The organism is Vibrio bathopelagicus, from assembly GCF_014879975.1.
Taxonomy (GTDB): domain Bacteria; phylum Pseudomonadota; class Gammaproteobacteria; order Enterobacterales; family Vibrionaceae; genus Vibrio; species Vibrio bathopelagicus.
Window position 1 is genome coordinate 2,478,782 of record NZ_CP062500.1, and the last position, 57,671, is coordinate 2,536,452.

Annotated in this window: 53 protein-coding genes (2 of these 53 running past the window's edge); 15 read left to right on the top strand and 38 right to left on the bottom strand. The window is 43.9% G+C overall.

All coding sequences use genetic code 11. From position 1 onward, the window contains the following. On the top strand, positions 1-918 hold the 3' portion of the coding sequence (gene pyk / locus IHV80_RS10855) for a pyruvate kinase (RefSeq protein ID WP_192889060.1). The gene continues 531 nt to the left of window position 1, outside the view; the window shows 918 of its 1,449 coding nt (coding positions 532-1,449); its start codon lies off the left edge, out of view; its stop codon occupies positions 916-918. Between the two features lie 143 nt (positions 919-1,061). Here the strand turns inward: pyk and IHV80_RS10860 are convergent, their stop codons facing one another. Together IHV80_RS10860 and cydH are read right to left on the bottom strand one after the other, a co-directional pair. Continuing rightward, the gene (locus IHV80_RS10860; protein ID WP_192889061.1) at positions 1,062-2,276 is read right to left on the bottom strand and encodes a patatin-like phospholipase family protein; all 1,215 of its coding nucleotides are present in this window, start codon (positions 2,274-2,276) and stop codon (positions 1,062-1,064) included. A gap of 41 nt (positions 2,277-2,317) precedes the next feature. Next, the gene (gene cydH / locus IHV80_RS10865; protein WP_099165371.1) at positions 2,318-2,407 is read right to left on the bottom strand and encodes a cytochrome bd-I oxidase subunit CydH; all 90 of its coding nucleotides are present in this window, start codon (positions 2,405-2,407) and stop codon (positions 2,318-2,320) included. Positions 2,408-2,552: 145 nt separating this feature from the next. Here cydH and IHV80_RS10870 point away from each other — a divergent pair, with 145 nt between their 5' ends. Then, entirely contained in the window at positions 2,553-3,146 is a 594-nt protein-coding gene (locus IHV80_RS10870; protein ID WP_192889062.1) for a porin family protein, read from the top strand. A gap of 110 nt (positions 3,147-3,256) precedes the next feature. Here the strand turns inward: IHV80_RS10870 and IHV80_RS10875 are convergent, their stop codons facing one another. From IHV80_RS10875 to yceD, 15 genes are all read right to left on the bottom strand, one after another. After that, complete coding sequence (locus IHV80_RS10875) at positions 3,257-3,661, bottom strand: hypothetical protein (RefSeq protein WP_192889063.1); 405 nt, start codon at positions 3,659-3,661, stop codon at positions 3,257-3,259. Positions 3,662-3,889: 228 nt separating this feature from the next. Beyond that, positions 3,890-5,320: a PTS glucose transporter subunit IIBC gene (ptsG, locus tag IHV80_RS10880; protein ID WP_192889064.1), complete on the bottom strand. Its 1,431-nt coding sequence runs from the start codon at positions 5,318-5,320 to the stop codon at positions 3,890-3,892. Between the two features lie 444 nt (positions 5,321-5,764). Next, complete coding sequence (locus IHV80_RS10885; protein WP_017107277.1) at positions 5,765-6,532, bottom strand: TatD family hydrolase; 768 nt, start codon at positions 6,530-6,532, stop codon at positions 5,765-5,767. Next, positions 6,523-7,488: a DNA polymerase III subunit delta' gene (locus IHV80_RS10890; protein ID WP_192889065.1), complete on the bottom strand. Its 966-nt coding sequence runs from the start codon at positions 7,486-7,488 to the stop codon at positions 6,523-6,525. The genes IHV80_RS10885 and IHV80_RS10890 overlap by 10 nt, the downstream gene beginning before the upstream one ends. Positions 7,489-7,494: 6 nt before the next feature. Continuing rightward, positions 7,495-8,127: a dTMP kinase gene (gene tmk, locus IHV80_RS10895; protein ID WP_192889066.1), complete on the bottom strand. Its 633-nt coding sequence runs from the start codon at positions 8,125-8,127 to the stop codon at positions 7,495-7,497. Positions 8,128-8,137: 10 nt separating this feature from the next. Continuing rightward, positions 8,138-9,154, bottom strand: a complete 1,017-nt coding sequence (gene mltG / locus IHV80_RS10900) for an endolytic transglycosylase MltG (protein ID WP_192889067.1) — start codon at positions 9,152-9,154, stop codon at positions 8,138-8,140. After that, on the bottom strand, positions 9,151-10,029 hold the full coding sequence (gene pabC / locus IHV80_RS10905; RefSeq protein WP_192889068.1) for an aminodeoxychorismate lyase: 879 nt from the start codon (positions 10,027-10,029) through the stop codon (positions 9,151-9,153). The genes mltG and pabC overlap by 4 nt, the downstream gene beginning before the upstream one ends. A gap of 104 nt (positions 10,030-10,133) precedes the next feature. Then, positions 10,134-11,378 carry a beta-ketoacyl-ACP synthase II gene (gene fabF, locus IHV80_RS10910; protein WP_192889069.1) on the bottom strand — a complete coding sequence of 415 codons (1,245 nt, stop codon included), beginning with the start codon at positions 11,376-11,378 and terminating at the stop codon, positions 10,134-10,136. A gap of 93 nt (positions 11,379-11,471) precedes the next feature. Next, the gene (gene acpP / locus IHV80_RS10915) at positions 11,472-11,705 is read right to left on the bottom strand and encodes an acyl carrier protein (protein ID WP_012603569.1); all 234 of its coding nucleotides are present in this window, start codon (positions 11,703-11,705) and stop codon (positions 11,472-11,474) included. A 166-nt stretch (positions 11,706-11,871) separates the two neighbouring features. Then, the gene (fabG, locus tag IHV80_RS10920; protein WP_029223568.1) at positions 11,872-12,606 is read right to left on the bottom strand and encodes a 3-oxoacyl-ACP reductase FabG; all 735 of its coding nucleotides are present in this window, start codon (positions 12,604-12,606) and stop codon (positions 11,872-11,874) included. Positions 12,607-12,631: 25 nt separating this feature from the next. Then, positions 12,632-13,555 (bottom strand): ACP S-malonyltransferase, encoded by a 924-nt coding sequence (fabD, locus tag IHV80_RS10925; RefSeq protein ID WP_192889070.1) that lies wholly within the window; start codon positions 13,553-13,555, stop codon positions 12,632-12,634. An 80-nt stretch (positions 13,556-13,635) separates the two neighbouring features. Beyond that, complete coding sequence (locus IHV80_RS10930; RefSeq protein ID WP_010437276.1) at positions 13,636-14,586, bottom strand: beta-ketoacyl-ACP synthase III; 951 nt, start codon at positions 14,584-14,586, stop codon at positions 13,636-13,638. 5 nt (positions 14,587-14,591) lie between these two features. Then, positions 14,592-15,617, bottom strand: a complete 1,026-nt coding sequence (plsX, locus tag IHV80_RS10935; protein ID WP_192889071.1) for a phosphate acyltransferase PlsX — start codon at positions 15,615-15,617, stop codon at positions 14,592-14,594. Between the two features lie 9 nt (positions 15,618-15,626). Continuing rightward, positions 15,627-15,797: a 50S ribosomal protein L32 gene (gene rpmF, locus IHV80_RS10940; protein ID WP_004737376.1), complete on the bottom strand. Its 171-nt coding sequence runs from the start codon at positions 15,795-15,797 to the stop codon at positions 15,627-15,629. A gap of 48 nt (positions 15,798-15,845) precedes the next feature. Further along, on the bottom strand, positions 15,846-16,373 hold the full coding sequence (gene yceD, locus IHV80_RS10945; protein WP_004733994.1) for a 23S rRNA accumulation protein YceD: 528 nt from the start codon (positions 16,371-16,373) through the stop codon (positions 15,846-15,848). Positions 16,374-16,522: 149 nt separating this feature from the next. On the opposite strand from yceD, the gene IHV80_RS10950 reads away from it, so the two are divergent. Next, complete coding sequence (locus IHV80_RS10950) at positions 16,523-17,104, top strand: Maf family protein (protein ID WP_192889072.1); 582 nt, start codon at positions 16,523-16,525, stop codon at positions 17,102-17,104. 467 nt (positions 17,105-17,571) lie between these two features. Here the strand turns inward: IHV80_RS10950 and rluC are convergent, their stop codons facing one another. Beyond that, the gene (rluC, locus tag IHV80_RS10955) at positions 17,572-18,516 is read right to left on the bottom strand and encodes a 23S rRNA pseudouridine(955/2504/2580) synthase RluC (protein WP_017107288.1); all 945 of its coding nucleotides are present in this window, start codon (positions 18,514-18,516) and stop codon (positions 17,572-17,574) included. Positions 18,517-19,134: 618 nt separating this feature from the next. On the opposite strand from rluC, the gene rne reads away from it, so the two are divergent. Together rne and IHV80_RS10965 are read left to right on the top strand one after the other, a co-directional pair. After that, entirely contained in the window at positions 19,135-22,284 is a 3,150-nt protein-coding gene (gene rne / locus IHV80_RS10960) for a ribonuclease E (RefSeq protein ID WP_192889073.1), read from the top strand. A gap of 261 nt (positions 22,285-22,545) precedes the next feature. After that, a complete protein-coding gene (locus IHV80_RS10965; protein WP_017107291.1) occupies positions 22,546-24,093 on the top strand; it encodes a SulP family inorganic anion transporter in 1,548 nt (515 codons plus the stop codon). Positions 24,094-24,201: 108 nt separating this feature from the next. Here IHV80_RS10965 and IHV80_RS10970 read toward each other — a convergent pair whose 3' ends face one another. Then, a complete protein-coding gene (locus IHV80_RS10970) occupies positions 24,202-24,651 on the bottom strand; it encodes a low molecular weight protein-tyrosine-phosphatase (RefSeq protein ID WP_192889074.1) in 450 nt (149 codons plus the stop codon). Between the two features lie 84 nt (positions 24,652-24,735). Here IHV80_RS10970 and cobO point away from each other — a divergent pair, with 84 nt between their 5' ends. Continuing rightward, positions 24,736-25,341: a cob(I)yrinic acid a,c-diamide adenosyltransferase gene (cobO, locus tag IHV80_RS10975; protein ID WP_029223569.1), complete on the top strand. Its 606-nt coding sequence runs from the start codon at positions 24,736-24,738 to the stop codon at positions 25,339-25,341. 217 nt (positions 25,342-25,558) lie between these two features. On the opposite strand, the gene IHV80_RS10980 is transcribed toward cobO, so the two are convergent. The 3 genes from IHV80_RS10980 to apbC form a co-directional block, all read right to left on the bottom strand. Then, positions 25,559-27,685: an AsmA family protein gene (locus IHV80_RS10980; RefSeq protein WP_192889075.1), complete on the bottom strand. Its 2,127-nt coding sequence runs from the start codon at positions 27,683-27,685 to the stop codon at positions 25,559-25,561. 107 nt (positions 27,686-27,792) lie between these two features. Next, positions 27,793-28,434 (bottom strand): uridine kinase, encoded by a 642-nt coding sequence (udk, locus tag IHV80_RS10985; RefSeq protein WP_102437004.1) that lies wholly within the window; start codon positions 28,432-28,434, stop codon positions 27,793-27,795. Positions 28,435-28,691: 257 nt separating this feature from the next. Then, positions 28,692-29,768: an iron-sulfur cluster carrier protein ApbC gene (apbC, locus tag IHV80_RS10990; protein WP_192889076.1), complete on the bottom strand. Its 1,077-nt coding sequence runs from the start codon at positions 29,766-29,768 to the stop codon at positions 28,692-28,694. A gap of 157 nt (positions 29,769-29,925) precedes the next feature. Here apbC and metG point away from each other — a divergent pair, with 157 nt between their 5' ends. Together metG and IHV80_RS11000 are read left to right on the top strand one after the other, a co-directional pair. Next, complete coding sequence (gene metG, locus IHV80_RS10995; protein WP_192889077.1) at positions 29,926-31,986, top strand: methionine--tRNA ligase; 2,061 nt, start codon at positions 29,926-29,928, stop codon at positions 31,984-31,986. Positions 31,987-32,174: 188 nt separating this feature from the next. Then, positions 32,175-32,654: a YehS family protein gene (locus IHV80_RS11000; RefSeq protein ID WP_192889078.1), complete on the top strand. Its 480-nt coding sequence runs from the start codon at positions 32,175-32,177 to the stop codon at positions 32,652-32,654. Between the two features lie 173 nt (positions 32,655-32,827). On the opposite strand, the gene fadR is transcribed toward IHV80_RS11000, so the two are convergent. Further along, positions 32,828-33,667 (bottom strand): fatty acid metabolism transcriptional regulator FadR, encoded by an 840-nt coding sequence (gene fadR / locus IHV80_RS11005; RefSeq protein ID WP_192889079.1) that lies wholly within the window; start codon positions 33,665-33,667, stop codon positions 32,828-32,830. Between the two features lie 640 nt (positions 33,668-34,307). On the opposite strand from fadR, the gene nhaB reads away from it, so the two are divergent. Further along, entirely contained in the window at positions 34,308-35,900 is a 1,593-nt protein-coding gene (gene nhaB, locus IHV80_RS11010) for a Na(+)/H(+) antiporter NhaB (RefSeq protein WP_192889080.1), read from the top strand. Between the two features lie 131 nt (positions 35,901-36,031). Then, entirely contained in the window at positions 36,032-36,556 is a 525-nt protein-coding gene (gene dsbB / locus IHV80_RS11015) for a disulfide bond formation protein DsbB (RefSeq protein WP_192889081.1), read from the top strand. A gap of 124 nt (positions 36,557-36,680) precedes the next feature. Here dsbB and IHV80_RS11020 read toward each other — a convergent pair whose 3' ends face one another. After that, entirely contained in the window at positions 36,681-37,301 is a 621-nt protein-coding gene (locus tag IHV80_RS11020; protein ID WP_017111100.1) for a YecA family protein, read from the bottom strand. 211 nt (positions 37,302-37,512) lie between these two features. Here IHV80_RS11020 and IHV80_RS11025 point away from each other — a divergent pair, with 211 nt between their 5' ends. After that, positions 37,513-38,067, top strand: a complete 555-nt coding sequence (locus IHV80_RS11025; protein ID WP_192889082.1) for a prepilin-type N-terminal cleavage/methylation domain-containing protein — start codon at positions 37,513-37,515, stop codon at positions 38,065-38,067. A 67-nt stretch (positions 38,068-38,134) separates the two neighbouring features. Further along, positions 38,135-39,091 carry a tRNA dihydrouridine(16) synthase DusC gene (dusC, locus tag IHV80_RS11030; RefSeq protein WP_192889083.1) on the top strand — a complete coding sequence of 319 codons (957 nt, stop codon included), beginning with the start codon at positions 38,135-38,137 and terminating at the stop codon, positions 39,089-39,091. Positions 39,092-39,159: 68 nt separating this feature from the next. Here the strand turns inward: dusC and IHV80_RS11035 are convergent, their stop codons facing one another. The 3 genes from IHV80_RS11035 to yfbV form a co-directional block, all read right to left on the bottom strand. Next, a complete protein-coding gene (locus IHV80_RS11035; RefSeq protein WP_192889084.1) occupies positions 39,160-40,626 on the bottom strand; it encodes a sensor domain-containing diguanylate cyclase in 1,467 nt (488 codons plus the stop codon). A gap of 276 nt (positions 40,627-40,902) precedes the next feature. Then, positions 40,903-41,868, bottom strand: a complete 966-nt coding sequence (locus tag IHV80_RS11040; protein WP_192889085.1) for an ABC transporter substrate binding protein — start codon at positions 41,866-41,868, stop codon at positions 40,903-40,905. 296 nt (positions 41,869-42,164) lie between these two features. Further along, positions 42,165-42,617, bottom strand: a complete 453-nt coding sequence (gene yfbV, locus IHV80_RS11045; protein ID WP_017084030.1) for a terminus macrodomain insulation protein YfbV — start codon at positions 42,615-42,617, stop codon at positions 42,165-42,167. 344 nt (positions 42,618-42,961) lie between these two features. Between yfbV and IHV80_RS11050 the strand changes: the two genes are divergently transcribed. The 3 genes from IHV80_RS11050 (at position 42,962) to IHV80_RS11060 (ending at position 47,597) form a co-directional block, all read left to right on the top strand. Further along, entirely contained in the window at positions 42,962-44,158 is a 1,197-nt protein-coding gene (locus IHV80_RS11050) for an acetate kinase (RefSeq protein ID WP_122046999.1), read from the top strand. Between the two features lie 147 nt (positions 44,159-44,305). Continuing rightward, on the top strand, positions 44,306-46,471 hold the full coding sequence (gene pta / locus IHV80_RS11055) for a phosphate acetyltransferase (RefSeq protein WP_102266328.1): 2,166 nt from the start codon (positions 44,306-44,308) through the stop codon (positions 46,469-46,471). A gap of 121 nt (positions 46,472-46,592) precedes the next feature. Continuing rightward, positions 46,593-47,597 (top strand): GGDEF domain-containing protein, encoded by a 1,005-nt coding sequence (locus tag IHV80_RS11060; RefSeq protein WP_192889086.1) that lies wholly within the window; start codon positions 46,593-46,595, stop codon positions 47,595-47,597. Here IHV80_RS11060 and IHV80_RS11065 read toward each other — a convergent pair. The 11 genes from IHV80_RS11065 to moaA form a co-directional block, all read right to left on the bottom strand. After that, the gene (locus IHV80_RS11065) at positions 47,594-48,532 is read right to left on the bottom strand and encodes a glutathione S-transferase family protein (protein WP_192889087.1); all 939 of its coding nucleotides are present in this window, start codon (positions 48,530-48,532) and stop codon (positions 47,594-47,596) included. The two genes, IHV80_RS11060 and IHV80_RS11065, sit on opposite strands and share 4 nt — an antisense overlap. Before the next feature lie 193 nt (positions 48,533-48,725). After that, positions 48,726-49,712, bottom strand: a complete 987-nt coding sequence (gene oppF, locus IHV80_RS11070) for a murein tripeptide/oligopeptide ABC transporter ATP binding protein OppF (RefSeq protein ID WP_004734019.1) — start codon at positions 49,710-49,712, stop codon at positions 48,726-48,728. Beyond that, positions 49,709-50,680, bottom strand: a complete 972-nt coding sequence (gene oppD, locus IHV80_RS11075; RefSeq protein WP_192889088.1) for an ABC transporter ATP-binding protein — start codon at positions 50,678-50,680, stop codon at positions 49,709-49,711. Before oppD ends, oppF begins: the two co-directional genes overlap by 4 nt. A gap of 42 nt (positions 50,681-50,722) precedes the next feature. Then, a complete protein-coding gene (gene oppC, locus IHV80_RS11080) occupies positions 50,723-51,625 on the bottom strand; it encodes an oligopeptide ABC transporter permease OppC (RefSeq protein WP_065111287.1) in 903 nt (300 codons plus the stop codon). A gap of 15 nt (positions 51,626-51,640) precedes the next feature. Then, positions 51,641-52,561: an oligopeptide ABC transporter permease OppB gene (gene oppB, locus IHV80_RS11085; RefSeq protein WP_004734022.1), complete on the bottom strand. Its 921-nt coding sequence runs from the start codon at positions 52,559-52,561 to the stop codon at positions 51,641-51,643. Between the two features lie 116 nt (positions 52,562-52,677). Beyond that, a complete protein-coding gene (locus IHV80_RS11090; RefSeq protein ID WP_192889089.1) occupies positions 52,678-54,309 on the bottom strand; it encodes an ABC transporter substrate-binding protein in 1,632 nt (543 codons plus the stop codon). Between the two features lie 664 nt (positions 54,310-54,973). Then, positions 54,974-55,429: a molybdopterin synthase catalytic subunit MoaE gene (gene moaE / locus IHV80_RS11095; protein WP_192889090.1), complete on the bottom strand. Its 456-nt coding sequence runs from the start codon at positions 55,427-55,429 to the stop codon at positions 54,974-54,976. 2 nt (positions 55,430-55,431) lie between these two features. Next, a complete protein-coding gene (moaD, locus tag IHV80_RS11100) occupies positions 55,432-55,677 on the bottom strand; it encodes a molybdopterin synthase sulfur carrier subunit (protein ID WP_192889091.1) in 246 nt (81 codons plus the stop codon). After that, entirely contained in the window at positions 55,674-56,153 is a 480-nt protein-coding gene (gene moaC, locus IHV80_RS11105; protein WP_004734026.1) for a cyclic pyranopterin monophosphate synthase MoaC, read from the bottom strand. The genes moaD and moaC overlap by 4 nt, the downstream gene beginning before the upstream one ends. 11 nt (positions 56,154-56,164) lie before the next feature. Next, positions 56,165-56,677: a molybdenum cofactor biosynthesis protein B gene (gene moaB, locus IHV80_RS11110; RefSeq protein ID WP_004734027.1), complete on the bottom strand. Its 513-nt coding sequence runs from the start codon at positions 56,675-56,677 to the stop codon at positions 56,165-56,167. Between the two features lie 90 nt (positions 56,678-56,767). After that, positions 56,768-57,671: the 3' portion of a GTP 3',8-cyclase MoaA gene (gene moaA / locus IHV80_RS11115; RefSeq protein WP_017632500.1), read on the bottom strand. Its footprint extends 86 nt past the window's final position; 904 of the gene's 990 nt are visible here — the last part of the coding sequence; its start codon lies off the right edge, out of view — the gene reads right to left on this strand; the stop codon is at positions 56,768-56,770.

The window sequence follows — 57,671 nt, forward strand, 5'->3', positions numbered from 1 at the left end:
GACAAGCGAGACATCATCACCGCAGCTCAAATCCAAGTCGACTATTTGGCCGTGTCTTTCCCACGTAACGGTGCAGACATGCACTACGCTCGTCAGTTAGCACGAGAAGCAGGATTAGAAGCTCACCTTGTCGCTAAAGTGGAACGAGCAGAGACCGTTGCCACTGTGGAGAACATGGATGACATCATAATGGCCTCAGATGTCGTCATGGTGGCCCGTGGGGACCTCGGAGTAGAAATTGGCGACCCAGAGCTAGTGGGAGTACAAAAACAGCTTATACGCCGTGCTAGAGCGCTTAATCGAACAGTGATCACCGCTACTCAAATGATGGAATCGATGATCTCCGCGCCAATGCCAACTCGTGCAGAAGTAATGGATGTAGCCAACGCCGTACTGGACGGCACCGATGCAGTGATGCTTTCAGGTGAAACCGCTGCGGGTGATTACCCGGTTGAAACGGTGAAATCAATGGCCGAAGTCTGTATCGGCGCTGAAAAGATGGCGGGTATTAACAACCAGTCTAACTACCGTATTGACCGCACCTTTGTGACGGCTGAAGAAACTGTCTCTATGGCAACCATCTACTCTGCAAACCATATGGAAGGTATTAAGGGTGTGGTGACTCTAACCGAATCAGGTCGCACCGCTCTGATGATGTCGCGCCTAAGTGCTGATATGCCTATCTATGCGCTATCTCGTAATGAGGGGACGCTGAACCGCTGTACCTTGTATCGAGGAGTTACCCCTATCTACTTCGAGACAGAAGCCGAAGACAGCTTTGATATCGCTCTGTCTACACTCACTTGCTTGAAAGAGAAAGGATACCTTAAGTTTGGTGATTTAGTGATCGTCACTCAAGGCGACATTATGGATGTGGCGGGATCAACTAACTGTATGAGAATCCTACCTGTCACTTAACATGGTTGTATTTGATTAGGTCAGTTCGTTGATGAGCGATCCTACCAAGATCAAAAAAGGGTTATTGAACTAAGTTCAGTAACCCTTTTTTCACTTCAGAACATGCTTAGCGGTTTGACGTACTAACTTATCAACTTCGAGTATTACTTCTCAGCAATGCTACTCACCAACTGTGGCATATGTGAGCTGCGAGCGTTTTCCGTTGAAGTATAAGTTTCTACAAATCGGTAACCCGCCTCTAACCCTAAGTCGTAATCGTGCAGCAAATCTTCTTTATCGCTCATCAAAGAGCTCGACTTAAGCGGTTTACTGGGTGCAATTTGAACAACAAACGCATCGTCCGGTGGAGAATTCAAAAAGTCCTGAGTTAATGAGTAGGTCTGATAATGAACCATCAACATGTCAGCTAAGCCCGAATCAAACTTATCGCCAATCAAATGGCTTAAACGATAAATGTCATCTGCCCCAAACAGCCACCGTCCACCATTGAGCAGATCAAGGTGTCCTCTATCGCGCTTTTGCTCCTTTGAACGGAGAATTTGCTGCTGAAAGAATGACGTCCAATCGGTTTTCCATTGTTCCACTTTTTGTTGCCAATGACCTTGCACACTATCAAACGACTCTCGGAACCATTCTAACTCTTCTGCCGATATCGTCTTAGGCGCTTTCACTAAGGCTTGTTTACCTTGAACCTCATTGGATAGCTCTGCTCCCTCTTCCAATACTGGCTCTGTACGTATCACGACTATTGAGCGAGCTTGCCTACGCCATGCTTCTTGCACAGGAATAGACGCAGACACACCACCGTCAACATAAGCACTGTCACCAATAAAGATTTCATCATTGTACAAACGAGGAATAGCACAGGTCGCCATCATCACTTTGTACCAGTCTTCACCCATCAACGGAAAATAATGGTCTCGTAAATCTTTAGAACCAGTTACTGCTGCAGAGAAATGACGATCACCTAAGGTTTGTCGTCCCAAATCAAGATCAAGCTTATATGGGTAAGCCATGATTTGCTCTAAGGCCCACTCTAAACCTAAGTTCTGGCGATTTCGTATATAGGAGAACAGATTGAAGAATTCTGGAGCCGTCGTTAGATCAAGAACAAAAGAACGACCCAACCCTTTGTCACGGCACAGATAGGCACATAAGTTAAGTGCACCCGCTGAGGTGCCAAAGAATTCATCAAAGGGGTCAAAATTAGAAAGAAGAAATGCGTCCAGCACACCAGCCGTAAAAATACTTCGCTGTCCGCCGCCTTGGGCAACCAGTGCTGTTTTTCCAGCAACAAACTTAGCGTAGTAATCTAAGTCTATTGCCGAGTCGATATTGGTTATAATCCCACTATTCATTATTCCCTGAGTATAAAAACTCAGCCTCGCAATAGATGGTATTAGCTACCAATCGCAATAAAGCCAAATGAAAGAATGATGGTGTAGATTACTACTGTTATTTGTAGAGCATTTTTCAGATTATGGTCCATAAACACCTCTGGCTTATTATTAATTTGTCGAGTCTCTATTTAAGTATTATCAGGTGTGTGAAGTATCTTCAAGAATCGTCGAAATTAGTCGCACAATATTGATGTAACCATCACAATTAGTCAGCGTATGGATAAGGATATACTCATGAATAACAAAGCAAATATGATTGCGCTTGTTGCGCTAATTTCCGCTTCAAACTTGTATGCAGCACCGGAAATTATTATCACTCCGATGATCGGTTATACCGGAGGTGGTAGCGTCGAAGACCAGGATGGTAATAGTTATGACATGGAAGGTTCAGAAAACTACACCTTCGCTATTGAAACTCCGCTTGAGAAAGGTCGTATCGGCTTTTTCTATTCCAATCAGAGATCTGAACTAGAAACGCTCAACCTAAGCTCCTCAATTCAATACCTGCACCTTCAAAGCAGTATCTACTACCCTGCTTCCCCTGTATTGTCTGGATATCTAGGGTTAGGCCTTGGAGCGTCTTACGTTGATGTAGACTGGGCGAAAGATAAATATGGCTTCTCAACCTCGATCTTCGGCGGCTTGGAATACAAATTTAGCGACCGCTTAGCATTGAACACACAAGTACGTTGGTTAGGCACAGTTGTAGACAACGACACATCCGGTGTTTGTAACGTGCCGAGCAATGGCCAAGACTGCATTATCCGCTTTGATACCGACTGGATGAATCAATTCCAAGCCAATGTTGGATTGAGTTTTACCTTCTAGGTTGAGTCCCATATTGGCTCAATAAGCCTTTAGACTATAAGTATTCAAACTAAATGAAAAAACCAGCTTGATGCTGGCTTTTTCATTATAAAAACGGTTTTCAGTTCAACTTAGAACTTGTAGGTCACACCTAGTGCGCCACCTACTTGTAACTCAACACCTTTATACATGTCGAGTTCAGGATGAACTTGTGCGTAAGCATTCCAACCTTCGTAGAAATTCACTTTCACGCCTAACGGTACTCGCAAACCAAAATCATCATTCCATTCAGCCCAAGCACCTGCACCGACATACCAACTTAAAGGCGCTTCAGTTTCAAACTGACCGCGCTTAAAAATATAATCGAATGCTGCACCATCATTACCGACTGTGGCGCGATACTTCTGATCAAACTCAACAACAACACTTAGATCTTGATCGACGGCTAAGCCAACTTCTAAGTTTGGAGCTTCAGAAGCATGAGCTAGCGAGGCTCCGCTGCAGCACATAAGGCCAATTAGGTAACGAAGTTTCATAGTATTCTCAGACTGTTTTAAAAAACGGTAGATTACTTAAATCACAACGGATGTTGTCATCATAAAGTTAAAGATAAGAGGTACCTAAAGCGGACAATTGAGCATCAGAACATCAAGTTGAACGATAACTAATTGAGTGGAAAAGAGTAAACGTAGGAAGGAGTTCCATTGAGCAGAAAACAAAAAAGGAGGCCTTTCGGCCTCCTTTCAATCTATTGAATCAGTGAATTAACCGTTGTTACGGATCCACTCATCCATGTCTGTCTTAAGGTTGTCAGACTTAGTACCGAAGATAGCTTGTACGCCACCAGCAACTACAACAACACCTGCAGCGCCTAGTTTCTTCAGTTTGTCTTGGTCAACAAGAGCTGTATCAGCTACTGCTACACGTAGACGAGTAATACAAGCGTCAAGACCAGTGATGTTCTCTTTGCCGCCGAATGCAGCAACTAACTCACCAGCAAGCTCTGTACCAGTTGCAACGATTTCGTCTTCTGACTCGTCTTCGCGACCTGGAGTTTTAAGGTCAAGTGCTTTAATCACAGTGCGGAATACGATGTAGTAAATTGCAGCGTAAGCAATACCACATACAACCATTAGGCCCATCTTAGACGCGTGGCCAGATAGTACTAGGAAGTCGATTAGACCGTGTGAGAAAGATGTACCGTGTACAAAACCTAGAGTGTTCGCAAGAACGTATGCAGAACCAGCTAGTAGAGCGTGGATTGCGTACAGTACAGGAGCAACGAATAGGAATGAGAATTCGATTGGTTCAGTGATACCCGTTAGGAATGAAGTTAACGCAGCAGAAGCCATGATACCCATTACTTTAGCGCGGTTTTCAGGTTTAGCTGAATGTGCAATCGCGATTGCAGCAGCAGGTAGACCGAACATCTTGAACATGTAACCACCAGCTAGCTGACCGAAGCCATTGCCCGCTGCACGAGATGCGTCATCAGCAACTAGGTAACAAGTAAGAACACCGTTTTGAGTTTCGCCAGCAGCGTTTACACAAGTACCAGCTTCAAAGAAGAAAGGTACGTTCCAAACGTGGTGAAGACCAAATGGAATCAGAGAACGCTCAACGATACCGTAGATACCAAACGCCACTTGTGGGTTCTGGTGAGCAGCCCAATCAGAGAACGCAGAGATAGCGCCGCCAACTGGTGGCCATACTACAGATAGTAGGATTGCTAGACCAATCGCAGAGAAACCAGTGATGATTGGCACTGCACGCTTACCAGCGAAGAAGCCTAAGTACTCTGGTAGTTGAATACGGAAGAAACGGTTGAATGCCCAAGCAGCAACACCACCGACTAGGATACCACCTAGTACACCAGTATCGATTTTATCAACGCCCATTACACCAGCCATTACGCCAAGTGTAGCAGTCATGATGCCGTAACCAACGATAGCAGCTAGACCAGCTACACCATCGTTGTTAGTAAAGCCAAGTGCAACACCTACTGCGAACAGCAGTGCCATTTGACCAAATACTGAACCACCAGCTTGTTCCATTAAGTTTGAAACAATTTCTGGAATGAAAGGAAGATCTGCTGCACCGACACCTAGCAAAATACCCGCAACTGGTAAAACTGATACTGGTAGCATCAGAGACTTACCAACTTTCTGCAGGCTAGCAAAAAGGTTCTTAAACATGTTTATGCTCCTGATAAAGATAAAATAATTATATGGGTCCTAACGGCACACCCCCGTAGCCTATATGTTAGCACCCAGTGAAAATGTAACCATGTATTGCATTATATTTTCTGCCGCTAAATATATATTGATGGGGAACTAACTTTCTAGTCACTTACGAAATTTAGTTTCAAAACACGTCTTGGATCACATGTCAAATCAAGAAATGCAATGCTTTACAAGCCAGTAAATGACTGAAAATAAACAGTATTTTTCAAGAGTCCTATTATTTTACTGGGTAAATAAAATAGGAGCGAATGTTATTTTTAGTAACAAAATTACAAATGTTGGAAATAGGGCTCTCAAGTTCAACATAATTAGTAAACATTAAAAAAAAACGCACTTTTGGTGATCAAAAACACAAAAAGGAAGCTTTCGCTCCCTTTTATTTGTTAAGTTAGTTTTTTATCGCAAAAAAAGTTTTTGGTAATTCTTGGTCGTTTGTTCAGCAACCTCTTTCATTGACAGTCCTTTCAACTGCGCAATATAAGCCGCCACTTCGACTACATATGCAGGCTGATTCTGGTTACCACGATATGGAACTGGAGCAAGATATGGAGAATCCGTCTCGATCAACAGTCGATCAAGCGGTAAGTTCTTTACGACTTCTTTAAGTTCCGTCGCTTGCCTAAAAGTAACGATCCCTGAGATCGAGATATAAAACCCAAGTTCCATAGCCGCTTCAGCGAACGCTTGATCCTCAGTAAAGCAGTGAATCACACCACCACATTTGTCAGCACCGCCATCACGCAAAATCGACAATGTATCTTCACGCGCATTACGAGTATGAATGATCAAAGGCTTATTTAGCTCTACTGCCAACGCTACATGCTGCTTAAATCGCAGTTGTTGTAGCTCTGCAGTCTCTGGTTGGTAGTGATAATCTAGGCCTGTTTCACCAATCGCCACCACTTTAGGGTTGCTCGCGTATTCACGCATTCTATCTAAACAAAAGTCGCTCTCTACATCGAGAGGATGTACGCCACACGAAGCCTTAACGTTATCAAACGGCGAGATCATCTCGAGCATATTTTCAAACGAATCCAGCGTAACACCAACAGAAAGCAGTTGGTCAACGTTTGCTGCTTTCGCTTTATTAACCACGTCTTCTACGCTTGTGTGTAAATCTTGGTAATCCAGTTTGTCTAAATGACAATGGGAATCTACGAACATGTTTCCTCGCAAGTGGCAATCAGCCAATTCATTATGAGTAGCTCCGTGTTGAGCCCAGGGTGTTGTTTCAACTGCTCAATTAACATCTGCAGTTTATTCGATACTGTATAAGCACTTTGGTAAGACATCACCTCAGAGAGTGCGTTGGCACTAGGGGTGATCGCCTTGCTCGCTAAACCAAAATGCAGCTTTTGCACGTCAGACAGTAAGTGCCATAGCCAACCTAATTGAACCAGAGGTTCCTTACTCAACTCTGTAGAGAACTTCAGCATGTCTGGTTGGACACCTTTGATAACATCAACGAAGCCATCTAAAGCTTTGCTAGAAGCCTCAACACCGCCTTGCTCAAACATCGCTTTGGCTTTCAAAGGCGCGTTGTCATTCAATGCCAATATATACTGAGGAACCGTTTTACCGACTTCCCCATTTAACCATGCCGATCCCGCATCCAATTGTGGACACACCACATTAAATTGCTGACAACGGCTAAGAATAGTCGGCATTAAGCGATTACTGTTACGCGTCGAAAGAATGAAAATACAGTTACTCGCAGGTTCTTCCAATGTTTTCAGTAGCGCATTAGACGCCGATTCGTTCATCGCTTCAGCCGGATTCAGCAAGATGACACGCAGGCCACCTAACTGGGACGATTGTTGAGCCCAACGGTTACTCGCACGCACTTGGTCAACGGTAATCGACTTGCCTTCTTTCTCGGGTTCAATCACATGGAAATCAGGATGACTCCCCGATTTCATCAGTTCACAGCTGTGACAAAAGCCGCACGCTTCACTTTCGTAGTTAACACACATCAGTGCCGACGTGAGCTGGCTAACCAGCACTTCCACGCCAAGCCCTTCAGGCGCATTAACGATCACAGAGTTAGGAAAACGTCCTGCATCGAGACTTTTTTTCCACTCACTCCATACCGGTGTGAGCCAAGAATACACTTCAGCCATGACTACCTACTGTTTATCGAGCCAAGCACCTAGCGCGACTTTAATATCAGCAGCCACTTGCTCAATCTCTTGCTGTGCATTAACCACAAGAACCGTTTCGTCTTGTTCTGCAATCTCAAGGTAACGTTCACGCGTACGATCGAAGAATGAGATATCCATCTTTTCGATTCTATCGAGCTCACCACGGCCTCTAGCACGTTCAAGCCCTACTCTAGGGTTAAGATCCAAGTATAGGGTTAGATCTGGCTTAAAACAGCCTAGCGTGGTTTCTTTCAGTGATTCCATCGTAGTGCGTGCGATCTGACGACCACCACCTTGATAAGCTTGAGATGACATATCATGACGATCACCCAATACCCACTTACCACTATCGAGTGCAGGCTTGATGACGTTTTCTACTAATTGAACACGCGCTGCGTACATCAGCAACAACTCGGTCATGTCTTGAAGCTTCTCGCCTTCGTGTTCTTCTTTGACTAATGAGCGCATCTTCTCGGCAAGCACGGTACCACCGGGTTCACGAGTATTAACGATGTCCGCGACACCAGCGGCTTTCAATGTCTCAACGATGGCATTGATTGCTGTACTTTTGCCAGCACCTTCAAGGCCTTCAACCACGATAAATTTCGACTGATTCATAATTCTTTCTTTATTTGTTTTTTCTTAATTGCTTTAAGTAAGCTCGTACTGCACGGTTATGCTCAGTCAAACTCTTTGAAAATACGTGACCGCCCGTTCCACTCGCAACAAAATACAGGTAATTGCTCTTCTCTGGATTCAGAGCCGCGTTGATAGACGCTTTACCCGCCATTGCAATCGGCGTCGGTGGTAAACCACTCATTGTATAGGTGTTGTACGGCGTTGGTGTTCGTAGATCTTTCTTACGAATATTGCCCTTGTAGCTATCGCCCATGCCGTAGATAACCGTTGGGTCAGTTTGCAAGCGCATACGCTTGTTCAAGCGGTTAACGAACACAGAAGACACACGTTCACGCTCAGAAGCAACTGCTGTCTCTTTCTCGATGATAGACGCAAGAATCAGAGCTTCATAAGGCGATTTAAGTGGCAGTTTATCGGCTCGATTTTCCCACTCCTCATTCACCACGTTCATTAGATCTCGGTGGGCGCGTTTCAACAAATCTAAATCCGTTGTGCCGTAGGTATAGTGGTACGTTTCCGCTAAGAAAAGACCTTCTAGCTTTTCATTTTCAATACCCAACTTTTCAGCGATCTCTGTTTCAGTAACACCATCCAACGTCTGTTGAATGAATTCATTATCTTTTAGCTGAACAAGCCACTCATCAAAACGACTGCCTTCTACGAAAGTAATCGTGAATTGGTGCTCTTTCCCTTCGACCAGCACTTGTAGCGCTTGCTCAAGGGTTAAACCAGGCTCAAGCAGGAATGTACCCGCTTTTACGTCAACCAACTCAGGGTGTAATTTACGAATGAGTTTCTCGTAAGGAGAAGCCTCAAACAGACCCTCATTAATCAACTGTGCGAAAACGCGGTTAAAGCTACTGCCTGAAGCAACAGTAACAACTTGTGGTTTTTCTAATTGAATAACTTGTTTCAGGTTATCTTGCGCTTGGTTGTAAACGTAGAACCCAGCAGCACCGGCTGCAATTAGGCACAAGATAATAAAAATAAATAACTTTTTGATCACGAGTTTAGTTGTCCTTGAAGGCTACGAGTAACGGTCCCAATCGTAAATTGGGTATCACTAATACGGGTAACGGGGGCAATCCCTAAAATGGAGTTAGTCATGAAAACCTCATCAGCTTGCATGAGTTGAGATAAGTAGTAGTCACCAATAGTAACGGAAAGTTCAGCTTGATTCAGCGCGGTTAACACTTGCTTACGCATAACCCCAGCGACACCACTTTGCGTCAGTTGAGGAGTGTGAATCGTCTGCCCTTTTCGCCAAAACAAATTGGCCATAGTGGTTTCAATCACATTACCTGAGATATCAAGAACCACACCATCAACTTCATCAGCCTGATCCATTTCATCTTTCATCAAGATTTGCTCGAGGCGATTATTGTGCTTATGACCGGCCAATAATGGACTCAAACCTAGTGCTTGTTGGCAGATACCGAGTTCTACACCGGAATCTTGCCACGCTGAATAATGACTAGGGAAATCGAAGGTACTGATGGTTATCGTTGGCTTGGCGATACTCTTGGTACTGTAGCCACGACCGCCGGCTCCACGGCTAACGTGCAGCTTAATCCCTGATTTTTCATTATGAGGCTTGTTTTTATCTTGAAAATTCGTTGAACCATCAAGGCTCTTTGTCCCATGAAGATCGTTATCTTGGATATGTTGAAGCGCATTATCGAGCCAAAGGTTAACCACATCCCAATCAAGTGCGGAAATGCGTAACGCTTTAAGGCAATCATCGACACGACGCTGATGATCGTGAAAATGTTGAATCTGAGCACCTCGGACAAGCATTGTCGTGAAACAGCCGTCTCCGTACTGAAACGAGCGATCCAAGATATCGATAGTTTGTTGGCTTTCTCCATCAACCCAAAACATGTTTTTCCCCATAAAAAGAAACGGCTCAATGCTAAAGCATCAAGCCGTTTAAAAACAAGTCTAATTGTGACTATCTACGAGTGTTTATGTCTTTAATAAGATGATTAAATCTTTTTGAAGATCAAACAGCCGTTTGTACCACCAAAACCGAATGAGTTACATGCAGCATATTCCATGCCGCTAACTTTACGCGCGGTGTGAGGTACTAAGTCAATATCTAAGCCTTCTTCAGGATCATCTAGGTTGATTGTCGGTGGAACAATCTGGTCAACCAAAGACATCGCTGTGATGATCGCTTCAGCAGAACCCGCAGCACCTAGAAGGTGGCCAGTCATTGATTTCGTAGAAGAAACCAATACTTGCTTACAGCCTGCTTCGCCAAGAGCACGTTTAATACCCTTAACTTCTGCTACATCACCCGCAGGAGTCGATGTACCGTGTGCGTTAACATAACCGATTTGTTCACCAGTCACGCCAGCATCACGCATAGCCGCTTCCATAGCTAGTGCGCCACCAGAGCCATCTTCACTTGGAGATGTCATGTGGTAAGCGTCACCCGACATACCGAAGCCAACTAACTCACAGTAAATCTTAGCGCCACGAGCTTTCGCATGTTCGTACTCTTCAAGAACCATCATGCCAGCACCGTCACCAAGAACGAAGCCGTCACGACCTTTGTCCCATGGACGAGAAGCTTTTTGAGGCTCATCGTTACGAGTAGACAGTGCTTTAGCCGCACCAAAACCGCCCATACCTAGTGGTGTCGATGCTTTTTCAGCACCACCCGCTAGCATTGCGTCAGCATCGCCGTATGCAATCATACGAGCCGCGTGACCAATGTTATGTAGGCCAGTAGTACATGCAGTAGAAATCGCGATGTTTGGACCGCGTAGACCACGCATGATAGACATGTGACCCGAAATCATATTCACGATCGTCGACGGAACGAAGAACGGACTGATTTTACGAGGGCCTTTTTCAGTTAGAGCTTGGTGACCTGCTTCGATCAAACCAAGACCACCAATACCAGAACCGATAGCAACGCCAACACGAGGGGCGTTTTTTTCAGTAATAGTTAGGGCTGAATCATCTAAAGCTTGAATACCTGCTGCGACGCCGTACTGGATGAACAAGTCCATCTTACGAGCATCTTTTTTAGTCATATACTCTTCGCAGTTAAAGTCTTTAACTAGACCTGCAAAACGAGTTGAGAAATTGGTTGCATCAAAATGATCGATATTAACGATACCACTTTGACCAGCTAGCAGGGCTTTCCAAGAAGATTCTACAGTGTTGCCTACCGGCGACAACATACCCATGCCAGTGACAACTACACGACGCTTGGACACGATATTACACTCCGGGGATTGAGGTGATTTAAGATGAGGATAGATGAGTTAGATAAAACACAGGCGGTCAAGGTGACCGCCTGGGAGAGATTATTACTGAGCGCTAGTTACGTAATCGATAGCAGCTTGAACAGTAGTAATTTTCTCAGCTTCGTCATCTGGGATTTCAGTGTCGAATTCTTCTTCTAGAGCCATTACTAGCTCAACTGTGTCTAGAGAATCTGCACCTAGGTCATCAACGAAAGAAGCTTCGTTTTTAACTTCAGCTTCGTCTACACCTAGCTGTTCAACAATGATTTTCTTTACGCGTTCTTCGAGGTTGCTCATTTTTTCTTTTCCTTTACAGAGTTCGCTTTATGCGATGTTTTCCGTAGTTTATTCAATCTATTGAAAGTTGCAAGGTCAACTTTTCTGGTCAAACCACAATTTTCACGATTTTAACCGAAATTACGTATGATCTTGACTTAAATCATGCACAAATGTTGCACATAATTTACACCATGTACATACCGCCATTGACGTGAAGTGTTTCACCTGTGATATAAGCTGCCGCAGGTGACGCCAAAAATACCACAGCTTCAGCGATTTCGCGAGGGTCACCTAGTCGACCTGCTGGTACATTCGCCAAAGTTGCTGCACGTTGGTCATCATTTAACGCTTTAGTCATATCAGTTTCGATGAAACCTGGAGCAACAGTGTTCACTGTAACGCCACGAGATGCAACTTCACGAGCCATTGATTTAGTAAAACCAATCACACCAGCTTTTGCAGCTGCGTAGTTAGCTTGACCAGCGTTACCCATAGTACCAACTACAGAACCAACGTTTACAATACGACCTTGACGCTTCTTCATCATGCCACGCAATACAGCTTTAGACATGCGGAAGATAGGCGTTAAGTTAGTATCGATGATGTCATTCCATTCGTCGTCTTTCATACGCATAAGTAGGTTATCACGAGTGATACCTGCGTTGTTAACTAGAATGTCGATCGCACCAAATTCATCGTTGATGGTCTTCAGTGTAGCAGTAATTGAGTCAACGTCAGTTACGTTAAGAGCAAGACCTTTACCGTTCTCGCCAAGGTACTCGCTGATTGCAGCAGCGCCGCCTTCAGACGTAGCAGTACCGATAACTTTAGCACCACGCTCAACTAAAAGTTCAGCGATTGCACGACCAATACCACGGCTTGCGCCTGTAACTAGTGCAACTTTGCCTTCTAAATTCATCATAACTTCTCTATTAATTGGTTATTTACTTAGCAGCGTCTAGTGATGCAGTGTCATTAACTGCAGCAGCTGTCATAGTTTTAACAATACGTTTTGTTAGACCAGTAAGAACCTTACCTGGGCCTAATTCTAGTAGTTTTTCAACGCCTTGCTCATTCATCGCTTGTACGCCTTCAGTCCAACGAACTGGGCTGTATAGCTGACGAACAAGTGCGCTTTTGATTTTTGCAGGGTCTGTTTCAGCAATAACATCGACGTTATTGATAACAGGCAGTGCTGGTGTGTTGAACTCTAGAGCTTCTAGAGCAAGCGCTAGCTTGTCTGCTGCAGGCTTCATAAGGGCACAGTGAGACGGCACAGATACAGGTAAAGGAAGAGCACGTTTAGCGCCTGCTTCTTTACATAGTGCACCAGCACGCTCTACTGCCGCTTTGTTACCTGCGATTACAACTTGGCCAGGTGAATTGAAGTTAACTGGAGACACAACTTCGTCTTGTGCCGCTTCTTCACACGCTTTAGCAATCGCTGCATCGTCTAGACCGATGATTGCGTACATTGCACCAACGCCCGCAGGAACCGCTTCTTGCATCAGTTGACCACGTAGCTCAACTAGCTTGATCGCTTCTTTAAAATCGATAACACCCGCACACACTAGTGCAGAATATTCGCCTAGGCTGTGACCGGCTAGGTTTGTAGGTTGCTCTAGACCAAGCTCTTGCCATACACGCCAGATTGCAACAGACGCAGTTAGTAGAGCTGGTTGAGTACGGAAAGTTTCATTTAGATTTTCTACTGGACCATCTTGAACCAATGCCCATAGATCGTAACCAAGTGCTTCTGAAGCTTCAGCAAATGTCTTTTTAACAACATCATACTGTTCGCCTAGGTCAGCAAGCATACCGATAGCTTGAGAGCCTTGGCCTGGGAATACGATAGCAAATTTGCTCATTGTAATTTTCCTTTAAGCAAAGCAAAAAATTGAATAAGGCACATAAGTTATGTGCCTTGTTTGTTGATTATCGCTTGAGGTTAGAATTTAACTAACGCAGAACCCCAAGTGAAGCCGCCGCCAAAGGCTTCAAGAAGAAGCGTTTGACCACGTTTAATTCGCCCGTCACGAACAGCCTCATCGAGTGCTGTAGGTACGGTAGCTGCCGACGTATTGCCGTGCTTATCAAGGGTAATCACCACTTGATCAAGCGACATTGTCAGCTTTTTAGCTGTTGCTGAAATAATACGGTAGTTAGCTTGGTGTGGAACTAACCAATCAAGCTCAGACTTGTCCATGTTATTCGCCGCTAATGTGTCTTTAACTAGCTTAGAAAGCTGAGTTACCGCCACTTTGAATACTTCATTGCCCGCCATGTGCAGCCATTTGTCTGCATCACCGCCACGCTCTGGCACTTCTAAGCTTAGAAGTTCACCGTATTTACCATCAGAGTAAATGTGAGTCGACAAAATACCTGGCTCTTCGCTTGCGCCTACAACCACCGCGCCTGCTGCATCACCAAATAAGATGATAGTAGAGCGGTCAGTCGGATCACAGGTTTTTGACAATGCATCAGCACCAATCACCAAAACGTTCTTACACATGCCCGTTTTGATATGCTGGTCAGCAACAGACAATGCATATACAAAGCCTGAACATGCAGCAGCTAAGTCAAATGCAGGGCAGCCTTTAATACCAAGCTTACCTTGTACCTGACATGCAGAAGATGGGAATGTATGGCTACTGCTGGTTGTCGCAACAATGATTAAGTCGATATCTTCTTTGTCGATACCCGCCATTTCAATGGCATTCTCAGCAGCATAAAACGCCATATCCGCAACGGTTTCGTTTTCCGCTGAAATACGACGCTCTTTAATACCTGTTCTAGCAACGATCCACTCATCGCTAGTCTCTACCATTTTCTCTAAGTCTGCGTTAGTACGCACCTGAGATGGCAAGTAGCTGCCAGTACCTAAAATTTTGCTATACATGAAGACTAATAATGCCTCTCGAGTAAAACCGCTTCCAAACGATCGCTAATGCGGCTGGGGACTTGTCGTTTGACCTCGTGTACTGCTTCACCAATCGCGTTGACGACTGCAGACACATCAGCACTTCCATGACTTTTAATGACAATGCCGCGCAATCCTAACAAACTTGCGCCGTTATACTGGTCGGGGTTCAAGGTTTTTAATTCAGTAAATAGCTCAGAAAACAGCGTTCTGGCTATCCAACCCTTTATTGTTGAAGCCATCATGCGCGTTTTTAGCTTATCAATAAAGAGCTGAGCTGTACCTTCGCAGGTTTTTAAGCAGACATTGCCCACAAAACCATCACATACGACGACATCAGCTGCATCTTGAAGTAACTGGTTACCTTCAATGTAGCCTATGAAGTTCACAGACTGAGTATTCGACAACATTTCAGCGCATCGTTTGACAAGGTCATTGCCTTTAATTTCTTCTGCACCGATATTCAAGATAGCAACACGTGGAGCACGATCTAAATGTTGTTCCGCTAACGCACTGCCCATCACGGCAAACTGAAAGAGTGAATCTGCATCACTAGACACGTTCGCCCCTAAATCAAGCATCCATGTACGATTCCCTGACGCTGTAGGCAAGGCTGAAACCAATGCAGGCCTATCAATGCCGGGAAGGAGTTTGAGTCGGAAACGGGACAAAGCCATCAGTGCACCCGTGTTACCACCACTCACACAAGCATCAGCCTGTGATTCGGCAACAAGATCAATAGCAGCACGCATAGAGCTACCCTGACTATTACGTAAGGCTAGTGAAGGTTTTTCAGAATTGGAAATAACTCGATCACAATGCTGGATACTCAAACGAGAATCAGGCATTCGACCTAATGAAGATAATTGAGATGTGATCGCGTTTCGATCACCTATGAGAATGACTTTTAGCTCTGGGAAATACGACAGTGCCTGCACGGCGGCAGGCACTGTTACACGAGGACCGAAGTCCCCGCCCATTGCATCAAGCGCAACGGTTAGATTTTGCAAAGGTCAACCTTACTTGTTGATAACCTTTTTGCCGCGGTAGAAACCTTCGGCAGTCACGTTGTGACGTAGGTGAGTTTCACCTGAAGTTGCGTCTACAGAAAGTGCAGCTGTAGTTAGCGCATCGTGTGAACGACGCATGCCACGCATTGAACGTGATTTCTTGCTCTTTTGTACGGCCATTGACCCTACTCCTATGTAAATTCTTAAAGATAATTACTTGTTAATAAGTTACTTCTTTAAGTTTTTTAAAACATCAAATGGATTCGGCTTTTTATCTTCCTCAATTTCTTCAGGAAGTTCACCAAACACCAAGTTATTTGAGTTAACGCTACATTTCGCATCGTCGTGCATTGCTATTTGTGGCAATCCAAGGATGAACTCGTCTTCAACTAATTGAATCAGGTCTAACTCACCGTACTCGTTCAGATCTACCAAATCGTACTCTTCCGGTGCTTCCTCTTCACTTTTCTCGCTGTAAACAGGAGTATAAGTAAATTGGACATCGCACTCATGTGCGAAAACCTCATTACAACGTTGACACTCTAAATCGACTTCGACGTTAGCTTTACCAGAGATAACGACTAATCGTTGTTCATCAAGCCCAAATGACATTGAGACTTGCGCGTCACGTTTTACGCCTTCAGTTGTTTCGGTTAAACGCTTCAAAAGACTCACTTGGATGATACCATCCATATCAAGTCGTTTTTGAGCCGTTCGAGCCGGATCTACTGTACGCGGTATTTTTTCCTTTTGCATAGGGCGCGAATCTTATCTTCCAAATCATGTTTAGTCAAAGGAAATGGCAAAAAAAATGTACTTTCCTGCCTTTCCTATTCAGAGCATTATGAATAGCAGGACAAGTTACGTTATCCTGAGATAAATGCTTCCGTGAATTGTAAATTAAAATGAAAAATTACCAACTAGTTTTAGCCTCTACATCACCATTTAGGCAAGAGATCCTCAAAAAACTACAGTTAAGCTTCATTACAGCCAAGCCAGACTGCGACGAAACCCCTCTTTCAGACGAGACACCTCAACAATTGGTAATGCGTCTTGCCGAGACAAAAGCCAAGTCTTGTGCAGTTGAAGAACCAAGCTTGGTGATCGGTTCTGATCAAGTGTGCGTCATTGACGGGGAAATCATTGGTAAGCCGCACACTCGTGAAAAAGCGATTGAGCAGTTATCTCGCCAAAACGGTAAGAGCATCACTTTCTATACAGGGATAACCGTATGGAACAGCGAAACCAATAAAGCCGACACACGCTTAGATACCTTTGTCGTGCATTTCCGTGATTTAACTGAGCAACAGATCATTTCTTATGTTGAGAAAGAGCAGCCTTATTACTGCGCCGGCAGTTTTATGTGCGAAGGGTTAGGTATTGCATTATTTAAGCAGATGGAAGGTAAAGACCCGAATACCTTGATCGGTTTACCGCTTATCGATCTCGTCGATATGTTAGATGCCCACGGGATGAGTGTGCTTTAACAGATACTATCTCTTTGTTAGAGATTCCCTACTCCTTCCTTCGTCAGTCTAAGGAATGACGGAAGTTGTCTCTTGAACTGTAAAGAGAACACGATACAACGACCATAGCGGTACCACTTAACTTTTAAAAAGGTCAGTGCTGTCTCATTCACAAACCGGGAAACAGTAACCCAAAAGTTGTTCGATCGAAGTAACACATAAACACAACGGGCTATTTTACTCGAACAGAAAAAAGTACCGTCATCCCCAAGAGTGAGGAACGAGCGAGTTGGGGATCTCTTGCAACAAGCACAAACAAAAAAGGTTGACGAAATTCGTCAACCTTTCTCATTTATGGATACTGAAGAACAAATTTAGAGAACACTCTATATCTTCGTATCTTCGTATCTTCGTATCTTCGTATCTTCGTATCTTCGTATCTTCGTATCTTCGTATCTAGTATCTAGTATCTAGTATCTAGTATCTTCTTACAGCTTACGTAAGCCAGTTAGTGCTTTTTCTAATCTTGCTTCCATTGGCGCCGAGATATCCATCTTCTCTTCGCTACCCGGATGGGTAAACTTAATGTTGGCAGCATGCAAGAACAGACGATTCAGTCCTACTTTGCCCGTATAAGCATCAAAACGACGATCGCCGTAGCGGTCATCCCAAGCAATTGGGTGACCAGTGTATTGGGCATGCACACGAATTTGGTGCGTACGACCCGTAATTGGACTTGCCTGAACCAAAGTTGCGTCTTGGAACTTTTCTAAAACTCTAAAGCGCGTTTCAGAAGCTTTGCCATTTGGATTAACACGAACAATACTATTCACTTCGTTCTTCAGCAGTGGAGCATTAACAACCTTACAGCTGTTCTTCCACTCCCCCATCACCAAAGCAAAATAGTACTTCTGTACGGTTTTCTCTCGGAACTGTGCTTGAAGGTGCCTCAGCGCAGAACGTTTCTTCGCGATCAATAAAATACCGGAAGTATCTCTATCAATACGATGCACAAGTTCAAGAAAACGCGCATCAGGACGAAGTGCTCGTAACGCTTCAATTGCGCCGAACTTAAGTCCACTACCACCGTGCACCGCAGTGCCTGATGGTTTATTCAGAATCAGCATGTGATCATCTTCGTAGATGATGCACTGTTCCAATTCCGAAACCTTATTGAGTTTCGTGCTTGGCACACTGTCTTCTGTTTTCTCTTCAATAGTGACTGGCGGGATACGAACTAAATCACCTGCTTTTAGTTTGTATTCAGCCTTGATGCGTTTTTTATTTACGCGGACTTCGCCTTTACGCACGATTCGATAAATCATGCTTTTCGGGATGTTTTTTAATTGGTTACGTAAGAAGTTATCAATACGCTGACCAGCCATATCTTCGTCAATGTCGACGAACTGGACTTGGGTTCTAATTTCGCTCATGCGGCTATTGTATCACTGTCACTTTTGATAATTGAGGTTTTCTTAGCACTATTCCGTACTAATTTATCCTTAATCTTCACGGATTCATCCCTAAATAGCGACTGAAGTCCTATATTTCTTTGATTCTTCGAACAAAAAAGCATCAAGATTCCTGCAAATTAAAATATCAATTGATAAATTATTTATAGACAGTGAGTTAGAGCTATCAAAACCCAAACAAAAACTGTTTTTTTTACCGCATTCCGACAAAGCAGATTGCTGTGTTTACCGACCGCTGCTATAGTTCACAGCTGCTATCAGTGGTTTGACTATTATTTAAACAGCTAACCATTCATAAGCAAGTAAATGAGTAGATAACTCAGATTAGACAGTGCTGCAATCGGCGTAAGACACGGTCAACTGAGTTCCTTATCGCTCTACTCACGTACGCTCATGTTGAGTATTCACCGCCACATCGCGGATCATAGGCTAACTCCCTATGATGACTGACGTGCCCCAGAGCATCCCTCTCCAGCCGGGAGGCTGCACCGATAAAGCCATGGGATCTGGCACCATGAGAAACGAAATAAAGCGATAAGAACAATGATGAAAATAAGAAAAGACAATGAGAATTTCTAAATGAAAAGAATGTTAATTAACGCAACTCAAAAAGAAGAGTTGCGTGTCGCTTTGGTTGATGGCCAGCGACTGTTCGATCTAGATATCGAAAGTCCAGGTCACGAGTCAAAGAAAGCGAATATCTACAAAGGACGTATAACCCGTATTGAACCAAGCCTAGAAGCGGCATTTGTTGATTACGGCGCAGAACGTCACGGTTTCCTCCCTCTTAAAGAAATTGCCCGCGAATACTTCCCTGAAGGTTATACATACCAAGGCCGTCCTAGCATTAAAGAAGTGCTAAGAGAAGGACAAGAAGTAATCGTACAAGTTGAGAAAGAAGAACGTGGTAGCAAAGGCGCTGCACTGACAACTTTCATCTCTTTGGCTGGTAGTTACTTAGTTCTTATGCCTAATAACCCTCGTGCTGGCGGTATTTCTCGTCGTATCGAAGGTGATGAACGCACTCAACTGAAAGCAGCATTAAGCACTCTTGAGCTTCCTCAAGGTATGGGCTTAATCGTGCGTACAGCTGGTGTTGGCAAAAGTGCAGAAGAGCTAGAGTGGGACTTGAACGTTCTATTGAATCACTGGGGTGCTATCAAGCAAGCTTCTGATTCAAATGCAGCTCCTTTCCTTATTCACCAAGAAAGTAACGTTATCGTTCGCGCGATTCGTGACTATCTACGTCGTGATATTGGCGAGATTCTAATCGACAGCAATACTATTTTTGAACGTGCACAAGCGCACATTCAATTAATACGCCCAGATTTCATGAATCGCGTTAAGAAGTACGATGGTGAAGTGCCACTATTCAGCCATTACCAGATTGAAAGCCAGATCGAATCTGCTTTCCAACGTGAAGTTCGTCTTCCATCTGGTGGTTCTATCGTAATCGACCCAACAGAAGCTCTGACTTCTATCGATATCAACTCTGCTCGTGCAACAAAGGGCGGCGATATCGAAGAAACAGCACTTAACACTAACCTAGAAGCAGCCGATGAAATTGCACGTCAATTACGTCTACGTGACCTAGGTGGTCTTGTTGTTATCGACTTTATCGATATGACTCCGGTTCGCCACCAACGCGAAGTAGAAAGCCGTCTACGTGATGCTGTTCGTTTAGATCGCGCACGTGTTCAGATTGGTCGTATTTCTCGCTTTGGTCTTCTAGAGATGTCTCGTCAACGTTTGAGCCCATCACTAGCAGAAGCAAGCCACCACATTTGTCCTCGTTGTACAGGTACTGGTGTTGTTCGTGATAACGAATCTCTAGCACTATCTGTTCTACGTCTGATCGAAGAAGAAGCTCTAAAAGACAACACTGCGCAAGTTCTTGCTGTAGTGCCTGTTCCTATCGCTTCTTACCTATTGAACGAAAAACGTCGCTCAGTAAACCACATCGAGAAGAACCAAGAAGTTAAGATCACTGTTGTTCCTAACTCTGACATGGAAACACCGCATTTTGAGGTTATCCGTGTACGTGAAGGTGAAGAGTTCGATCTACTATCTTACCTACTGCCTAACAAGCTAGAAGCTCTAAAAGAAGCGGAAAGCAAAGAACCAGCAGAACAGACTATTCGTCCTAAGAAGATCGAAGAGCCAGCTCTGAAAGGTTTCGCGGCTCCTGCTCAATCAGCACCGACTCCTGCTCCAGCCCCTAAAGCTGTTGAAGAGAAGAAAGTTGAACCAGCTGCAGCAACGCAAGAACCAGGTCTAATTGGTCGTTTCTTCAAAGCTATCGGTAGCTTCTTATTTGGCTCTTCAACTCAAGAAGAGAAGAAGGAAGAAGAGAAGACAGAAGAAGAGAAGCCTAAGAACAACCGCAACAACGGCAACCGTCAACGCCGTGATCGTAACGACAACCGCCGTCGTAACCAACGTGGTGAGCGTGGTGAACGTAACGAGCGTAGTGACAATCGTAACGAAAACCGTGACAACAAACGCCGTCGTAAGCCTGTACGTGATGAGAAGCCTGAAGAGCAAAAAGAAGCGGCTCCACAGCAAACTCGTCAACCACGTAAGCCTAAGCAAGATCGTCGCAATAAACCACGTGATGAGCAGAAGCTACGTGAAGAACAAGCTCCATCTAAATTAGCAGAAGAAGGTCTACAGCTAGCAGCGGAAGCGCAAGCTGATAAACCTGAAGCGCCGAAGGCAAAGCCTGAAGCAAAAGCTGTGAAGATTAAAGAGCGTCGCCAGCGTCGTAAACTGAATAAGCAAGTTCGAGTTAAAGATCAACTAGCTCAAGCAGAAGCTGACAACAATGCCGATAACGCTTCAAAAGAGCAAAAGGCACAAGCAGCAAATCACGAACAAGCTGTAGCTCAAGAACAGAAGGTTGCCGAGCAAGTTGAAGCAACTCAAGTAGACGCAGAGCAAACTGAACAGGAAGAGCCGAAGCAACGTCGTAACCGCCGTTCACCACGTCACCTACGTGCAAGTGGTCAACGTCGTCGTCGCGGTCGTGATCGTCGCCCTAACCCATTCCGCCTACGTAAAGGTGGTGTAGCATCTCCAGAGATGGCTATGGGTAAAGTGATGCCTCGCTTCATTCCAAAACCTCACCATAACCAGACAAAACCTGAAGTGGCTGAAGTTGAAGTAGCAGTTGAAACTCAAGTTGCTGTACAAGAGCAAAACGTAGCTCAAGAGACGGCACCGCAAAGTAACACTGCTATGGCAGGCGGCTTTGCATGCCCTGAACTTGCGATGGGTAAAGTCATTATCCGCCGTGAAGAAGCTGAAACTGTCGTTGAAGCTCAGGTAACTGAAGCTCCTGCAGTAGTTGAAGAAGCTCCGGTAGTTACAACACCAGTAGTTGACGCTCCTGTTGAGACTGTTAAAGCTGAAGACGCTGTAGCAGAAACAATTGTTGAAACTGAAGCTGTTGTTGAACCAGCAAAAGCGGTTGAAGCGCCTAAAGCTGAAAGTGCAAAAGTAGAAGAAGCACCTGTGGTAAAAGCACAAGCTCCTAAAGCAGCACCGAAAGCAGTAGAAGCGAAGAAACAAGCGGGCTCTCCAATGACTAAAGCTCCTGGTCCTCAAGAGATCAAAGAGATTCAAGTTGTTGCTGCTCCATTCCGTACTGAGCGTTTTGTATCGAAAGGTGCAGGTAGCCAAGCAGCGTCAAATAAAGCCGGCGCTGGCATGACTAAACCTCAATACTAATGAGCTTCGCGGAGTAATCTGCAAAGAACTATCTAAGGGCGACTTATTCATAAGTCGCCCTTTTTTTATATCTACAGTTCCGATTGGTTATCATAGATATATTACTCAAAATGGGGTTCAACCTTGAACTTAATCACATTTTTGGGTAGCATTCGCGCACTTATATTTTCGACACTTAGCTATTGCCGCTCTTTTTCATCACTGTTTGGCTACGCAATACACTCGTGTCGGTAAACCCATTTTAAGCATAGCTGAGCAAACATGTTCGAATTCCCACAATTTTCAAAGCACTCTGTAAAAAATGATGTGCTTTCAGGTCTAACAGTAGCCCTAGCTCTGGTACCTGAAGCCGTAGCATTCGCCTTTGTTGCAGGCGTTGACCCAATGGTTGGTCTTTACGCAGCATTCATCGTAGGTTTAATCACTTCTGTCTTCGGCGGTCGTCCAGGTATGATTTCTGGTGCAACTGGCGCAATGGCTGTAGTAATGGTGAGCCTAGTAGCAACCCACGGCGTTCAATACCTCTTTGCGGCAGTTATGCTGGCTGGCCTTCTGCAAATTGCAGCAGGTGTATTCAAGCTAGGTAAGTTCATCCGTATCGTTCCGCACCCGGTAATGATTGGTTTCGTGAACGGTTTAGCGATCGTTATCTTCTTAGCACAGCTTGGGCAATTTAAAGCACCAGACGTAACAGGTGCATTAACTTGGCTACCAAGCGGTCAAATGACACTGATGTTAGGCTTAGTTGCTCTAACAATGGGTATCATCCACTTCCTGCCTAAACTAACAACTGCAGTACCATCTTCACTGGTTGCTATTGTTACGGTTACGGCTTTGGTTGTTGGCCTTGATCTTGAAACTCGTACTGTTGTTGATTTCCTACGCACTATGTCTGGTGACGAAGCTGCAACACTTGCCGGCTCTCTACCAACGTTCTCTATTCCTGCTGTTCCGGTTTCTTTCGAGACGCTACAAATCATCCTGCCATACGCAATTATCCTTGCGGCTATCGGCTTGATTGAGTCTCTACTGACACTAACGGTACTAGACGAAATGACAAACACTCGTGGTCAATCTAACCGTGAATGTGTAGGTCAAGGTATGGCTAACGTAACGTGTTCAGTTTTTGGCGCGATGGGTGGTTGTGCGATGATCGGTCAATCGATGATCAACGTAAACTCGGGTGGTCGTGGTCGTCTTTCAGGTATCGTAGCTGCAGTTGCACTACTGATGTTCATCCTGTTCGGCTCTGCGCTTATCGAAATGATTCCTCTAGCAGCGCTAGTGGGTGTTATGTTTATGGTTGTTATCGGTACGTTTGAATGGGCAACGTTCAAACTGGCTCGTCGCGTTCCTAAACAAGACTTCTTCGTTATCGTCCTTGTAACAGTAGTAACTGTACTAACAGACCTAGCGGTCGCGGTTGGTGTGGGTGTTGTTGCTTCTGCACTAATGTTTGCGTGGCAACATGCTAAGCACATCTACGCAGACACATCAGTAAACGCAGAAGGCTCAAAAGAGTACAAAGTTAACGGTCCAATCTTCTTTGGTTCAACCGCTAACTTCCTTGAGTTGTTTGACTCATACAACGATCCACAAGATGTTATCGTTGACTTTGCAAACTCACGCGTTACTGACCACTCAGCAATTGAAGCAATCGACACGATTGCCGACCGTTACGCTGCTCTGGGTAAAACTCTTCACCTTCGTCACCTAAGCCAAGACTGTGTTGCTATGCTGCACAAAGCGGGTAGCCTAGTTGAAGCGAACGTTGCAGAAGACCCTATCTACAAAGTAATGTCTAAGTAATTTTAGTCATCACTTATCGTTAGATTTAGAAAGGCCGACATTGAATGTCGGCCTTTTTTATACCTGTCGTTTATATCTATTGCGGAAACACGGAGCATAGCTTCAGTATTAAATAGAGCGCAATATCGCTTCGCTAGACTCTTCAATTAGGTCCAAAACCAACTCAAAACCATTCCCTTCGCCATAATACGGATCAGGTATCTCTTGATACTGCGACTCTCCAAAACTCAAAAACAGTGCAATCTTGTATTGCAGATGAGCCGGGCACTGGTTCATTAAATCATCTAAATTCGCCTTATCAGCTGCGAGTATTAGATCAAACTCTTCAAAGTCATTCATCACGACTTTGCGTGACGTAATACCTTTGAAGCTGTAACCACGTTTCTCACCTGCTGACTTTGAACGAGAGTCTGGTGGGTTGCCTTGATGAAAGCCAATCGTCCCTGCAGAATCTACAATAACATCCACTTCTAGCTGATTAGCCTTCTTCCTTAATACCGCTTCACCTGTTGGCGAGCGACAAATATTACCCATACAAACAACGAGTATCTTCTTCATTCGTAATCACCTGTTCTTCCGATGGTTTTTGCTATGGTTAAGTTAGGCTATGATAAGTGCAATCACAACTTAAAAGGATTTGTTATGTCGACTGAAGACAACAAAGAACAACGCCATAAAGCAAGGCAACAGAAAGTAAAAGAACAAGTCGATGCACGTATCGCAGCCGCGCAAGAAGTGAAAGGCCTGTTATTAGTTATCACTGGTAACGGTAAAGGTAAATCAACATCTGGATTTGGCACCATCACTCGTGCCGTCGGTCACGGTAAGAAATGTGCCGTCGCTCAGTTTGTTAAAGGTACTTGGGATAACGGCGAAAAGAACGTTCTCCAAAAACTGGATGTTGAATTCCAAGTCATGGGAACTGGTTTTACATGGGAAACCCAAGACAAAACAAAAGATATTGAAGCCGCACAACGTATCTGGAAAGAATGTCAGCGTATGCTGGCTGATGAGTCCATTGATGTAATTCTGTTTGATGAGCTGACTTATATGGTGAGTTATGGCTACATCGAGTTAGATGAAGTGGTAGAGGCTCTCAACAATCGTCCGAAAATGCAATCGGTGATCATTACCGGTCGTGGTGCACACCGTACTCTTACGGAGATGGCGGATACTGTATCTGAAGTTCGTAACGTGAAGCACGCTTTCGAATCGGGTGTGAAAGCACTGCAAGGTGTCGACTGGTAATCACATTCAACCAGAGATCCCCGACTCGGTCATTCTTCCCTCTCGAGGATGACGACCATTAGACTGTCACACCCTTGAACAAAGGATGAGTACCTGTCGTCATTCCCTAGGACGAGTGTCATAGGGAATCTCTCGAAAGTATTATAAACATCCAAACAAAAGCGCCATTCCTACAACAGGAATGGCGCTTCTTTTATATGCGAGTTAGAGGTAAAGGTTAGTTAAAGAAACCTTTCAACAAACCATCAACCGCTTCTTTGGTTTTCTCGTCTTTGATCTTATCCGTTAGCTTATTCACGCCACGGTCGATCTCTTTCTGTGCTTTTTGTTTCAACACATCATCAAAAACAAGCGCAAATTTCGGGTCAGCCCACTGGCCAGTCACCTTAATAGGAATCGTCACATCTTTCAGATCATCGATGTTCTTACCACCCTGACCTTCTAATGAACCAACAATTGACGTTCTTACTAGGAAGTCGACCGTTTCATTGATGAAGTTTGCTTTGCCTTGACCAGTCACACGTAACAGTGGCGACTGTGCTGTTAAGTCATTAGTTGAAACCCAACCTTTATCTACTTTCAGTGTTGCTTTCATTGCACTGAAATCAGTTTTTTGAGCCTCATTTTTACTTTCGACTTTTTCGCCTTTGATCTTCGCGTAATTTTCTCGAATCAGTTGAGCAACGTTAATGCCGTTCACCGCGCCATCTTCAAAATTAATCGCGATGGTTCCAACTAGGTTCTTCTTGATTCCAGTTGGCGTCAGGCTCTTACCTTTAACGTTAACATCAATATTACCAGTACCTTCAAGCATGTCGTTATTCGCAACATCAACCAGTAGCGGTTGAACCTTCACGCCTTTGATTTTCTTCTTAGCCGTGTAAGCCGCTGGTGTTTTACGAGCGTCTAACTTAGCGGTAGCAGAAATAGAACCTTGGTAAAGATTCGATGTGAATGACGTTAGCTCCGCAATACCACGGTTAACAGAGAACGCTGTTTTCACGTTCTGCATTTTCGCATTGCTCGCCTTGAACTTATCAATCGTGATGTCACCTTTCACGTCGAGCGTTTTCAGTGCCGAAAGATCAGGTTCTACTTCTTTCGTAGGAGCCGAGCTGCCAGCATTTGAAGTTGAGCCACCAGCGGAACCAGAAGGAGCAGTATTTGCAGTTTCAGTTGTGCTGCCTAAACCTAAGAATTCATCCAAATCGATGTTCGGGCTGTGAAGAGAAAAACGAACTTTTGGTATTTCAGATAACGTTACGTCGGCTTTACCATCTAACGCAATAGAGTTAGCTTGCAGCTTCTCTAACACAAAACTCAAGTGGCTCTTAGTTAGATCAAAGCTTAGGTCAGACAACATATCCACTTTCATTGGTGACTGAGGAAGCGTGTCGCCTTTGAATGTTGAGTCTAACGTTAGTTTGTTCAATGTTACTTTTGAAATCGCGCTATCAACCGTTAGCTCACCACCACCTTTAAGATCAAGGTCAAGGCCAGCAGCTTTACCAATCACAGCGTAAGTCAGTTGGTTAACCTTATCGAACTCAAACGTATTCAAGCCAATCTTCGCCGACTCGATCGACGTTGCTGGATCATTGAATTTAGCATTTAGGTCAATATTGCGTAGTGCGTAACTTGCGAAGCCTTCCGCTAATTTGAATTCAGCGCTGCCGTTAGCAGAAAACTTTTGTTGGTTGTTTTCACCAGAAGCGGCAAACGTCGCAGTCGTCCATGTATCAACCGCGAACTCAGACAAGTTCAAAGACACATCGTATAACTTAGTGAATGAACCCGCTTGTTTGTCATCCATTTCAAACAGTGCGTTGGAAACAGTGACACCCGCAAGATTAATCGTCCAACCAGATGCTTCAGTTGCGCTTTGTTCTTGAGGTGCAGGTACTGATTCAGAACTTGCGTCAGCAGCCAGTTCAGACTCTTGAGAAGCTGACGATTGTGTTAGCGCATCGATGTTCTTGCGACCATCTTTAAGCGTTTCTAAATAGAATTCTGCACCGTCTAGAGTGATGTTGCCAATCTCTAGTTGGTTGCTAAATAGTGGAGTAACCGAAACATCGACGCCAACGGTATCAACCTTAAATAGGTTCGGTTGAGTAAACCCTGCTGGATTACGTAGTTCAGTTTGACCAAGTTCAAAGCCAATAGATGGGAAGAATTGCCAACTGATATCACCCTCTATCACAAGCTCTAGGCCTGTATGTTTCTGAGCTTGTTCGACAATTAATGGTTTGAATTGGTTGGGGTTCACTAACAGCACTAGTGCCAGAATTGCTATGACAACAACAAACACTGGTACAGCTATGAAAATGAGTAGTTTCTTCATCCGCATATTCCTTGCTTAGATTCCAAAAGAAAGTGGCACTATAAAAGTGCCACTGATTCGGTAAAAAATAAAGCTAAGTTAATCACTTAGACAAAAATTTTACTTAATTAAGACTTCAACAACTTCGCAATGTGCGCTTTTAGCACATCAATCGCTATGCGGTTTTTACCACCACGTGGAACGATGATGTCTGCATGTTGTTTTGAAGGCTCAATAAACTGCATAAACATTGGACGTACTGTTTGCTGATATTGCTTAAGTACAGTGTCCATTGTACGACCACGCTCTTCTACATCACGCTTAACACGACGTAACAGACAGATATCTAACGGCGTGTCCATAAACACACTTGCGTGCATCAATTTACGTAGACGTGGATCTGTTAGTAACAGAATACCTTCTAAAATGATCACTTTCTTAGGTGTAAGTGTAGTCGTTTCAGAAGTTCGTGTGTGCTCTGTGTAGCTGTATTCAGGAACTTCTACCGCATTGCCACTCATTAGCTGCTGTAGGTGTTCACATAATAGATCATGATCCAGTGCATTTGGGTGATCGTAGTTAGTTTTAACACGCTCTTCCATACTCAAGTGGCTTTGGTCGCTGTAGTAGCAATCTTCCGTGATAACACCAATTTGATGGTCGCCTACTTTCTCGCGCAACTCATTATAAATTGTACTAGCAATCAGACTTTTTCCTGATGCTGAAGCGCCAGCGATACCTACGATGACACATTGATTATTATCAGACATTAATTTTGCACCCGATATGGTTTGGTGGTGGGAAGAGATAAACCGCCTGATTATAGGGGCTAAACAACATAGATTCTAGTCGCCATTCTTGCTAATTGCAGTCAAATTGATGTTCTCTATACATTAAATGAATACAATCGTTTGCTTTCGAATAACTAGCGTACAACTATTTGCACAAACCCAACGGCTATCTAGCCAAATACAAAGCTATTTATCTCACCCCAGCGTTATTTATACGGCTTTAAGACTTATCTGCTCTAATCAACCATAGAAAAGTTAATCGCTTCCGGTCTCGCTTTTCCTGTCCAGAACATTTTTGCAGCAACATTTTCAGCCAACTCAAGGTAGTGACGAGTGTGCTCGCTGTCCGGACGACGTATAACGGTTGGGCAGCCCGCATCGATGTCTTCTCGCACATCAATATGCAGTGGAATCTGCGCCAAAATATCAAGGAAGAATTCTTCCGACATTGTTTCTGCACCACCAGCACCAAAGATGTGCTCTTTCTCACCGCAGTGACTACAAATATGGTAGCTCATGTTTTCCACTAAGCCTGCAACTGGCACGCTCACTTTATCGAACATCGCCACGCCTTTGCGTGCATCGGCTAAAGCCAAATCTTGAGGTGTCGTCACGACTACCGCGCCCGTAACTGGGATCTGCTGTGAAAGCGTTAGCTGAATATCACCCGTACCCGGTGGCATATCGATAACAAGATAATCCAGCTCTGGCCATACGGTTTCATTCACGAGCTGACCTAACGCCTTAGCTGCCATTGGGCCACGCCAGATAGCAGCATCATCTTTTGATACAAGGTAACCGATAGAATGAGTAAAAATGCCATGAGCTTCGATTGGCATCATCCATTTGTTGTTCTGTACTTCAGGTTTTGCGTCTAGCTGACCAAGCATCATAGGCACAGATGGACCGTAGATATCTGCATCTAATAATCCGACTTTTGATCCAGACTTAGATAAAGCTAGAGCAAGGTTCACAGAGGTCGTTGATTTGCCCACCCCACCCTTTGCAGAGGTCACGGCGATGATGTTCTTCACGCCTTTCAATGGGGTAGCCACCGTTGTTTCTAACGCTGACGGCTTCACATTGACTTCAAATTGGAAAGCACTCACCCGTTGCTGTTCAATTTGAGAGCGGATCCACTGTTCCAGTTCAACCGCGAGCTGATTGGCAGCAAAAGGCAAGGTAATAACAAATGATCCACGCGGATCAACAGAGACAATATTTTGGTGTAGCGCCCACTCTGGTATGAGGATTGGTGACTCGAACTCATTCAACCATGAACAGAAATCTTGCTTAGAAGTAAAGTTACGCATTGGGGCTCCTTTTTTTATTTATGCTATCACCCACGAGATGAAGACTGAACCCCTAAAAAACTAGGGGAATCCTTTGTCTGATACCTTGGCGTATCACACGTTATAAAGTAGTATTACCTCTCAAATTTATACCTATCAAAAAAGCGAATTATTAAGTATGGCAACTGATCCAAGACAACTTTTGGTAACTTGTGCGCTTCCGTACGCTAACGGCTCTATTCACCTTGGTCATATGCTAGAACATATCCAAGCTGATATCTGGGTTCGATACCAGCGTCTACGTGGCAACACTGTAAACTTCATCTGTGCTGACGATGCTCACGGCACGCCAATTATGCTTAAAGCTCAACAGATGGGTATCACACCAGAAGAGATGATCGCTGCTGTTAGTGAAGAGCACCAAAAAGACTTCGCTGGCTTTGATATCAGCTTTGATAACTACCACAGCACACATAGCGAAGAGAACCGTGAACTGGCTTCTCATATCTACCTTGAGCTTAAAAAGAACGGTTTCATCTCTAGCCGTACTATTTCTCAGCTTTTCGACCCTGAGAAAGAGATGTTTCTTCCAGACCGTTTTGTAAAAGGTACTTGCCCTAAGTGTAAGTCAGAAGACCAATACGGTGATAACTGTGATAACTGTGGTGAGACATACAGCCCAACTGAACTGATTAATCCTAAATCAGCGGTTTCTGGCGCAACTCCAGTAATGAAAGACTCTGAGCACTTCTTCTTCGACCTACCTCAGTTCGAAAGCATGCTTAAAGAGTGGACTCGTTCTGGTTCTCTACAGAATGAAACTGCAAACAAAATGCAGGAATGGTTCGAGTCTGGCCTGCAACAGTGGGATATCTCACGTGATGCGCCTTACTTCGGCTTCGAAATCCCAGGCGAAAAAGACAAGTTCTTCTACGTATGGCTAGATGCGCCAGTTGGCTACATGGCTTCTTTCAAGAACCTGTGTGACAAGCGTGACGATCTAGACTTCGACGAATACTGGAAGAAAGATAGCACAACTGAGCTTTACCACTTCATCGGTAAAGACATTGTGTACTTCCACTCTCTATTCTGGCCTGCAATGCTAGAAGGTTCTGGTTTCCGCAAGCCAAACAACGTATTTGTACACGGCTACGTAACCGTAAACGGCGCTAAGATGTCTAAGTCAAAAGGCACATTCATCAAAGCAAGCACGTACCTAAACCACCTAGACCCTGAATGTCTACGTTACTATTACGCTGCTAAGCTAAACAGCCGTATCGACGACCTTGACCTTAACCTTGAAGACTTCACTCAACGTGTAAACGCTGACGTAGTAAATAAGATTGTTAACTTGGCTTCTCGTAACGCAGGCTTCATCACTAAACGTTTCGAAGGCAAGCTTTCTGCTGAATTTGCAGAACCAGAGCTTTACAGCGAATTCGTAGCAGCGGCTGAGCGTATCGGTCAACTGTACGAAACTCGTGAGTTTAGCCGCGCTATTCGTGAAGTAACGGCACTGGCTGACAAAGCTAACCAGTACATCGACGAAAAAGCACCTTGGGTTCTTGCAAAAGAAGAAGGTAAAGAGAAAGAGCTTCAAGAAGTTTCTTCTGTAGGTATTAACCTATTCCGCGTACTCATGGCTTACCTGAAACCCGTTATGCCAGAACTAGCCGCTCGCACAGAAGCTTTCCTAAACGAAGAGCTAACGTGGGAAGCGATTGCTACTCCGCTAACTGATCACGAAATCAATAAGTTCAAGGCGCTATTTAGCCGTATTGATCCGAAGAAAGTAGAAGCAATGATCGAGTCTTCTAAAGAAGATGCAGCCGCTGAAGCAGCAGCAAAAGAAAAAGCAGAAGCGGAAAAAGAGCAAGCAAGCCAAACTGAACTAGACAAAGAGCCAATCGCAGACGAAATTGAATTCGATGCCTTTGCAGCAGTCGATATGCGAATCGCTCGTATCATCTCTTGTGAAGAAGTACCAAAAGCCAACAAACTGCTGAAATTCCAATTGGACATCGGTGGTGAGACTCGCCAAGTATTCTCTGGCATCAAGTCAGCGTACAAACCTGAAAAGCTAGAAGGCAAGCTAACTGTAATGGTAGCAAACCTTAAACCTCGTAAGATGAAGTTTGGCATGTCTGAAGGCATGATCTTAGCTGCTGGCCCTGGTGGCAGCGACTTGTGGATCCTTGAACCACACGAAGGTGCTCAACCAGGCATGCGTGTAATGTAATGCCGGTTTAGCCGCTTAAAAGTCCCCATAACAGCCATGTTATGGGGATTTTTTATATCTATGGAAAACAAGCGTTCTCTGTTAGAGTCGCCCTCAACTATGCTATGTAGAGTAAAGTGTGCTTTATCAAATCCAATACATTTGATTGGAGCCATATTCACTCCCAGATACCTTTTTAGGACTACCCTGTGACTAACAATGAAATCTTGCGTCGTATTCAACACGCACTAAACCTTAAAAATGCACAAATCATCAAAGCTATTGAACAAGCTGACGTTACCGTTGCTCACGATAAAGTAATCAACTGGCTGAAAGACGATAACGACAAGTCATGCGCAACGATGAAAGACAAAGAGTTAGCGGTATTTCTAAATGGTTTCATCAACCTGAAGCGTGGCAAGAAAGAAGGTGAGCAGCCAAAACCTGAAGTTGCACTAACGAACAACATGATTTTCATGAAGCTACGTATCGCGCTAAACATGAAAGCTGAAGATGTACTTGATGTACTTGAAATTGTTGGTGTGAGCTTAAGTAAACACGAGATCGGCGCTTACTTCCGCAAGCCAGAAAACAAGAACTACAAAGTGTGTGAAGACCAATTACTTTGTGATTACTTAAATGGCGTTCAGTTCACTAACCGCCCAGACTCAGAAGAGTTTGCAGGGTAAGTTACGACTCATAAGTAAGTTATTACACACAGGTAACTTACTGCCTATTGGTAAGCTGTTACCAACTAGCGATAAATAAAAAGCGGCGAGATAATCAAATTATCTCGCCGCTTTTTTGTTTTCTTTACGTCGTTTACTTAATAAGTAAACCAACCGTACTTTAATGAAAAGACTTAGCTGTCGTCTTCAGTAAAGTTTGTTGGCAACGTTGTTTTCATCTCGTTCCAAATCTGTGCGCTTGCGATACCGTAGTTACGAATCACAAGTGGTAAATTCTCTCGTTCACCACTTTCACAAATAACAAACAAGTTTTTGTAGAACTCCATGGCTAAACGACGAGCTTCCGGGTTAGAGAAGTAGTAGCTGCCAACACGGTCATACAGTTTACGAACGCCGTTAAAAATCAGGCCGTAAATTTGGTTACCAGAATGGAATGCTAAACGTTGGAAAAGCATGTAATCATAAAAATTAAACGTCTTAGCAACTAAGATCGTTTGGCGCTTCGCTTCATCTTTTTCTACGTCTTCTTTCACTGATTGTTTGATCTTGTCAGCATACGGAGAAGACTCAAGGAATTCATCCCATGTCGGTGCCGCAAGTAAAGCTTCACAAGATTCAATCACGTTAGTAATAGTACGCTCAGAAGCTTCTTTATTTGCTTTAAATGCATAACGCATAAAGATAGGACTGATATTGGTACGTGCAGCAAGCAAGTCTTCGACCATTTTACTTGCGTTATCAACGTCCAGCGTCATTAACGTATCTAGAATATGAAGACCTGAGGTTTCCATAAACTGGTTAACTTTAGTTGGCTTGCCGTGTTGGATCGTCAACCAACCATCACGAGCAAGACGCTGTAGTACTTCACGAAGCGTAGTACGTGTAACACCAATCAGTTCAGAAAGCTCACGCTCTGCGGGCAAGATAGAACCTGGAGCGAAACGGCCATTCCAAATACTTTCAATGATATACTTTTCTGCAAATCCTGCCGGGCTCTTCGCCTTAATGACCATCTACACTTCAATCCAATTTAATTATTATGTTCTAATTTACTCATCATACCACTAGTCTTACCTAGCTGAAATACCCCCAAAAACTTTACTCACCCAAATATAACAATAGAGCTAAAGCTCTAAAGTTCAGTACACGTTTGCACCTAGAGTTTGGAAAGCAAGTGACTATAAACCATCATTCCAACAACTCATTAACACAACAAAAAACGTTAAAAATCAACGATATTGGTCATATTTAAAGGGTAATTAAAATGCAATATTAAGTTGTAATAATCACACATAAACAGTCTTTATTATGTTGATTTCAATCATTTCGCCGAAATATTGATTCTAGTCGGTTTTTATCACATTTTAAGTGGTATGCTTGCGCTACTTTGATCGCGTTTCTCAACAAAAAAGAGGTATTTTTAGTGCTACAGGGCTTTTCCTGTTGACTAAATGTTATCTAAGAGTAGAGTTGCGCTCAAAAATAAGCAGTGCTTGAGTTTCTAAGGGAGTGACTTGGCAAGACCACAGAACATTACATGGAATGTAGTTTTTCTAAGTCACTGTTAGTTATAGTTTTTAATCAATTTTATAGCTCGATTCTCAAAATGTTGTATTTCTTTTCTATTCATAATCAACATAAAAGAGGATTTACATGCCGATGTCTCTCGGAAACGCTTTTATCAAGAACTTTCTTGGTAAAGCTCCTGATTGGTATAAACTTGCCATCATTTCCTTTTTAATCATCAACCCGTTTGTTTTTTTCCTAGTTGACCCATTTGTTGCGGGCTGGCTGTTAGTGGTTGAGTTTATTTTCACTCTAGCTATGGCTCTAAAATGCTACCCTCTTCAACCGGGTGGTTTATTAGCTATTCAAGCAGTCGCCATTGGCATGACTAAACCTGAAATGGTTTATCACGAGCTCCAAGCAAACCTTCCTGTATTACTCTTGCTCGTATTCATGGTTGCTGGTATTTACTTCATGAAAGAACTGCTTTTGTTCATTTTCACGAAGATCTTACTTGGTATCCAATCCAAAGCCTTACTCTCTGTCGCTTTCTGTGTCGCAGCTGCTTTCTTATCAGCATTCCTAGATGCATTAACGGTAATCGCCGTTGTAATCAGCGTTGCTGTTGGCTTCTATTCTATCTACCACAAGGTGGCATCAGGAAAAGGCACTACGTCTGCACACGATCATACCCATGATGAAGAGATCTCTGAGTTAACTCGTGATGATTTAGAAAATTACCGTGCTTTCCTACGTTCACTGCTTATGCACGCAGGTGTGGGTACAGCACTCGGTGGTGTAATGACCATGGTAGGCGAGCCACAAAACTTAGTGATTGCTAAGCAAGCCGGCTGGGAATTCGGTGAATTTATCATCCGTATGCTGCCAGTAACATTGCCTGTATTCATCTGCGGCATTATCACTTGTGCACTTGTAGAGAAATTCAAAGTATTTGGCTACGGTGCAGAACTGCCAAATAACGTTCGCCAAATCTTAGTTGAATTTGACAACAAAGAACGCGCAAACCGTACAAAACAAGACGTAGCAAAACTATGGGTTCAAAGTGCAATCGCAGTTTGGCTTATTGTTGGCCTAGCGCTTCACGTCGCTGAAGTAGGTTTGATTGGCCTTTCAGTTATCATCTTAGCCACGGCGTTTACTGGTGTAATTGAAGAGCACTCGATGGGTAAAGCCTTTGAAGAAGCGCTACCATTTACTGCACTTCTTGCTGTCTTTTTCGCTGTCGTTGCGGTAATCATTGACCAGGGACTATTTAAGCCAGTGATCGATGCAGTACTTCACGTTGAAGATAAAGGCGCACAGCTTGCACTATTCTATGTGGCCAACGGTATCTTATCGATGGTTTCAGATAACGTGTTCGTCGGTACGGTTTACATCAACGAAGTGAAAACTGCACTGGTTGAAGGCATCATCACTCGTGACCAATTTGACCTACTTGCTGTTGCTATCAACACAGGTACTAACCTACCTTCTGTTGCTACGCCAAACGGCCAAGCTGCATTCCTATTCTTATTAACATCGGCACTTGCCCCGTTAATTCGACTGTCTTACGGCCGCATGGTTATCATGGCTTTGCCATACACTATCGTACTGGCTCTTGTGGGCCTTGCTGGTATCGTGTTCTTTGTTGAACCGATGACAGCTTGGTTCTACGATGCAGGTTGGATCATTCAGCGCACTGGTGAAGTCGTTGCTCCAGTGGTTTCTGGTGGTCACTAATCTGATTTTGTGTTGCGAAACACAATAAGTGTATCTAACTAATCAAAAATATTAGTTGATTAGGAAACTTATCCAAGATAAAAAGCTCTGAGTATTCAGAGCTTTTTTATTTTATAGACGGGATTAAATTCGTGAACTTTTTTGCAATGCTCAAAGACTTCTCTAAGGGACGTTTATCTTGGCTTTTACTGCTGGCTTTCATACTATTTTTTGAAGCATGCGCCCTTTTCTTCCAGCACGTAATGATGCTTGGCCCTTGCGTGATGTGTATCTATGAGCGCGTTGCCATGCTTGCTATCGGTGTCGCTGCAATGATTGGTGCTATTGCGCCAAATAATCCGATATCACGTTGGTTAGGCCTTGCTGGTTGGGGATTTGGCGCATACAAGGGTTTGATGCTTGCTTTAGAGCACGTTGATTACCAGTTCAACCCGTCTCCTTTCGCAACCTGTGATTTATTCGTCACCTTCCCTAGCTGGGCACCTCTAAACCAATGGGCTCCGTGGATGTTTGAAGCTTACGGCGACTGCAGCAAAGTTGTTTGGCAGTTCTTAGATCTTTCTATGCCTCAATGGCTGGTCATTATCTTCGCGGGTAACTTGGTTGCTTTCGGCTTTGTTGTAGTTTCTCAATTCGTTAAATCAAAGAATGACTAACAATTAGCTCATCATGTTCAGAAACGTAAAAGTCGACCAATTGGTCGACTTTTTATCACTTAAGCTTTTATCACCGAAAAAAAGTCTGTTGTTCACTCAGACTTAATTTGTCAGTCATGCGCTATTAGCTGTTTTTACCACAGCATTGCTTGAATTTTTTGCCACTTTCACACGGACATAGATCGTTTCGACCAATGTCTTTAAATGGGTTCACGCTTTGTGACTTATTACCCAGCATGGCTTCATCTGCCGCAAGTGCCACTTCAGAAATCATCAAATCAATCTGACCAACCAAGTCTGCAAGCGATGGCGGATTTTGAAGGCCAGCAGCGACCATTTGCTGTTGGGTTTGTTCTTCATCAATCGCCAGCATCAATGTAGTTAACAGCGCTTGTAGCATACGTAGCGTACCATCCGCCACTGTCACACTTTGCCACTGCTCTTCGATCGTTGGCCAAACCATCATAAAGCCTTCAGCGAAATCAGCGAATTGCTCGTTAAAGTCACCTTCCGCAAACACATCTGCTAGTAAGTATTCACTACGCTGAATCAGGTTGTGCTGACGGTTAATTTGTTCTGTCACTATTGTTACCAGCTCTTTACCCGCTTCAGGCGCGACGATAGCTAGCCATTCTTCTGGATCTAATGGTTTAGTCGCTAGATTAGACGCAAGAATCGCACCTTCAATAAACTGCGGTGTAATGTCTGTGACTTGTTCTGGTAGGCTTAATAATTGATATGTCATGAAAGCTCTGGATATTGGGGCATTTTCGATATTATAACGTTATCCCCGCTAAGATGTCGCCAACCACTTCCCTCTGTTTTCTAACCGACAATCATACGCAAACCATTGCTATTCAAATATTATTGCATTTTCACTTATTTCGCTTTGATAATCAGAATCTTGGGTGTAAAACGCTGCCATAAACATTCAGTTACATTTAGGCGTATTCAACATGAAATCAAAATCCCAAGGTTTTACATTACTCGAACTTGTTGTTGTGATCGTTATTTTGGGTGTTTTAGCAGTCACCGCTGCGCCTCGTTTTCTTGGTGTTCAGCGAGATGCTCATGAAGCATTAGCGCAAGGTGCGTTTTCAGCGTTCAGAAACAGCATTGATATGTACCATTCACAATGGCTTGTCGATGGTGAACCAGATTTCGACCAAGTGGTGAATTATGGTGAAGGCGATGTATATCCGTCTGAAACTGGTTTTCCAATCTCGGTTCGAGAGCAAGTACCAACTGCGCCTCCAACAGTGGAAGGCGATCAATGTGTAGCACTTTGGAATTCTCTAATTGATTCTGATCTTATCGCGCGTTCGCAATATGATACTGGCTTTATTCTACCTTCTGACGAAGCCATTGTTAGTTGGTATACAGGAACACCAGAATGCTATTACTACTACACGCCAAGTTTTACCGCATCCGAACGCTTGCCTATTCTTTATTATTCTCCGATTACCGGAGAGGTAAGAGTAACGCGTGAAATGGCAAACACCGCTCCTTAGTGACAATCTACCTAACACACCGTACAATCACGCCTCCTAATTTTAGGATGACAATTTTGGACAAAACATGCGAGTAATACTGGGCCCTATGGAGGGCGTTCTTGATCATCTAATGCGCGAAATTCTTACAGAGATTAATGACTATGACCTCTGTGTCACAGAGTTCGTACGTATCGTTGATCAACTTCTTCCCCCGCATGTTTTCCACCGTATTTGTCCTGAATTACATCAAGGTTCTCAAACCATGGCAGGTGTACCTATTCACCTGCAGCTTCTTGGACAGCATCCAAATTGGATGGCTGAAAATGCCTTCCAAGCGGCCAGTTTAGGCGCTAAAGGCATCGATATTAACTTTGGGTGCCCTGCGAAAGCGGTAAACAAAAGTAATGGTGGAGCGTCACTGCTAAAAGAGCCAGAGCTCATCTATCAAGTAGTGAAAGCTTGCCGTGAAGCGGTACCTGCTCACATTCCCGTGTCCGCTAAAATTCGATTAGGTTGGGAACACCCTGAAGAGTGCTTTGAAATTGTCGACGCTATCGAGCAAGCAAAAGCTGACGAACTCACCGTGCATGCACGAACCAAAGTTGGCGGCTATAAAGCCAGTGAAATCAAATGGGATTACATCAATCAAATAAGAGAGAAAACCTCTCTACCGTTGATCGCAAATGGGGAAATTTGGAACTATCAAGATTGTCAAGATTGCATTGAGGCAACAGGCGTCGACTCATTAATGGTCTGCCGCGGCGCTTTTAATATTCCAAACCTTGGTAATGTCGTTAAGCACAACCACCAGAAAATGCCGTGGGATAAAGTGATCGCGCTTTTACTGCGCTATTCAGAGTTTCAAATTAAGGGGGATAAAGGCATGTACTACCCCAATAGAGTGAAGCAGTGGTTTGTCTATTTAAGTAAAGGTTACCCTGAAGCGAACGAACTGTTTAAAGAAATTCGTACTTTCAAGAAAGCGCCGCCTATCGTGGAGCGCCTACAACGTTATCAAGAAGAGCATTTCCACTCAGCTTAACTACGTCTTAGCCTAGAAGAGCCATCAGCCTTTCTCCTTCTTAACAGCACTAGACTTCAATAACGTGGTTAAAACTCGATTCGGTCTTTACCGGTCGTCTTAGCCACGTACAGTTTTTCATCGGCGTACTTAAATATCTCTTCAAAATTGAGTTTGCTTTGCTCTGTTTCAACAATACACACGCCGCCAGATACCGTGAAGCCATTAGGGGTGATATCCGCAGATTTAGAACAAACCGCACTTTTTACGCGTTGTAATGTTCTGATCAATGTTTCTCGATCATCGCCTTTCATGTAGACAACGAACTCTTCACCACCAAATCTTGCTGCAACATCACTACTTCGAATGCTATTGCTTATCTGGCGTGACATATAGCGGATTACATCGTCACCTTTATCGTGGCCAAAGGTGTCATTTATCGACTTGAAATCATCGATATCGAACACCGTTAAAGCAAACAACTGATCATGTTCCACACTGCGCCAAAACGCTTCTAAACCACGTCGATTCAATAACCCTGTCATTGGGTCTTTGGCTGCAAGTTCTTTGAAATAGCCACGTTCGATATTGGAATTAACATAAAAGAAAATCGTAACCGAGAACAGGTATACGATAATAGCGACGATTAGGCTGTCTTTTTCATGTATAAAGAAGTTCTTTAGCTCCGCAACTAAATCAAATTCGTAATACATTGCATGGTGAGAGGCGACACCTTCTAATTCAATCTCTCGGTACAGAACGGAGTTATCGCTAGGTAACGTACGAGTTGTATCGATGATATCAATCCGTCCCGCTAAATTTTCGCTCGCACTCTCGAAAAGTTTACTCGCATCGATATCCACGGATAACATCCCTTGGTGTTCACCTTTATGAAAAACGGGGATCGTCATGCTCATGGCTCGCCTTAGCGAATCTAAACGATAAGCTGGCCCTGACAAGGTTAATTTCTCTGGGTTATTTGCTGTTTTTTGCCAATATGGACGGCTCTTAATCGTTGAGAGTAGTTCTTTGCTTAAGCCTTTAGCAAAATCTTCAGGTGAAGAGATAACATACCCTTGGGAAGCGATGAAGTTGACCCCAGCATGGTACTTATCCAATTGAGACAAAAAAGAAAGGATTGGCGCTAGTGAGATTTTTTCAGATGCGCTTCGGTAGCTATCGCTCGACTCGGTGCATAGCATCTCATCACCAACGAGCATGTAGTCGATGTCTACAGAAGGGATGTCTGTGGTTTTTCCTTCTGCCAACAACAGTCCATCAATAGGCCAGATTTGACATAAACCACCAATCACTTGCTTGTTATGGTCTAACGAAAGTGGATGAGTGGATTTGTAATAATTTGAAAAGCTATAATCAAGCGCAGTCACGACCTTAGTCGTGCGGCTAAAGACATCTTCTACTCTGTGAAACTCTCCAGATATCTCTTGTCTTACACCTTCAACATGATTTTTGGCAATGATACCAAACAACATGGCTGCAATGATCGCGGGAAAACCAAATACAAAGGTAAGGCTAAAGTGCCTGTTAACTTTCATATAATATGCTCTTAGCGCTTAGCTATTTTCATTTATCCCGTTAATATTATGACATTAATCAGCAAACCTATCGATGTAAAATAATGTAAATTCATATTAACGGCATAGCTGACGGCCAAATAGTTAATAATAAATGAATAAAATAATCACTTATAAAAGAATAAATTAGAGCAATGTAGCCATTATATTGAGTTAATTCCCCGTTCCTCTTCGTTAATTTCAATTCTGTTAACAAAGTAATTTATATACCACGTATAGTCACCATTCTGCCTATTTCTATCGGCTAACAATCGCACGATCGATCACAGACTGAGGAAGGGTTACACCTAGTTCACGAGCCGCTTCCAAATTGACGACAAGCTGAGAGCTCTTCGCTGTTCTCACATTCAACTTTCCGGGCTTTTGTCCCTCAAGTATCGCTGCCACATAATCTGCGGTTTGAACGCCTACGTCATAATAATCTAGCCCTAATCCAGCAATGGCGCCTTTCCCTACATAAGATGTTGCCCCAGCGACGACAGGAGTACCCGATTGATTTGCTGCTTGGATTAGATCTTCAATACCGCTTGCTACCGTGTTGTCGGTCAGCGCGTAGATAACATCTGACTTCTTAGCGACAGATTCAGCTTTTGATTCCACATCATCAATAGTCAGTGCCGTTTCGGTATAAAGTTTGAGTCCATTCGCTCGCGCTGCTTTCTTCAATAGCTTAATCAATGCAACCGCATTGGCTTCTGCAGGATTGTAGACAACACCAATTGAACTTGCCTTGGGGAGTAGTTCTTTAATCAAAGATACGTGTTGCGACACAGGAGAGAGATCAGAAAGACCGGTCACGTTTTTTCCGGGGTTATTTAGCTGTTTGACTAGTCTTGCACCGATCGGGTCGGTTACAGCGGTAAATACGATTGGAATAGATCGGGTCGCGGAGACCAATGCTTGCGAGGTAGGTGTTGCTATACCAACTAATACGTGAGGGTTTTCGCTAGCTAACTCTCTTGCTATTTTTGCCGCTTGCGCTGGACTACCATCGGCCATCTCATAGGAGAACTCTAGATTTTTTCCTGGCTCATAACCTTTCGCTCTTAACCCTTCAAGAAGCCCCAAACGTGTCGCGTTCAGATCAGGATGGTCGACAACTTGTGAAACCGAGACTTTGGCGATATTTGCCATCACGTTGCCAGTCCATAGCAACAGAAAACAGCTCAAAGCCGCCGTTAATATTCTTCTTACAGAACCCATCAATACTCCCTTCATCAAGCTCTCGTTGTTATTGCTCGATCGAAAGAGAACAACACCAAATTCATTATTGATAGTATTACCAGTAACCATTGATAAGTTGAAGTGATATTTAACAAAAACACAACAAGGCTCGAATTATGTGAGAAAAGGTAAGTTTGATTGAGTTAGTGGGTAAGAAACGAAGTGAATAACAAGAGATAAGTGAAACGAATAATCAAGATTAAACGGAACGAATCTGAGAACAAGCCATCATTGATGTGCAGTTGTCCTCAGACGATGGGAAAGATCAGATATTCTTAGAACCAACGTTCCATTGAAGATTTATCTAACTGGCGGAAGGCGCGATTCAAAATAATCGCCAATTCTTTATAACGAGGGCGTGGTTTCATGGGTTCCAATGCAAAACCCGTTTCACTGATCTTCTCATGCAACTCTCGATACCAAGAAACCAATGCTGGCGGTAATTGAGTGTTCGAACGGTTACCTAACCACCACATGCCTTGAAGTGGCAAACTGATCGCAAACAACGCCATAACCACAGCTTGCGGCATCGCATGATAATTGTTGAAGACCATTTGTGTAAGAATACTAATAGCAGCTATCGCTGGCATCACTTTCACACCAAAACGAGTGGCTTTAATGATGCGCTGTTCAGGGAAGATAGCGTTTAACTCTTTTCGAACAGGCCAGAGATCCATGTACTTTTGGCCATCTTTTAAACTGCTCGCTAAACCAACTCTATTACTCATATGAGTCTCCCATTAAAAAAAAGTTGAAATCATCAACTAAAAACACAAAAATTTGACGAAAAATAATATTCTTTCAAATTTTTTTGTTATATTTGCACAATATCGCTATTATTTGCAGACCTCAATCTCATTGTTGCCCTTATTTACAATTTAAGCAACTTTGGGACGACTTCTGCAAGGAATGCAAAAGCCTCTTTTTCTGAAAAAGTGCGCTTTCACTTTAATACGGAAATTAACGTTTTTTTGACCAAGGTTAGTACGCAAGCCTATGTGCTTCGACTATTCTTGAGATTAATTTTCATCCTTAACTGATTTCGATCAGAAAAATAAACAGGTAGTCATTAATGTCTAAGCTAGTTTTAGTTTTAAACTGTGGTAGTTCTTCTCTTAAATTTGCTGTTGTTGATGCAGAAACAGGTGCTGAGCACCTAACTGGTCTTGCTGAGTGTCTTGGTCTTCCAGAAGCTCGTATGAAGTGGAAACTTGATGGCAAGCACGAAGCACAACTAGGCGCGGGCGCAGCTCACGTAGAAGCACTATCTTTCATGGTAGAAACTATTCTTGCTTCTAAGCCTGAGCTTAAAGCTAACCTTGGCGCTATCGGTCACCGTATCGTACACGGTGGCGAGCAGTTCACTTCATCTGCACTTATCACTGATGAAGTACTTAAGGGTATTCAAGACGCTGCAACTTTTGCACCTCTTCACAACCCAGCTCACCTTATCGGTATCGAAGCAGCTCAAAAGAACTTCCCTGGCCTACAAAACGTTGCTGTATTTGACACTGCGTTCCACCAAACAATGCCTTCTGAGTCTTACCTATACGCTCTACCGTACAACCTGTACAAAGAGCACGGCATCCGTCGTTACGGCATGCACGGTACTTCTCACCTGTTCATTACTCGTGAAGTTGCTGGTCTACTAAACAAGCCAGTTGAAGAAGTTAACATCATCAACTGTCACCTAGGCAACGGCGCATCTGTATGTGCAATCAAGAACGGTCAGTCTGTAGATACTTCTATGGGTCTTACTCCTCTTGAAGGTCTAGTAATGGGTACTCGTTGTGGTGACCTAGATCCTGCGATCATCTTCCACCTACACGACGCTCTTGGTTACTCTGTTGAAGAAATCAACAACATGCTAACTAAAGAGTCTGGCCTAGCGGGTCTAACTGAAGTGACTTCTGACTGTCGTTTCGTTGAAGACAACTACGGTGAGAAAGAAGAAGCAACTCGTGCAATGGACGTGTTCTGTCACCGTCTAGCTAAGTACGTTGCTGGTTACACTGCAACTCTAGAAGGTCGTCTAGACGCAATCACTTTCACTGGCGGCATCGGCGAGAACTCTGGCCCAATCCGTGAAATGGTTCTTAACCGCCTAGGCATCTTCGGCATCGAAGTTGATGGCGAAGCTAACCTTAAAGCACGTTTCGGCGGCGAAGGTACTATCACTACAGCTAACAGCCGTATCCCTGCAATGGTTATCTCTACTAACGAAGAGCTAGTAATTGCTGAAGACACTGCGAAACTAGCAGGTCTTTAATTGATTTTTCTGACTAGCTTCACTCGAAGCTAGTCAGTTTTTCATACTACGAAAATGGGGCTCAACTTCTATTCCTACCCCAATTTAAATATCGGTGGGAATAGCAGTTGAGCTTTTTTTATTTCCAATAGTCAAAGGTGTTCGTCAATGTCCCGTACTATTATGCTTATCCCTACAAGCGCTGGTGTTGGTCTTACTAGTGTTAGCATGGGTGTTCTTCGCGCTATGGAGCGTAAGGGCGTAAGTGTTTCTTTCTACAAGCCAATCGCTCAACCTCGCAGCGGTGGTAACCAACCTGATTTAACGTCTACTATCATCAGTGCAAACAGCGACATTAAGATTGGTGAGCCAATCGCAATGACTAAAGCTGAAGCTTTGATCGGTAGCGAAAAAATGGACGAGCTTCTAGAGTCTGTTGTTGAGCAATACAACAAAATCAACAAAGACGCAGAAGTAACGCTAATTGAAGGTCTAGTACCTACTCGTAAGCACCCATTTGCTAACCAAGTGAACGCGGAAATCGCTAAAACACTAGGTGCAGAGATCGTATTCGTTGCGACTCCGGGTACATACAACCCTATCCAGCTTAAAGAGCACATCGAAGTAGCATGTTCTAACTTTGGCGGCACTAAAAACAAGAACATCTCAGGCGTTATTATTAACAAACTGAATGCACCTGTTGATGAAGCTGGCCGTACTCGCCCTGACCTTTCTGAAATCTTCGATGATGCAGATAGCGCTCAACAAGCGAACCTTGAAGTAATGCAAATCTTCAACTCTAGCCCTATCCGTGTTCTTGGCTGTGTGCCATGGAGCATCGACCTAATCGCTACTCGTGCGGTTGATATGGCTAAGCACCTTAACGCTGAAATCGTTAACGAAGGTGAAATCTCAACTCGTCGTATTAAGAGCATCACTTTCTGTGCACGTTCTCTACCGCACATGATTGAGCACTTCAAGCCAGGTTCACTGCTAGTAACTTCTGCAGACCGTCCTGACGTTATCGTTGCTGCGGCTCTTGCTGCGAAAAACGGTGTTGAAATTGGCGCAATCCTACTGACTGGCGGTTACGACATTCCAGAAAGCATTGCTAACCTTTGCGCACCAGCATTCGCTTCAGGTCTACCGATCTTCAAGGCTCAAGGTAACACTTGGCAGACGTCTCTTAACCTACAGAGCTTCAACCTAGAAGTACCTGCAGACGATAAAGAGCGTATCGAATTCGTTAACGATCACGTTGCTAGCCACATCGATGGCCCTTGGATTGATTCTCTATCTGAAGGTACTCAAGGCATTCGTCGTCTAAGCCCACCAGCATTCCGTTACCAGTTAACTGAATTTGCTCGTAAAGCGGCTAAGCGTATCGTTCTTCCTGAAGGTGATGAGCCACGTACTGTTAAAGCAGCTTCTATCTGTGCTGAGCGCGGTATCGCAACTTGTGTGCTTCTTGGTAACCCAGACGAAATCCGTCGCGTTGCTGCACAACAAGGTGTTGAACTAGGCGCTGGCGTTGAGATCATCGATTCTGCATCTGTTCGCGAAAACTACGTAGCTCGTCTAGTAGAACTTCGTGGCGCTAAAGGTATGACTGAAGTTGTTGCTCGCGAAAAGCTAAATGATTCAGTATTCCTAGGCACTATGATGCTTGAAGCGGGTGAAGTTGACGGTCTAGTTTCTGGTGCTGTTCACACAACGGCGAACACAATCGTTCCTCCGTTCCAGATCATCAAGACTGCACCTGATGCTTCTATCGTATCTTCAATCTTCTTTATGCTTCTGCCTGATCAAGTGCTTGTATACGGTGACTGTGCGATCAACCCAGATCCAACAGCTGAGCAACTTGCTGAAATCGCTATCCAATCTGCTGACTCTGCAGCGGCATTCGGTATCGACCCACGCGTTGCTATGATCTCTTACTCTACTGGTGAATCTGGTAAAGGTGCAGACGTAGATAAAGTACGTGAAGCTACCAAACTTGCTCAAGCGAAACGTCCTGATCTTGTGATCGACGGTCCTCTTCAGTACGACGCAGCAATCATGGAAAACGTAGCCGCTTCTAAAGCGCCTAACTCTCCAGTTGCAGGTAAAGCGACAGTATTCGTATTCCCAGACCTAAACACTGGTAACACGACTTACAAAGCTGTACAGCGTTCAGCAGACCTAGTGTCTATCGGTCCAATGCTTCAAGGTATGCGCAAGCCAGTAAATGACTTGTCTCGTGGCGCTCTAGTAGACGATATCGTTTACACAGTAGCTCTAACGGCTATCCAAGCAGACCAAGCAGCTCAAGCTGAAGAAAAAGTAATTAACTAATTTTCTAATACTGTTTAGTCTTTAGAGAATTAAGTAATAAAACCCTAGATATACGTCTAGGGTTTTTTTTGACTCAAATAAGGTATACCATTCCAATTAGATATTTTATTAAGTGAATCCCATGTCTATAGAATTTGCCAATAACATTACGATTAGAGATCTTGTACTCAAAAATGTGAGCATTATACTCGCGCTGTTCGTTCTCGTTGTTGCCATGACAAACTTCTTCATTAGCCATGATTACGTCTTGGGAATGATGGAAATACTAATTTCGTCAACCTTCGTCCATGTCTATTACAAGGTTAAGAAAAATCAAAAGCTTTCTTGGCAGCCGCTTGCTATTGCCGCAACGGTAACTATCGGCTTGCTTTACGGGTTCGCCAACACTAAAACCAATTCAGCTATAGTGATGTGGGTTTATGTTTTACCAGCCCTTTATCAATTACTCTTCGATAGGCTTGTTGGCTCAATCGCCACCTTTTCAATGCTAGTGGCAACCACACTCATTTACTTCCCAAACTTGTTTGTTCAGGATGTTTATCCTTTTGCTTTAGTGAATTTTCTGATTCCTTACGTAATGATCTGGGTTATAGCCTATAACCACGAAACGATCCGATTAGGCGTGCAACAACGTTTAGAGCAACTCGCGAAGACGGACACCTTAACCGGTGCAGGTAACCGCTTAGCACTCCAACAATATGTCTCGAATGAATTACGCAACAGTACGACTTGCTACCTTTTACACTTTGACTTGGATTGGTTTAAATCAGTCAACGACCTATACGGCCATAGTGCGGGTGATGAAGTGCTTAAAGCCGTTGTTCAACTAGCAACAATGACGCTTCCAAGCAGCAAAGTTTATAGAGTGGGTGGAGAAGAGTTCTGTATTATTTTTGGTGCAAAGGATTTTGACAGTGCTTTGAACAAGGCTGATCGAATCAGATATTCAATTGAAAAGTTGAAAGTAAAGAAAGACCACAACGTAATCTCTGTGACCATTAGCGGTGGTTTATTAGAGTTGCCTAAAGTATATATGGGTAATGAACTAGACCAAGCCTTACAAAGAACAGATATCGCACTTTACAAGGCTAAGGCGTCGGGAAGAAATCAGATTATTAAAGCCTAGCCTCGTCCATGCGCTGACTCTAAATCTAGTGCAGGCCCTTTCGGCACAACTTGGGTTGGGTTGATACCTGTGTGGCTGTAATAGTAGTGACGTTTGATGTGATAAAAATCGGTCGTCTCTTTGATGCCTTCTATCTGGTAGAGCTCTTTTAAATAGCCCTGAATATGGACGTAGTCTGAAATTCGCTGCTTGTTACACTTAAAGTGGCCAACATACACTGCATCGAATCTAACTAAAGTGGTAAACAAGCGCCAGTCTGCTTCTGTGATGTCATTACCCGCTAGATAACGATGTTCACTCAGATGCGCATCTACTTTATCTAACGCCTCAAATAACGCGTCATACGCTTCTTCATAAGCTTCTTGTGTGGTTGCAAAGCCAGTACGATAAACACCGTTATTGATGCTTGGATAGATATAGTCATTCCACTCATCAATCTTCTTGGCTAGCTCCCACGGATAATAATCATCGGTGTTGCCTGTTAACTCATTAAATTCTGAGTTGAACATGCGGATAATTTCAGAGGACTCGTTACTGACGATGGTGTTGGTTTTCTTGTCCCACAGTACTGGAACCGTTACTCGGCCTGAGTAGTCAGATTTGGCTTGAGTGTAGATTTGGTGCATCCGAGTATGACCAAACAGAGGTTCAGGCAAACCCATTTGCCAACCTTCATTCATCATATCGGGGCAAACCACTGTCACGTCAATATGATCAGTTAGGTCTTTCAGCTCTCGGAAGATTAAGGTTCGATGTGCCCAAGGGCATGCTAACGATACGTATAGATGATAACGGCCACTTTCTGGCTCAAATTGCGCACCGGTCTTATTCTCGATCCAACTGCGAAAGCCCGCATCTTCACGAACGAACTTACCACCGCTTTCTTTGGTGTCGTACCACACATCGTGCCAAACACCTTCAACTAACTTGCCCATATCCAAACCTCTGTCATCCACACTTTTCTTTAGTATAAGAAAAGCCAACTGTTTCAAAACTAGAAGAAGTTGGCTTAGTTGTTCGAATTATTTGAAGAAGGTTGTTGAAGAGGAATGTTGGGCACAAAAAAAGCGCAACTCATAAAAAAGTTGCGCTTAAGCCTGTCACAGGCTGAACCGTTTTAAATGGCTTCTAGACTTGTACGTGCAAGCAAGATACTGCGTGTACGTCATCGCCTTGAATAGTTGGCTTGGTTTGCGCGCAGGCCTCGGTTGCTTCAGGGCAACGAGTACGGAACACACAACCTGATGGTGGATTAATTGGTGATGGGAGATCACCCTCCAGCATCTGAATCGTTTTGCTGCGCTCTAAGCGTGGGTCTGGAATCGGAACTGCAGACATCAGTGCTTTGGTATATGGGTGTTTAGGGTCAGAGAACAAGGCATCTGATTCACCTAGTTCAACAGCATTACCTAAGTACATCACCAATACACGGTCAGAGATGTGCTTAACCACTGACAAATCGTGCGCGATGAATACCAAAGACAAACCTAACTCTTTCTGTAGTTCCATAAGAAGGTTAACTACTTGAGCTTGGATAGATACATCCAGAGCAGAAACCGGCTCATCACAGATTATCATCTTAGGCTTCAAGATAAGTGCACGTGCGATACCAATACGTTGACACTGACCACCAGAGAATTCATGTGGGTAACGGTTGATTACGTTTGGTAGTAGACCAACCTTTGCCATCATCTCTTTAACTCTGTCCTTCACTTCCTGTTTAGAAAGCTCAGGATAGAAAGTTTGTAGAGGCTCAGCAATAATGTCTCCAACTGACATACGTGGGTTAAGCGATGCTAGCGGATCTTGGAAGATCATCTGAATCTCTTTACGAGTCTCACGACGCTTCACTTCCTGCATCTTAGTCAGATCTTGACCTAACCACATAACCTCGCCTTCAGTTGCCTCAACTAAGCCAATAATTGCGCGTGCAAATGTTGACTTACCGCAGCCAGACTCCCCTACCACACCCAGAGTCTCACCTTCGTAAAGGTGAACATCAACACCGTCAACCGCTTTAAGATTTGATGGTTTAGCCCAAGGCCAAGCTGACTTAGCCGCAATGCTAAAGTGAACCTTAAGGTTTTTAATATCTAATAGTAATTCTTTACTCATTTTGTCCAAGTCTCCCAATCAGAAAAACAAGCACGCTGGCGATCTTTCGCAAATGGCTGCAAAATTGGTGCTTCTTGCTTACAACGGTCCATTACACGGTGACAACGCTCCTGATAAGGACAACCGGTTGGTAGACGAAGTAAGTTGGGTGGGTTACCTGGAATCGTCGGTAGAATCTCACCTTCGGTATCCAAACGAGGAATTGCTTTAAGCAGGCCTTCCGCATAAGGGTGGCTAGGCTCATAGAAGATTTCATCTACCGTGCCATATTCCATGGTACGACCCGCGTACATCACAAGTACTTTGTCACAAGAGCCCGCAACCACACCCAAATCATGGGTGATCATGATGATTGCTGTATTGAACTCATCTTTAAGCTCGTTCAACAATTCCATGATTTGCGCTTGAATGGTTACATCCAGTGCCGTTGTTGGTTCATCAGCAATCAGTAGTTTTGGACGACATAGCAAAGCCATTGCAATCATCACACGTTGACGCATACCGCCAGAAAATTCGTGTGGATACATGGTAATACGTTTACGTGCCTCAGGGATTTTAACCGCCTCCAGCATACGTACTGATTCTTCGAACGCTTCCGCTTTGCCCATGCCTTTATGCAGCATAAGAACTTCCATCAGCTGATCACATACTTTCATGTAAGGATTCAGTGAAGTCATTGGGTCTTGGAAGATCATCGCGATCTGTTCAGCGCGAACTTTGTTCAGTGCTTTCTCAGGTAGATTGAGAATCTCATTACCTTCAAACTTTGCACTGCCTGAGATGATGCCGTTCTTAGCCAGCAGTCCCATCAGTGCAAATACCGTTTGAGATTTACCCGAACCCGACTCACCAACAATACCCAGCGTTTCGCCTTGGTTGAGTGAGAAGTTCAGGTCGTTTACTGCGGTTACGGTACCATCTTGCGTGGTAAATTCGACGCGCAGATCTTTGACATCTAATAAGCTCATTATTGCTTCCTTAATCTTTTATAGCTTTTAATTGCTATTTCTTTATCTGTCTTTTGGATCAAGCGCGTCGCGCAGACCATCACCTACGTAGTTAAAGCAGAACAGCGTAACTACCATGAATGCCGCTGGGAATGCCAGTTGCCAAATAGCAACTTCCATTGTTTGCGAGCCTTCTTGTAATAGCGCGCCCCAACTTGTCATAGGCTCTTGAACACCAAGACCAAGGAAAGATAAGAATGATTCTGTAAGGATCATGCTCGGGATAAGTAGCGTTGAGTAAACCGCAACAATACCCAATACGTTCGGTACGATATGACGTGTAATGATTTTCCATTTGCTGACACCACATACGTGCGCAGCCTCAATGAATTCTTTACTACGTAAACTCAACGTTTGACCACGTACGATTCGCGCCATATCGAGCCAAGCAATCGCGCCGATAGCAACAAAAATAAGTACGATATTACGACCAAAGAACGTCACCAGTACGATCACTAGGAACATGAATGGTACGGCGTATAGAATCTCCAGGATACGCATCATCACTCGGTCAGTACGACCGCCAATGAAACCTGAAGCTGCACCGTAAAGCGTACCTATCAGTACTGCTACGAATGCGCCCATCACACCAACCATAAGAGAAATACGGCCACCGATCATCGTACGAACGTATAGGTCACGACCTAAACTGTCAGTACCAAACCAGTGATCAGCATTTGGGCCAACGTGCATTGCGTACCAGTCAGTATCATCATAAGCATGCTGCGCCAACATAGGTAAGAAGATTACCGATAGCACCATGATAATTAGAATGAACAGACTGATCATCGCCGCTTTGTTGCGCATAAAACGAATACGCGCATCCTGCCACAAACTACGACCTTCAATTTCCAAACTTTCAGAGAATTTTTCGATCGCTTCTAAGTTTTCTTTTTTCTTCAACATAACCATGCGTCCCTGCTAGTAGCGAATTTTCGGGTCAATAAGCGCTAGTAAAATATCAACGATTGCGTTGAACAAGATGAATAGGAAACCAATCAAAATGGTTACACCCATTACTAACGAATAATCACGGTTAAACGCGGCGTTAACAAACAGCTTACCGATACCCGGTAGGCCGAAGATGGTTTCAACAACAACTGAACCTGTGATGATACCTACGAACGCAGGCCCCATGTATGAAACAACAGGTAGCATTGCTGGCTTAAGCGCATGTTTAAGAACGATATAACGGTAACTTAGACCTTTAGCACGAGCTGTACGGATAAAGTTACTGTTTAGGGTTTCAATCATGCTACCGCGAGTGATACGAGCAAAGGTTGCTACGTATAGAAGAGACATCGCGATAACGGGTAGGACGATGTACATGTACGTACCACCGTGCCAACCACCTGCTGGAAATATATGCCAGTGTAGAGAGAATAGGTAAATAAGCGCTGGTGCCAACACGAAGGATGGCATCACCACCCCGAGCATGGCGGTCGACATTATGGTGTAGTCGATCCAAGTGTTGTGCTTCAAGGCGGCAATGGTTCCGACCGTTACCCCCATCAATAGTGTGAAGATAAAGGCAACAAAACCTACCTTCGCCGATACTGGAAGCGCAACGGCAATCAGCTCATTTACTGTGTAATCTTGATATTTAAAAGATGGACCAAAGTCACCCTGAAGGATGTTGGTCAAGTACGTGGTGTACTGTTCAAATACAGGTTTATCTAAGCCGTATTTAGCTTCGATGTTAGCCATAACTTCTGGCGGTAATGGACGCTCGCTTGAAAACGGGTTACCCGGTGCGAAACGCATGAGAAAGAAAGATATAGTGATCAACACCAACATGGTTGGAATCGCTTCAAATATCCTTTTCATAATGAATTTAAGCATAAACTCACTCTTTCAGTCTGTGACAATTAAAATTAGAAAGACGCTACATGCGCGCCCTGCGCATGTAGTGTCTGTATCGTTATAGTTATATTAACTTTTTAGAATCGAAGCTCTTATTATTGAGCTTTGATGTATAAGTCTTTCGAGAAGATCTTATCTTCCGCGTTGTTAGTCGGGAAACCACCAACGTGCGGATTTAGTAGACGTGATTTCACGTATTGGTAGATAGGTGCGATAGGCATGTCTTTAGCCATTAACGCCTCAGCTTCTAGGTAAAGTGCTTCACGCTCTTCTGCTGATGTAGAGTTAAGTGCTTTATCAATGATTTGGTCGTACTCAGCGCTATCGTAGTGAACACCACCGGTAGTGTTGTTACTCTTCATTAGCGTTAGGAATGACGACGCTTCGTTGTAGTCACCACACCAACCAGCACGTGCTACTTCGAAATCACCTGAATCTTTAGAAGATAGGTAAGTTTTCCACTCTTGGTTTTCAAGCGTTACTTTAAGACCCAGTGTCTTCTTCCACATAGAACCCAGCGCTACAGCAATCTTCTTATGGTTTTCAGAAGTGTTGTAAAGTAGGTTGAAGTTAAGTGGATTATCTTTACCGTAACCCGCTTCTTCAAGAAGACGAGCAGCTTCGTCATTACGTTCTTTTTGAGACATCTTGCCGTATTGAGGAAGTTCAGGGTTAAAGCCCGCTGTAATTTCAGGCGTTAGGAAGTAAGCTGGTTTTTGACCTTGCGCTAGAATTGCGTCACTTACGATATTACGGTCAATTGCGTAAGAGATAGCCTTACGTACACGAACATCATCAAATGGTGCTTTCTTAGTGTTAAAGATGTAGTAGTAAGTACATAGGTTACCCGCTACCGATACATCTTCAGCGTGTTCTTTCTTAAGACGCTTGAAGTGCTCTACTGGAAGTTCGTTTGTGAAGTCGATTTCACCAGATAGGAAACGGTTCATTTCCGCTACTTGGTTTTCGATTGGCAGGAACGTTACTTTGTTTAGAACAGTCTTATCGTTGTTCCAGTATTGGTCGTTACGCTTAAGTACTAGGCGTTCGTTAACAACCCATTTATCAACAGCAAATGCGCCATTACCAACAAAGTTACCTGGTTTAGTCCATTGGTCGCCATATTTCTCAACAGTTGCTTTATGTACTGGCTTAACTGTTGTGTGGCCCATCATCATTACGAAGTACGGTACCGCTGTTTCTAATTCAATAACAAGTGTGTTCGCATCTACAGCTTTAACGCCTAGCTCACTCTTGTCTTTCTTACCCGCGACGATGTCTTTCGCGTTCACCATCTTGGTATATTCCATGTACCAAGCGTATGGAGAAGCAGTGGCAGGATCAACTGCACGTTGCCAGCTGTAAACGAAATCTTCAGCTGTTACAGGATCGCCGTTAGACCATTTTGCGTCTTTGCGTAGGTGGAAAGTGAATGTTTTGTTGTCTGTCGTTTCCCAGCTTTCGGCTACACCTGGGATTGTATTACCTTCGCCGTCTTGGTTCACTAGACCTTCTAGAAGATCACGAATTACGTGAGATTCTGGTACACCTTGAGATTTGTGTGGGTCGATAGTCGCAACTTCAGTACCGTTACCGCGAACAAGTTCCTGAACTTTTGCTAGTTCTGTGCCTGCTGGAACTTCAGCAGCGATAGAAAGAGTAGAAGTGGCAGCCACTGCCAAACCAGCACCTAGAAGAAGGGCCTGAGTGATTTTATTCTTGTACATTTAATAAACTCCAAGTTTTTCGTATTGCATCCATGACTTCTTTGCCTGGTTCACTGAACGGCAGTGATTTAGATTCCTTTAGCTCAAAAATTAAGCATAAAAATCTAAAACCTTACAAAGATTGAGGCACACACTATCAACCATTGAAGTAATTTGCCATAAACAAGTCGCAAAAAATCGGATAATTCTCCGAAGCATTCAAGGTATCAGTGTAAATCTCTAATAAAAACCTAATAGATAGTGAGTTACACATAAGTAATTATTAAAAAACAGCCTTTAGTGTTGATGTATCTGTGTTGATACTTTTTTTTAGCATCTTATGCTAGAACACTGCCGGCAAATTAACATTAATGCCACATGAAATCTAATTGCACATCACATATCACCTAAACAGACTACACTATTTGTGAGGATTATCACTTTTTACAAAACAGCATAATGCGCCGCACCAAAACAGATTCAACACTGCACCAAACCAGACAAAACCCCACCTAGAATTTATATGCACCTTGAATGCTTAACCATTTATTAAATACAGTATTTATTTATAAATCACTTTGTAGCACGTACAAAAAAGCCGACGTTCAACGTCGGCTTTTTTGTTATTTACGTCCCAACCTGAAATGTGTTTTCACGTTAAGGACGAGACACGATAAGGGATAGCTTACTTTTCCCAACGCTCTGCAGCTTTCGCGTCTGAATCGCGAGAGTCTACCCAACGAGTCGCTTCTGTCGTTCTTTCTTTTTTCCAAAACGGCGCTTTGGTTTTCAGGAAGTCCATAACAAACTCACAAGCTTCAAAGGCTGCACCTCGGTGCGCACTTGATACACCAACGTAAACAATCTGGTCACCGATATCTAGGTCACCAACGCGGTGAATCACTCGCATCTTCAGGATAGGCCAGCGTGCTTCAGCTTGATCACAAATCTCGCTCAGCGATTTCTCTGTCATCCCCGGATAATGTTCTAAAGACAAGCCAGTCACATTGTCGCCAAGGTTCATGTCACGAACTTTACCAACAAAGGTCACTACAGCGCCTGCAGAGGTCCCTTCAGAGAGAAATACGTACTCATCAGCAACAGAGAAGTCTTCAGCAGTCACTACTACTCTTGAATCCATGACTAGCCTCCAGTTACAGGTGGGAAGAAAGCCACTTCGTCACCGTCTTTCACTTCAGTAGCCAAAGGTACGATTGATTGGTTAAGCGCAGCCAGAAGCTTGCCCTCTTCCAAAGCGATGTCCCATTTACCTTCCTGCTGCACAAGATGGCTGCGAATCGCTTCAATAGTCTTGAACTGCGCATCAACTTCAACGCTATCGATACCGACAAGTTCACGAGTTTGAGCAAAGAACAGTACAGTAATCATGATTCCACCTTAAAGTGACCTGATTTACCACCTGTCTTCTCTAACAAGCGTACATTCTCGATAACAATGTCTTTCTGAACAGCTTTACACATATCGTAAATGGTTAGTGCAGCAACAGAAGCCGCCGTTAGCGCTTCCATTTCTACGCCTGTCTTACCAGCAAGCTTACATACTGATTCGATTCGAACCTTGTTTTCAGACTCGATAGCCTCAAGCTGAACCTCGACCTTAGTCAGCAGCAAAGGGTGACACAGTGGAATCAGGTCCCACGTCTTCTTCGCCGCTTGAATACCAGCAATACGTGCCGTTGCAAAAACATCACCTTTATGGTGGCTGCCAGAAACAATCAGCTCTAGCGTTTCAGCAGACATTTGAACGAAAGCTTCTGCTCTCGCTTCACGTACTGTCTCTGCTTTAGCCGATACATCGACCATATTTGCTTCGCCAGACGCGTTAATGTGTGTAAATTGACTCATGCTCAAATCACCTATACAGAAAGATGTGGCATGAAGTTACAAGGACGGTGACTCGCATCCATCTGTTGCTTGATGATCTTAGTCCAACCTGTGCGGCACGCACCTGTAGAACCAGGCATCGCAAAGATAACCGTGTGGTTAGCAAAACCCGCAATCGCACGAGATTGAATCGTCGATGTACCGATCTCTTCGTAAGACACTTGACGGAATAGCTCACCAAAGCCTTCTACTTCTTTGTCAAATAGTGGCTTAAGCGCTTCAGGTGTGCTGTCACGAGATGTGAAACCAGTACCGCCCGTGATCATAATAGCTTGAACGCTTTCATCCGCGATCCACTTAGAGACAATCGCACGAATCTTATACATGTCATCGATAACGATTTGCTTATCAACTACGTTGTGACCTGCTTCTTTAGCATGCTCAGCTAGGTAACCACCTGACGTGTCATTTTCTTCTGTACGAGTATCTGAAACGGTTAGTACTGCGATGTTTGCTGCTTGAAATTTGCTTTCTGCGTGACCCATTTGTTCACCTATATAAATTTTTCAATGATTAGACTGATTCGACCAGCTTAAAGAAGCTGATCGATAAAATGCTTTAGAGTATATAGCGGGTTAACCGCCGATTGACGCCAAGTTTGGAGTCATGCCGCTGTTGCCATCATGCAAGAAGTGGCTAACGGACTTGGTTTGAAGCTGAGCCTGAATTCGATCAATGAGCTCTTGCTCTTGTTGATCTTCTTGAATCAGATCTCTCAGCTCAACACCGTGGTCGCCAAACAGACATAGGTGAAGTTTACCGGTCGCAGAAACACGCAGACGGTTACAACTCTCACAAAAGTCTTTCTCGTAAGGCATGATCAAACCAATTTCACCCTTGTAGTCTGGGTGAACAAACACTTGTGCTGGGCCATCGTTAACAGCTTTGACTTTTAACAGCCAACCGTTAGCAATAAGCTGATTACGAATCGCAACGCCAGATACATGGTGTTTATCGAACAACTCGTCCATCTCGCCGGTTTTCATCAGCTCGATAAAACGTAATTGAATGGGTTTGTCTTTGATCCAATTAAGGAAGGCTGGTAATTCCTGACTGTTGAGGTCTTTCATCAATACCACGTTGACTTTGACTTGTTCATAGCCAACCTCAAACGCCTTATCAATACCTCGCATAACCTCAGTAAACTTATTCTCACCAGTGATCTGATGGAACATGCGTGAATCTAAGCTATCCACGCTCACGTTTATATGGGTTAAACCAGCATCACGCCATTGACCTACTTGTTTCTCCATGCGGTAGCCATTGGTTGTCGTGGCTACTTTTTCGATGCCTGGAGTAGAAGCAACGGTATGTATGATTTCAGGAAAGTCTTTACGCAGACTCGGCTCTCCGCCTGTAATGCGGATCTTTGAGGTACCGCAATCTGCAAACGCTTTTACAACACGTTTGATCTCGGGAACACTTAAAAAAGACGAGTTTTTTTGCCCTGACGGTTTATAACCATCTGGCAAGCAGTAA

Coding starts and splice junctions, on each gene's coding strand:
- IHV80_RS10860 (WP_192889061.1), bottom strand. CDS start 2,276: ATGAATAGTGGGATTATAACCAATATCGACTCGGCAATAGACTTAGAT.
- cydH (WP_099165371.1), bottom strand. CDS start 2,407: ATGGACCATAATCTGAAAAATGCTCTACAAATAACAGTAGTAATCTAC.
- IHV80_RS10870 (WP_192889062.1), top strand. CDS start 2,553: ATGAATAACAAAGCAAATATGATTGCGCTTGTTGCGCTAATTTCCGCT.
- IHV80_RS10875 (WP_192889063.1), bottom strand. CDS start 3,661: ATGAAACTTCGTTACCTAATTGGCCTTATGTGCTGCAGCGGAGCCTCG.
- ptsG (WP_192889064.1), bottom strand. CDS start 5,320: ATGTTTAAGAACCTTTTTGCTAGCCTGCAGAAAGTTGGTAAGTCTCTG.
- IHV80_RS10885 (WP_017107277.1), bottom strand. CDS start 6,532: ATGTTCGTAGATTCCCATTGTCATTTAGACAAACTGGATTACCAAGAT.
- IHV80_RS10890 (WP_192889065.1), bottom strand. CDS start 7,488: ATGGCTGAAGTGTATTCTTGGCTCACACCGGTATGGAGTGAGTGGAAA.
- tmk (WP_192889066.1), bottom strand. CDS start 8,127: ATGAATCAGTCGAAATTTATCGTGGTTGAAGGCCTTGAAGGTGCTGGC.
- pabC (WP_192889068.1), bottom strand. CDS start 10,029: ATGTTTTGGGTTGATGGAGAAAGCCAACAAACTATCGATATCTTGGAT.
- acpP (WP_012603569.1), bottom strand. CDS start 11,705: ATGAGCAACCTCGAAGAACGCGTAAAGAAAATCATTGTTGAACAGCTA.
- fabG (WP_029223568.1), bottom strand. CDS start 12,606: ATGAATTTAGAAGGCAAAGTTGCACTAGTTACAGGCGCAAGCCGTGGT.
- fabD (WP_192889070.1), bottom strand. CDS start 13,555: ATGAGCAAATTTGCTATCGTATTCCCAGGCCAAGGCTCTCAAGCTATC.
- IHV80_RS10930 (WP_010437276.1), bottom strand. CDS start 14,586: ATGTATAGCAAAATTTTAGGTACTGGCAGCTACTTGCCATCTCAGGTG.
- rpmF (WP_004737376.1), bottom strand. CDS start 15,797: ATGGCCGTACAAAAGAGCAAGAAATCACGTTCAATGCGTGGCATGCGT.
- yceD (WP_004733994.1), bottom strand. CDS start 16,373: ATGCAAAAGGAAAAAATACCGCGTACAGTAGATCCGGCTCGAACGGCT.
- IHV80_RS10950 (WP_192889072.1), top strand. CDS start 16,523: ATGAAAAATTACCAACTAGTTTTAGCCTCTACATCACCATTTAGGCAA.
- rluC (WP_017107288.1), bottom strand. CDS start 18,516: ATGAGCGAAATTAGAACCCAAGTCCAGTTCGTCGACATTGACGAAGAT.
- rne (WP_192889073.1), top strand. CDS start 19,135: ATGAAAAGAATGTTAATTAACGCAACTCAAAAAGAAGAGTTGCGTGTC.
- IHV80_RS10965 (WP_017107291.1), top strand. CDS start 22,546: ATGTTCGAATTCCCACAATTTTCAAAGCACTCTGTAAAAAATGATGTG.
- IHV80_RS10970 (WP_192889074.1), bottom strand. CDS start 24,651: ATGAAGAAGATACTCGTTGTTTGTATGGGTAATATTTGTCGCTCGCCA.
- cobO (WP_029223569.1), top strand. CDS start 24,736: ATGTCGACTGAAGACAACAAAGAACAACGCCATAAAGCAAGGCAACAG.
- IHV80_RS10980 (WP_192889075.1), bottom strand. CDS start 27,685: ATGAAGAAACTACTCATTTTCATAGCTGTACCAGTGTTTGTTGTTGTC.
- udk (WP_102437004.1), bottom strand. CDS start 28,434: ATGTCTGATAATAATCAATGTGTCATCGTAGGTATCGCTGGCGCTTCA.
- apbC (WP_192889076.1), bottom strand. CDS start 29,768: ATGCGTAACTTTACTTCTAAGCAAGATTTCTGTTCATGGTTGAATGAG.
- metG (WP_192889077.1), top strand. CDS start 29,926: ATGGCAACTGATCCAAGACAACTTTTGGTAACTTGTGCGCTTCCGTAC.
- fadR (WP_192889079.1), bottom strand. CDS start 33,667: ATGGTCATTAAGGCGAAGAGCCCGGCAGGATTTGCAGAAAAGTATATC.
- nhaB (WP_192889080.1), top strand. CDS start 34,308: ATGCCGATGTCTCTCGGAAACGCTTTTATCAAGAACTTTCTTGGTAAA.
- IHV80_RS11020 (WP_017111100.1), bottom strand. CDS start 37,301: ATGACATATCAATTATTAAGCCTACCAGAACAAGTCACAGACATTACA.
- IHV80_RS11025 (WP_192889082.1), top strand. CDS start 37,513: ATGAAATCAAAATCCCAAGGTTTTACATTACTCGAACTTGTTGTTGTG.
- dusC (WP_192889083.1), top strand. CDS start 38,135: ATGCGAGTAATACTGGGCCCTATGGAGGGCGTTCTTGATCATCTAATG.
- IHV80_RS11035 (WP_192889084.1), bottom strand. CDS start 40,626: ATGAAAGTTAACAGGCACTTTAGCCTTACCTTTGTATTTGGTTTTCCC.
- IHV80_RS11040 (WP_192889085.1), bottom strand. CDS start 41,868: ATGGGTTCTGTAAGAAGAATATTAACGGCGGCTTTGAGCTGTTTTCTG.
- yfbV (WP_017084030.1), bottom strand. CDS start 42,617: ATGAGTAATAGAGTTGGTTTAGCGAGCAGTTTAAAAGATGGCCAAAAG.
- IHV80_RS11050 (WP_122046999.1), top strand. CDS start 42,962: ATGTCTAAGCTAGTTTTAGTTTTAAACTGTGGTAGTTCTTCTCTTAAA.
- pta (WP_102266328.1), top strand. CDS start 44,306: ATGTCCCGTACTATTATGCTTATCCCTACAAGCGCTGGTGTTGGTCTT.
- IHV80_RS11060 (WP_192889086.1), top strand. CDS start 46,593: ATGTCTATAGAATTTGCCAATAACATTACGATTAGAGATCTTGTACTC.
- IHV80_RS11065 (WP_192889087.1), bottom strand. CDS start 48,532: ATGGGCAAGTTAGTTGAAGGTGTTTGGCACGATGTGTGGTACGACACC.
- oppF (WP_004734019.1), bottom strand. CDS start 49,712: ATGAGTAAAGAATTACTATTAGATATTAAAAACCTTAAGGTTCACTTT.
- oppD (WP_192889088.1), bottom strand. CDS start 50,680: ATGAGCTTATTAGATGTCAAAGATCTGCGCGTCGAATTTACCACGCAA.
- oppC (WP_065111287.1), bottom strand. CDS start 51,625: ATGTTGAAGAAAAAAGAAAACTTAGAAGCGATCGAAAAATTCTCTGAA.
- oppB (WP_004734022.1), bottom strand. CDS start 52,561: ATGCTTAAATTCATTATGAAAAGGATATTTGAAGCGATTCCAACCATG.
- IHV80_RS11090 (WP_192889089.1), bottom strand. CDS start 54,309: ATGTACAAGAATAAAATCACTCAGGCCCTTCTTCTAGGTGCTGGTTTG.
- moaE (WP_192889090.1), bottom strand. CDS start 55,429: ATGGATTCAAGAGTAGTAGTGACTGCTGAAGACTTCTCTGTTGCTGAT.
- moaD (WP_192889091.1), bottom strand. CDS start 55,677: ATGATTACTGTACTGTTCTTTGCTCAAACTCGTGAACTTGTCGGTATC.
- moaC (WP_004734026.1), bottom strand. CDS start 56,153: ATGAGTCAATTTACACACATTAACGCGTCTGGCGAAGCAAATATGGTC.
- moaB (WP_004734027.1), bottom strand. CDS start 56,677: ATGGGTCACGCAGAAAGCAAATTTCAAGCAGCAAACATCGCAGTACTA.